Origin of the sequence: Bifidobacterium mizhiense (assembly GCF_020884755.1) — a bacterium.
In the GTDB taxonomy this organism is placed as follows: Bacteria; Actinomycetota; Actinomycetes; order Actinomycetales; family Bifidobacteriaceae; genus Bombiscardovia; species Bombiscardovia mizhiensis.
Genome location: NZ_BPWE01000001.1, coordinates 287,956 through 345,480, shown reverse-complemented (window position 1 = coordinate 345,480; position 57,525 = coordinate 287,956). Strand labels below are relative to the sequence as shown.

At 58.9% G+C, this 57,525-nt stretch carries 52 protein-coding genes and 2 tRNA genes (2 of these 54 cut by a window edge); 22 read left to right on the top strand and 32 right to left on the bottom strand.

Annotated elements, in window-relative coordinates; genetic code table 11:
* The 3 genes in view from LPC22_RS01430 to LPC22_RS01420 are tightly spaced (each overlapping or abutting the next) and all read right to left on the bottom strand, a layout consistent with a single transcriptional unit that may run on beyond the window.
* Window positions 1–81 carry the beginning of a DNA-3-methyladenine glycosylase gene (locus LPC22_RS01430; RefSeq protein WP_229131755.1) on the bottom strand. The gene continues 525 nt to the left of window position 1, outside the view, so 81 of the gene's 606 nt are visible here — the first part of the coding sequence; it begins with the start codon at window positions 79–81; its stop codon lies off the left edge, out of view.
* Window positions 78–464: a ferredoxin gene (fdxA, locus tag LPC22_RS01425; RefSeq protein WP_229131754.1), complete on the bottom strand. Its 387-nt coding sequence runs from the start codon at window positions 462–464 to the stop codon at window positions 78–80. Before fdxA ends, LPC22_RS01430 begins: the two co-directional genes overlap by 4 nt.
* Window positions 461–1,213 (bottom strand): helix-turn-helix transcriptional regulator, encoded by a 753-nt coding sequence (locus LPC22_RS01420; protein WP_229131753.1) that lies wholly within the window; start codon window positions 1,211–1,213, stop codon window positions 461–463. The genes fdxA and LPC22_RS01420 overlap by 4 nt, the downstream gene beginning before the upstream one ends.
* 58 nt (window positions 1,214–1,271) lie before the next feature.
* Between LPC22_RS01420 and LPC22_RS01415 the strand changes: the two genes are divergently transcribed.
* A complete protein-coding gene (locus LPC22_RS01415) occupies window positions 1,272–3,929 on the top strand; it encodes a DUF8744 domain-containing protein (RefSeq protein ID WP_229131752.1) in 2,658 nt (885 codons plus the stop codon).
* Between the two features lie 25 nt (window positions 3,930–3,954).
* Here LPC22_RS01415 and LPC22_RS01410 read toward each other — a convergent pair whose 3' ends face one another.
* Window positions 3,955–4,200 carry a TM2 domain-containing protein gene (locus LPC22_RS01410; RefSeq protein ID WP_229131751.1) on the bottom strand — a complete coding sequence of 82 codons (246 nt, stop codon included), beginning with the start codon at window positions 4,198–4,200 and terminating at the stop codon, window positions 3,955–3,957.
* Between the two features lie 117 nt (window positions 4,201–4,317).
* Window positions 4,318–4,548: a hypothetical protein gene (locus LPC22_RS01405; RefSeq protein WP_229131750.1), complete on the bottom strand. Its 231-nt coding sequence runs from the start codon at window positions 4,546–4,548 to the stop codon at window positions 4,318–4,320.
* Between the two features lie 646 nt (window positions 4,549–5,194).
* On the opposite strand from LPC22_RS01405, the gene LPC22_RS01400 reads away from it, so the two are divergent.
* The gene (locus LPC22_RS01400; protein WP_229131749.1) at window positions 5,195–5,644 is read left to right on the top strand and encodes a hypothetical protein; all 450 of its coding nucleotides are present in this window, start codon (window positions 5,195–5,197) and stop codon (window positions 5,642–5,644) included.
* 252 nt (window positions 5,645–5,896) lie between these two features.
* Here LPC22_RS01400 and LPC22_RS01395 read toward each other — a convergent pair whose 3' ends face one another.
* The 6 genes from LPC22_RS01395 to LPC22_RS01370 all read right to left on the bottom strand — a co-directional run bounded on the left by LPC22_RS01395 (window position 5,897) and on the right by LPC22_RS01370 (window position 10,666).
* Window positions 5,897–6,331 carry a hypothetical protein gene (locus LPC22_RS01395; RefSeq protein ID WP_229131748.1) on the bottom strand — a complete coding sequence of 145 codons (435 nt, stop codon included), beginning with the start codon at window positions 6,329–6,331 and terminating at the stop codon, window positions 5,897–5,899.
* Complete coding sequence (locus LPC22_RS01390; RefSeq protein WP_229131747.1) at window positions 6,328–6,738, bottom strand: hypothetical protein; 411 nt, start codon at window positions 6,736–6,738, stop codon at window positions 6,328–6,330. The genes LPC22_RS01395 and LPC22_RS01390 overlap by 4 nt, the downstream gene beginning before the upstream one ends.
* Before the next feature lie 19 nt (window positions 6,739–6,757).
* The gene (locus tag LPC22_RS01385; protein ID WP_229131746.1) at window positions 6,758–7,276 is read right to left on the bottom strand and encodes a hypothetical protein; all 519 of its coding nucleotides are present in this window, start codon (window positions 7,274–7,276) and stop codon (window positions 6,758–6,760) included.
* 223 nt (window positions 7,277–7,499) lie between these two features.
* Complete coding sequence (locus tag LPC22_RS08370) at window positions 7,500–7,793, bottom strand: tyrosine-type recombinase/integrase (protein ID WP_284143452.1); 294 nt, start codon at window positions 7,791–7,793, stop codon at window positions 7,500–7,502.
* An 859-nt stretch (window positions 7,794–8,652) separates the two neighbouring features.
* A tRNA-Arg gene (locus tag LPC22_RS01375) sits at window positions 8,653–8,726 on the bottom strand.
* 44 nt (window positions 8,727–8,770) lie between these two features.
* On the bottom strand, window positions 8,771–10,666 hold the full coding sequence (locus tag LPC22_RS01370) for a 1-deoxy-D-xylulose-5-phosphate synthase (protein ID WP_229131744.1): 1,896 nt from the start codon (window positions 10,664–10,666) through the stop codon (window positions 8,771–8,773).
* Window positions 10,667–10,845: 179 nt separating this feature from the next.
* Here LPC22_RS01370 and purE point away from each other — a divergent pair, with 179 nt between their 5' ends.
* The 3 genes from purE (at window position 10,846) to LPC22_RS01355 (ending at window position 13,015) form a co-directional block, all read left to right on the top strand.
* Window positions 10,846–11,352: a 5-(carboxyamino)imidazole ribonucleotide mutase gene (gene purE / locus LPC22_RS01365; RefSeq protein WP_024626635.1), complete on the top strand. Its 507-nt coding sequence runs from the start codon at window positions 10,846–10,848 to the stop codon at window positions 11,350–11,352.
* On the top strand, window positions 11,336–12,502 hold the full coding sequence (gene purK, locus LPC22_RS01360; RefSeq protein ID WP_229131743.1) for a 5-(carboxyamino)imidazole ribonucleotide synthase: 1,167 nt from the start codon (window positions 11,336–11,338) through the stop codon (window positions 12,500–12,502). The genes purE and purK overlap by 17 nt, the downstream gene beginning before the upstream one ends.
* Before the next feature lie 69 nt (window positions 12,503–12,571).
* Window positions 12,572–13,015 (top strand): Fur family transcriptional regulator, encoded by a 444-nt coding sequence (locus tag LPC22_RS01355; protein ID WP_229131742.1) that lies wholly within the window; start codon window positions 12,572–12,574, stop codon window positions 13,013–13,015.
* Here LPC22_RS01355 and LPC22_RS01350 read toward each other — a convergent pair.
* Window positions 12,987–15,596, bottom strand: a complete 2,610-nt coding sequence (locus LPC22_RS01350) for a bifunctional lysylphosphatidylglycerol flippase/synthetase MprF (protein ID WP_229131741.1) — start codon at window positions 15,594–15,596, stop codon at window positions 12,987–12,989. The genes LPC22_RS01355 and LPC22_RS01350 overlap by 29 nt on opposite strands.
* 54 nt (window positions 15,597–15,650) lie before the next feature.
* On the bottom strand, window positions 15,651–17,015 hold the full coding sequence (locus LPC22_RS01345; protein ID WP_229131740.1) for an alpha/beta hydrolase: 1,365 nt from the start codon (window positions 17,013–17,015) through the stop codon (window positions 15,651–15,653).
* A 228-nt stretch (window positions 17,016–17,243) separates the two neighbouring features.
* Between LPC22_RS01345 and LPC22_RS01340 the strand changes: the two genes are divergently transcribed.
* Both LPC22_RS01340 and LPC22_RS01335 read left to right on the top strand, forming a co-directional pair.
* A complete protein-coding gene (locus LPC22_RS01340) occupies window positions 17,244–18,164 on the top strand; it encodes a metal ABC transporter solute-binding protein, Zn/Mn family (RefSeq protein WP_229131739.1) in 921 nt (306 codons plus the stop codon).
* Between the two features lie 126 nt (window positions 18,165–18,290).
* Window positions 18,291–20,468 (top strand): LTA synthase family protein, encoded by a 2,178-nt coding sequence (locus LPC22_RS01335; protein ID WP_229131738.1) that lies wholly within the window; start codon window positions 18,291–18,293, stop codon window positions 20,466–20,468.
* On the opposite strand, the gene purD is transcribed toward LPC22_RS01335, so the two are convergent.
* The 6 genes from purD to purT all read right to left on the bottom strand — a co-directional run bounded on the left by purD (window position 20,465) and on the right by purT (window position 30,374).
* Window positions 20,465–21,736 carry a phosphoribosylamine--glycine ligase gene (gene purD, locus LPC22_RS01330; protein WP_229131737.1) on the bottom strand — a complete coding sequence of 424 codons (1,272 nt, stop codon included), beginning with the start codon at window positions 21,734–21,736 and terminating at the stop codon, window positions 20,465–20,467. The two genes, LPC22_RS01335 and purD, sit on opposite strands and share 4 nt — an antisense overlap.
* An 18-nt stretch (window positions 21,737–21,754) precedes the next feature.
* Window positions 21,755–22,804: a phosphoribosylformylglycinamidine cyclo-ligase gene (gene purM, locus LPC22_RS01325; protein ID WP_198189275.1), complete on the bottom strand. Its 1,050-nt coding sequence runs from the start codon at window positions 22,802–22,804 to the stop codon at window positions 21,755–21,757.
* A 38-nt stretch (window positions 22,805–22,842) separates the two neighbouring features.
* Complete coding sequence (gene purF, locus LPC22_RS01320; protein ID WP_229131736.1) at window positions 22,843–24,360, bottom strand: amidophosphoribosyltransferase; 1,518 nt, start codon at window positions 24,358–24,360, stop codon at window positions 22,843–22,845.
* Window positions 24,361–24,377: 17 nt separating this feature from the next.
* Window positions 24,378–28,157: a phosphoribosylformylglycinamidine synthase gene (locus LPC22_RS01315; RefSeq protein WP_229132281.1), complete on the bottom strand. Its 3,780-nt coding sequence runs from the start codon at window positions 28,155–28,157 to the stop codon at window positions 24,378–24,380.
* Window positions 28,158–28,236: 79 nt separating this feature from the next.
* A complete protein-coding gene (purC, locus tag LPC22_RS01310) occupies window positions 28,237–28,989 on the bottom strand; it encodes a phosphoribosylaminoimidazolesuccinocarboxamide synthase (protein WP_144085179.1) in 753 nt (250 codons plus the stop codon).
* Between the two features lie 77 nt (window positions 28,990–29,066).
* The gene (gene purT, locus LPC22_RS01305) at window positions 29,067–30,374 is read right to left on the bottom strand and encodes a formate-dependent phosphoribosylglycinamide formyltransferase (RefSeq protein ID WP_373312851.1); all 1,308 of its coding nucleotides are present in this window, start codon (window positions 30,372–30,374) and stop codon (window positions 29,067–29,069) included.
* Window positions 30,375–30,509: 135 nt separating this feature from the next.
* Here purT and LPC22_RS01300 point away from each other — a divergent pair, with 135 nt between their 5' ends.
* The 5 genes from LPC22_RS01300 to LPC22_RS01280 all read left to right on the top strand — a co-directional run bounded on the left by LPC22_RS01300 (window position 30,510) and on the right by LPC22_RS01280 (window position 35,293).
* The gene (locus tag LPC22_RS01300) at window positions 30,510–31,562 is read left to right on the top strand and encodes a methionine ABC transporter ATP-binding protein (RefSeq protein ID WP_229131734.1); all 1,053 of its coding nucleotides are present in this window, start codon (window positions 30,510–30,512) and stop codon (window positions 31,560–31,562) included.
* On the top strand, window positions 31,559–32,239 hold the full coding sequence (locus LPC22_RS01295) for a methionine ABC transporter permease (RefSeq protein ID WP_045924669.1): 681 nt from the start codon (window positions 31,559–31,561) through the stop codon (window positions 32,237–32,239). Before LPC22_RS01300 ends, LPC22_RS01295 begins: the two co-directional genes overlap by 4 nt.
* A 25-nt stretch (window positions 32,240–32,264) precedes the next feature.
* Entirely contained in the window at window positions 32,265–33,146 is an 882-nt protein-coding gene (locus tag LPC22_RS01290) for a MetQ/NlpA family ABC transporter substrate-binding protein (RefSeq protein ID WP_229131733.1), read from the top strand.
* A gap of 33 nt (window positions 33,147–33,179) precedes the next feature.
* Entirely contained in the window at window positions 33,180–34,043 is an 864-nt protein-coding gene (locus LPC22_RS01285; protein WP_229131732.1) for a MetQ/NlpA family ABC transporter substrate-binding protein, read from the top strand.
* A gap of 77 nt (window positions 34,044–34,120) precedes the next feature.
* A complete protein-coding gene (locus LPC22_RS01280; protein ID WP_229131731.1) occupies window positions 34,121–35,293 on the top strand; it encodes a glycosyltransferase in 1,173 nt (390 codons plus the stop codon).
* Here LPC22_RS01280 and LPC22_RS01275 read toward each other — a convergent pair.
* Entirely contained in the window at window positions 35,290–36,066 is a 777-nt protein-coding gene (locus LPC22_RS01275) for an ABC transporter permease (protein ID WP_229131730.1), read from the bottom strand. The genes LPC22_RS01280 and LPC22_RS01275 overlap by 4 nt on opposite strands.
* Entirely contained in the window at window positions 36,063–36,995 is a 933-nt protein-coding gene (locus LPC22_RS01270; protein WP_229131729.1) for an ABC transporter ATP-binding protein, read from the bottom strand. The genes LPC22_RS01275 and LPC22_RS01270 overlap by 4 nt, the downstream gene beginning before the upstream one ends.
* A gap of 157 nt (window positions 36,996–37,152) precedes the next feature.
* Between LPC22_RS01270 and LPC22_RS01265 the strand changes: the two genes are divergently transcribed.
* Window positions 37,153–37,845, top strand: coding sequence for a response regulator transcription factor (locus LPC22_RS01265; RefSeq protein ID WP_024626615.1), 693 nt, complete (start codon window positions 37,153–37,155; stop codon window positions 37,843–37,845).
* 50 nt (window positions 37,846–37,895) lie between these two features.
* Window positions 37,896–38,801 carry a sensor histidine kinase gene (locus LPC22_RS01260; protein WP_216476347.1) on the top strand — a complete coding sequence of 302 codons (906 nt, stop codon included), beginning with the start codon at window positions 37,896–37,898 and terminating at the stop codon, window positions 38,799–38,801.
* 175 nt (window positions 38,802–38,976) lie between these two features.
* On the opposite strand, the gene LPC22_RS01255 is transcribed toward LPC22_RS01260, so the two are convergent.
* The 11 genes from LPC22_RS01255 to LPC22_RS01210 form a co-directional block, all read right to left on the bottom strand.
* A complete protein-coding gene (locus LPC22_RS01255; RefSeq protein WP_024626613.1) occupies window positions 38,977–40,026 on the bottom strand; it encodes an NAD(P)-dependent alcohol dehydrogenase in 1,050 nt (349 codons plus the stop codon).
* Window positions 40,027–40,271: 245 nt separating this feature from the next.
* Window positions 40,272–41,297 (bottom strand): threonine aldolase family protein, encoded by a 1,026-nt coding sequence (locus LPC22_RS01250; protein ID WP_024626612.1) that lies wholly within the window; start codon window positions 41,295–41,297, stop codon window positions 40,272–40,274.
* Between the two features lie 81 nt (window positions 41,298–41,378).
* Window positions 41,379–42,788, bottom strand: a complete 1,410-nt coding sequence (locus tag LPC22_RS01245; protein ID WP_024626611.1) for an NAD(P)(+) transhydrogenase (Re/Si-specific) subunit beta — start codon at window positions 42,786–42,788, stop codon at window positions 41,379–41,381.
* Window positions 42,785–43,153: an NAD(P) transhydrogenase subunit alpha part 2 gene (locus LPC22_RS01240; protein WP_024626610.1), complete on the bottom strand. Its 369-nt coding sequence runs from the start codon at window positions 43,151–43,153 to the stop codon at window positions 42,785–42,787. The genes LPC22_RS01245 and LPC22_RS01240 overlap by 4 nt, the downstream gene beginning before the upstream one ends.
* Entirely contained in the window at window positions 43,150–44,340 is a 1,191-nt protein-coding gene (locus LPC22_RS01235) for an NAD(P) transhydrogenase subunit alpha (protein WP_024626609.1), read from the bottom strand. The genes LPC22_RS01240 and LPC22_RS01235 overlap by 4 nt, the downstream gene beginning before the upstream one ends.
* Window positions 44,341–44,896: 556 nt before the next feature.
* The gene (locus LPC22_RS01230) at window positions 44,897–45,823 is read right to left on the bottom strand and encodes a hypothetical protein (RefSeq protein WP_155804663.1); all 927 of its coding nucleotides are present in this window, start codon (window positions 45,821–45,823) and stop codon (window positions 44,897–44,899) included.
* An 896-nt stretch (window positions 45,824–46,719) separates the two neighbouring features.
* Complete coding sequence (locus LPC22_RS01225; protein ID WP_155804662.1) at window positions 46,720–47,565, bottom strand: hypothetical protein; 846 nt, start codon at window positions 47,563–47,565, stop codon at window positions 46,720–46,722.
* 431 nt (window positions 47,566–47,996) lie between these two features.
* Window positions 47,997–48,072: transfer RNA gene (locus tag LPC22_RS01220), tRNA-His, on the bottom strand.
* 44 nt (window positions 48,073–48,116) lie between these two features.
* The gene (locus LPC22_RS08435) at window positions 48,117–48,536 is read right to left on the bottom strand and encodes an ASCH domain-containing protein (RefSeq protein ID WP_155804661.1); all 420 of its coding nucleotides are present in this window, start codon (window positions 48,534–48,536) and stop codon (window positions 48,117–48,119) included.
* 104 nt (window positions 48,537–48,640) lie between these two features.
* A complete protein-coding gene (locus LPC22_RS01215) occupies window positions 48,641–49,216 on the bottom strand; it encodes a DNA-deoxyinosine glycosylase (protein ID WP_024626605.1) in 576 nt (191 codons plus the stop codon).
* Window positions 49,213–50,205, bottom strand: coding sequence for a YwiC-like family protein (locus LPC22_RS01210; protein WP_229131728.1), 993 nt, complete (start codon window positions 50,203–50,205; stop codon window positions 49,213–49,215). Before LPC22_RS01210 ends, LPC22_RS01215 begins: the two co-directional genes overlap by 4 nt.
* A gap of 117 nt (window positions 50,206–50,322) precedes the next feature.
* Between LPC22_RS01210 and LPC22_RS01205 the strand changes: the two genes are divergently transcribed.
* From LPC22_RS01205 to carA, 8 genes are all read left to right on the top strand, one after another.
* Window positions 50,323–50,691, top strand: a complete 369-nt coding sequence (locus tag LPC22_RS01205; protein WP_229131727.1) for a DUF488 domain-containing protein — start codon at window positions 50,323–50,325, stop codon at window positions 50,689–50,691.
* Between the two features lie 448 nt (window positions 50,692–51,139).
* Window positions 51,140–51,511: a 30S ribosomal protein S12 gene (gene rpsL / locus LPC22_RS01200; RefSeq protein WP_015022141.1), complete on the top strand. Its 372-nt coding sequence runs from the start codon at window positions 51,140–51,142 to the stop codon at window positions 51,509–51,511.
* A gap of 3 nt (window positions 51,512–51,514) precedes the next feature.
* Complete coding sequence (rpsG, locus tag LPC22_RS01195; protein WP_015022140.1) at window positions 51,515–51,985, top strand: 30S ribosomal protein S7; 471 nt, start codon at window positions 51,515–51,517, stop codon at window positions 51,983–51,985.
* A gap of 26 nt (window positions 51,986–52,011) precedes the next feature.
* Window positions 52,012–54,138: an elongation factor G gene (gene fusA / locus LPC22_RS01190; RefSeq protein ID WP_045924656.1), complete on the top strand. Its 2,127-nt coding sequence runs from the start codon at window positions 52,012–52,014 to the stop codon at window positions 54,136–54,138.
* 195 nt (window positions 54,139–54,333) lie between these two features.
* The gene (tuf, locus tag LPC22_RS01185; RefSeq protein WP_024626601.1) at window positions 54,334–55,533 is read left to right on the top strand and encodes an elongation factor Tu; all 1,200 of its coding nucleotides are present in this window, start codon (window positions 54,334–54,336) and stop codon (window positions 55,531–55,533) included.
* Window positions 55,534–55,769: 236 nt separating this feature from the next.
* The gene (efp, locus tag LPC22_RS01180; protein WP_015022137.1) at window positions 55,770–56,333 is read left to right on the top strand and encodes an elongation factor P; all 564 of its coding nucleotides are present in this window, start codon (window positions 55,770–55,772) and stop codon (window positions 56,331–56,333) included.
* Window positions 56,334–56,355: 22 nt separating this feature from the next.
* A complete protein-coding gene (gene nusB, locus LPC22_RS08430; RefSeq protein ID WP_373312850.1) occupies window positions 56,356–57,060 on the top strand; it encodes a transcription antitermination factor NusB in 705 nt (234 codons plus the stop codon).
* A gap of 196 nt (window positions 57,061–57,256) precedes the next feature.
* Window positions 57,257–57,525 carry the 5' portion of a glutamine-hydrolyzing carbamoyl-phosphate synthase small subunit gene (carA, locus tag LPC22_RS01170; RefSeq protein WP_229131726.1) on the top strand. 961 nt of this gene lie beyond the right edge of the window, so only the first 269 of its 1,230 coding nucleotides appear in the window; its start codon is at window positions 57,257–57,259; its stop codon lies off the right edge, out of view.

The window sequence follows — 57,525 nt, the reverse complement described above, 5'->3', positions numbered from 1 at the left end:
CAGACGGGCTGCCTCCTCCACAGGGCGGTCCAGAAAGTCTGGGAAGACCAGGTAATCGTCCTGGCTTGAACCGGCCTTCATTCCATTTGGTCCTTGCGGACCCAGACCGCGCGCTGGCCGCGCGATTCCGGCTGGATGCAGACGAAATTATCCTGGTGGGGCAGGGCGGCGACCTGTGGATGGTCGTGATCGTAGGGTCCCTGGGCCTGGGCGCCGCCGGCATCACCGACTTGGGCGAAGAAGTCTTCGGAGGCATCCTTGAACCAGGTCCATTCCTCTGGCAGATCCTCTTCATAGAAGATGGCCTCCACCGGGCAGACGGGCTCGCAGGCACCGCAGTCGATGCATTCGTTTGGGTTGATGTATAGGTTCCTGGGGCCCTCGTAGATGCAGTCCACCGGGCATTCGTCCACGCAGGCCTTGTCCTTGACGTCCACGCAGGGCTGGGCAATCACGTAGGTCATTGCTTTACTCTCCTTTTTGATCGACTGTCTGCTTTGGCTACTTTCAGGAAGCATCCTTTTGGCGATGACAGGGGTTTCAACACTACATTGGCTTTTTTGTCCCCGGCCTCCTTATTGCTGCCGTCCGCCAGCCCTTGGATCATTCCTAGATGAATCTTGCAGATAATGGGATGGTTGCTGACGCTTTCCAGAAAGGGGCATGCGGTCAGATACAGACTTGCTGAATCCGGCCGCGCTCTCACCGGTGCAAAACCTAAGGTGGTCAGAGCATCCAGCAGTGTCTGCGTCATGCTCGATGGCACGCTTTTTCCTGCATTGATCTTGTCCTGCCGAGCCAGAGTACGACCCCATGCCTGCCCTGCTTTCAAGGCGGCCTCATTCCTGCTCCTTGTATCGGGACAGGCAGTTTCCAGTGCCAGGCAGAGCGAGGAGATCATATCCTCCCTGGCTCGGTTCATGGACGTGGGGGCGTAGATGACAGCAGGCCTGCCTCGCACGGCTGATTGATTGTCGCTGTCTGTTCTCTGACGGACTACCTCGCCCTGTTCGACCAGACGTTCAAGATGGAAACGAGCAGTCGTCGGATGGATGCCGAAGGCTGCTCCGACCAGCTGTGCGGTTACACCTATACCGGTCTGTTCGGCCGCCGTATGCAGGTAATCCAAGATTGCAGAGCGGATCTGCTCCCCGCGTCTGCGCTTGCGGGAGGTTCGAATCTGTTGCTCATGGGCTTGAATTTCCTGACTCATCGATTAAATTGTATACCTATCAAATCAATTATCAACCCAGGACAAGGCGGACAGACTCATGCAGGATGACCGGAAGATGCGTAAGTCCGGAGGCAGAATGGCCGTGCCCAGGTCCAGGATGGCCCTTCTCATCGGGGCGGGTCTGGCTGCACTGCTTGGTCTTGTAGCGGCGCTGATTCGCGCGGATCTGATTCACCCCTCAGGCAGGGTGCCCCTGGCTGATCTGCACGGCGGGCTCATGGTCTTTGGGTTTTTGGGCGCTGCTATTGGCCTGGAGAGGGCAGTGGCCTACCGCAGCGGCGGATCCAGCAAACCTACGTGGGGATTTCTCGCTCCTGCCTTGGGCTTGCTAGGGTCTCTGCTCTGCTTGCTGTCGCTGATAGTTTTAAGCCGCGTTGCTGCCCCTGCATGGGTCAGGGTAGAGCTTTTCGGCGGCATTCCATGGACTTTGTCCATGTTGGTTCTGACGGCCATGTACTTGGCCATCTGGCGTCGGCAGCCTTCTGCAGAGGTGCTCATACAGGTTCTCGGATCCCTGGTGGGTCTGGTCGGTGCCGCTGGTTGGGTTGCAGGATTGGACGCCTCGGTTTTGGCCCCAACCTGGCTCTTCTTTCTGATTTTGACCATCGTCGGGGAGCGGGTGGAGCTGGCCAGGGCGGTCTTTTCAGATATCCGTCTTGAATCGGGAATTCTTGGTCTGAGCCTCCTGACAGTCCTGATGCTGCCGATCCAAGCCATGGCGCCTACGGTCGGTTATCCGCTTCTGGGGTTGTCGCTGGGTCTGCTCCTCCTGGTCATGGCCAGTCACGACGTGGCCAAGGGGACCTTCCGCCATGGCGGCCTGCCAGGATTCATGGGCACCTGCATGCTGTCGGCCTATGCCTGGGGACTGCTGGCTGCCCTCATCTGGATGGTGGCGCCCCTGGACTCCAGCACCTACTGGGGCGATATGGCACTGCACGCGCTGGCTGTGGGATTCATCATGACCATGGTTATCGCCCATGTCTGCATGATCGTTCCTTCGGTCATTCGCAGGCCTCTACCCTTTCACCCCCTTCTCTGGGGCGTCTGGGGACTTATGCAGATTGGTTTGCTGATCAGGCTCCTTGGGGCCATCCGGCTCTACACGCCCTTGTGGAAGGCGGGAAACCTCCTGAATGTTCTGGGAATTCTCTCCATGATGCTCACCGTGGTGTATCTGGCTGCTCGTGGCAAGCAGGTTCTGGCATCCAAGCGTTACCGTCGGCGTCAGCCCGAGGGCTCGCAAAACGAACGCGCGGGGACCCTGGCATTGAGGACGGACCTGATTGCCACCTCGGCTACTGTGCTGGTCCTGGTGGCTGCCGTGATCGTGATGGCCCTGCGGCCGACGCTGGTTGTTTCGGTCGGGGCAGCGCCCGGTGCCGGGGGCGTTCAGGAGGCATCGTCGAAGGGCGTTCAGTCGACTGGTCACACCAGCAGAGTCTCAATCAGGGTAAAGGGGATGGCTTTTGTGCCGGATGTCATCACCATCAAGGCAGGCGACCGGTTGGTTGTGGATTTTCAAAACACCGGGGATCAGCGGCACGACCTGGTTTTCGCCAACGGCAAGAGCACGGGATCCGTCCCTGTAGGCCAGAGCGTCTCGGTTGACGTGGGGGTCCTCGGGGGCGACACACTGGGTTGGTGCTCGTTGGCAGGGCATCGCCAGATGGGCATGGAGCTCAAGGTCAAAACCAAAGGTGGAATTGTTGCCGAACAAGGTCAGTCCTCCGCTGGGAAGACAGCCCTGGGCCATGTCCCGTCAGCAGCCAAGCTCAAGTCGCAGGCCGAGAAGAGCGACCCTGCCAAGGCGGCTCTTCCGCCTCTGGAGAATCAGGGGAAGGCGGGAACAAGAAAGTACACGTTGGAGGTCAAAGAGCGCAAGGAGCAGGTGGCGGCAGGGCTCGAGCGTACGGTCTGGAGCTTCGATGGCGCGAGCGATCCACGGGATGAGGGATCGCGGCCTCTGGCTCAGGGTCCGGTGCTCAGAGGCCGGGTGGGAGACACCTTTGAAGTCACCATCAGAAACAAGGGAAGCATGAGCCATTCCATCGACTTTCATGCCGGGCCGGCCGTTCCCCAGACCATGATGCGCAACATAGAGCCGGGCAAGGAGCTCTTGTACACCTTCACTGCTGATCGGGCCGGCATTTGGATGTACCACTGCAGCAGCGATCCCATGTCAAACCACATAGCCAATGGCATGTATGGGGCGGTGGTCGTGGATGACGGCACCCTACCGCCAGTGGCTGCGGAGTATGTTCTGGTCCAGTCTGAAATTTATCTGGGATCCAATGGAGGGACTGCCGATCCCGAAAAGGTGGCAGCCATGAGCCCGGACATTATGACCTTCAACGGACGGGCCTTTCAATATGACGCCCACCCGCTCAAGCTGGGGAAGGGGCAAAGGGTCCGCATCTGGGCTCTGGATGCTGGCCCAAATCAGCCGCTGTCCTTCCATATTGTGGGAACCCAGTTCGATACGGTCTGGACTGAGGGCCGCTACCTGATTGGCGGAGGCGCAAGTTCAAATTCCGCCGGTGCTTCATCGGCCGGAGCGCAGGTCCTTCCTCTGCTGCCGGCCCAAGGCGGATTTGTCGAGCTCAAGGTCGATCAGCCGGGCGACTATTCCATAGTCAATCACGTCATGAGCCTGGCCGAAAAAGGCGCGCATGGTATCCTTCGGGTGTCGTGACGTGATTACACGACGTCTGTCGTCTTTAATCCTGCAGCTGGAGTTCCTTGCCGTCCATGTGGTAAGGCGAACCTGGATGTGAGCCAAGAATCTGTGTTCCTTCAACGATGGCCCAGACCGAGGAGATGAGAGGGCCGATGAAGAGCACGAAGATGGTGATCAGCAACTGTGCGACCCCACGCCCGGTCTTGTCTAGATAAAAGTTGTGTATGCCGAAGCCGCCTAGGAAGAAAGACAGAATGGCCGCCGTGACCTTCGACTTGTTCGACATGCCGGGTCCGCTGACATATTGTGTCTGAAGCTGCCAAGGCTCAATTTGGACCGGTCCGCTGGTGCCGCTGGATTGAGGAGTATATGCGGTTTGGCCATATGGATCCTGTGGACCTCACTAGGCGTTTGAAGCCTGCCAGGACTGATCCGCATCAGGGTAGCCATCGGCAGCTGTCGAGGGATTCCCTTGTTGGGAAGCGGACTCGTAGTTGTTGTTGGCAGACTCCTGGCTGTATCCCTTGTGGCCAGAGTCATTATTGTTTTCCTGAGCCGGGTCTTGGTTGTCGCCTGCTTGCTGATCTGTTGGTTGATACCGATCGTTCATGGTTGCCTTTCCTGTGGATGCCATTGTGGGAATGTATCATTATATCTCCGAGAGGGCTTGATTAAGGGGAGGGCCTGGCACTGAAAACCGCTTAGACAAGTCTTAAAAAATTGAGCTAAGGATTATTTAGCCATGGACGTGCTCTCTACGCCGTTGTCGGCGGATTGTTCTGTGGATCTACGGGAAACGGCTGGTCCTAGGGTTGGCTGTTGAAGCAAATAGACGTGAGTTTGTTCTCAACTGGTGGCTTTGATATGTGTCTCGAATAGGATTTGCAAGAGCAGAACGTGCGCTTACAGGCAGCAAAGAGGGTCAGTGAGCAAGATTCTTGTTTATAGGTACGGGCATATTCGAGTTTCTGCTCATGTGCAGATAACCTCCAAGGGAAGCGGCAACAGCGGCGTAGAATATTCCGGGTCTCAATGATCAGCAATCGGTCTTTTTGACATTTTCTTTCATGCTTAGTTGTTTGTACTGCTTTAAAGGGGGGGGGAGATGTGCTGAACGAACAGACAAACACGAGGTCTAGCATAAAGACATGAGTCAGAGCGTATGCCCATATGCCATCATGCTGACCAATTTCGATTCATAGGAACAGCTGAACGATTGGAATCAGGTCAGGCATCAATGCAACAGCAAGCAAAAGTGCGATCAAAAGCGCATCCCGGAGGTGAATTCGGAGTTCTGGTCAGATGGTCCTGACGGCGTGAGCATCTGCGAGAGAACCATTCAGCAGCATCCTGAGTTTCTCGAACGATTTGCAGGCATTTTCAGAACGGCATTCCTCTATAGTCCCCAAGTTCTTGTCGCTGATGCTGAGCTCTTGGATGGTGTCTATTTTCTGGCGTTTGATCCTGATGTCGTTCTTGATCTTCTTGGGCAGAATGGTTATAAAAAGCCTTTCCTCACCGTATCCGGCAGAGAGCCGACCTTGGAGCAATGCTTGCTGCGGTTCACTACGGTGCCGCCTGATAATCAGCATCAACCTTCGTCTGAAGAAAAGACGGTTAACCTGCTGGATATAGGCACGCTGCGTCCGCTTGAATATCAGGTTTTACAGAAAAGACCATCACCTCTGAAGAAAGTCAACGATTTGCTCTACAGGCAAGGGCTGTTTTGAATGAGCATGCAGGCGATCATTGGTCGATAGCAGAAAGAATAGCATACTTGTACGCTGCATACTGCCAGCCAGACCCATCTGAGGGTACCTGCCGCATGTGGACGTGATCGTCACCACGCTCAACACCTTGGGCCTACTGGTCGCCGCCTGCATCGGTGTCAGCTAGTACAAGGCTGCCAGCGGCAAATAATCGCATTAAAACTATGCCCTCGCTTCGGGAGATCGGAGAGAGGGCATAGTTTTGCGTCCACACTATTCTGGGGTACTTGCATTTTCGGGTTTTTTCCGCAAGACCTCGTAGGGCAATTCGTCGCCCACGAAACCTAAATCAATCAGCTGCATCTGGTGCAAAGCACCTAACCTAAGATACGGCCAAACAACAAGCATGACATCTTCTATGTTGGCCGGATTAAACGTATCGTTGAGCACGACTTGATAGACTATCTCAACATTCGCCTCAAGCTTGCCAGCAGTATCTGGGTCTGCCTTTTCGTCTGTATGTATATCGCATTCAAGCGTCACCTTCAGTTCATTGCTGGGTTCATCATCCTTTTTGATAATGCTGTAAGCAATATTCAAGTCATTTCGTATTTGGTTGATGTGGCCATCGACCGGCACCATCAGACTGACTTCACCGATGGCCTTGCGCATATCCATCTCTTTGATTTTTGGCAGAGACAGAGTCATTTGACAACCTCACGCTCTTCTATAGGTATATCTCTTGATTTAGCGCTAGGAGTGATGCCGACTAACCCTGACGCATCAACTGGGACGCTCATTTTGCTGTACATGCTCGAGTTGTCAGGATCAAAATCGGTAACTTTAATATCCACTACGCACATAACTGCCAAAGCGTATTCCTGCAGCTGCGAAACAGTAGGGTCGGAATAATAGTGTTCAAAATCGGCTACTTGCTCTATAGGCTTGTGTAGTATCTCAGCGATGCGATCAAGAGAGCAAAGCTTTTGTCTTTTACGGATCAGAGCCTTTTTCATCTCATAAAAGTGCCTGGCATTAAACTCGGAAATTTTCTGAACGTCCCCATATGCCAGCTTGTCTTCGAGACTGTATTGATCCGCATCTTTGTATTTCATGATCTCCTCCTTTCCTGCGTTAATTCCATTTACAGTATCGGCATCCCTGTTCTGCATGACCCCACCGTAGGCTTCCATAATTATTGAAACGTTGTTGTGCGGTTGCAATCGCGTTATTCTGGTTATTCTTAATCTGGGCGTTCGATAAGCCTTTCGTAGCTTTTTCAGTAAACGAGAGTGCCACAAATTCCGGGATACGATCACCATCTTCAGAATAGTACATGCGGAAGTGGCGATCCCATATCTCCCAGCGTAGCTCCCAAATGTCAGGTTGCGTGGCACAGGGTTTGACCAATGGACCAAAACGGGGGTCTTCCTTTACCAGTGAACCTTTTTTTACATCATCGATAATAAGTTTCACGTTGTTCATTAAGGTGGAGAAATCCGTGAGCCCTAGGCTATAACTCATTGCGTTTAAGTCTTCTTCAACGAAACAAACAGTGTTATTGGGGTTCGCTGTTGTGCACTTATGGAAGTGATATTCATTCGATGACTGCTTGTAGCATAGCGATGACTTTGCTGACCTTTTCTTTGGCATCCCCGCTCCTTGCCTGTAGCGCCCAATCAACACTTCTGACTTTAATGCGTGTGAGTGGGATTGTCGAGATATGATCATTTGGCGGCTCAGCAGTGCAGATTTGAGTTTTGCAACTATGAGTTATCCACATTTAATATTCGATCGTTGGAAGGGCTCTTTTCTCCGGGTACTCTGGCCTTGTTGTGCCCCCCCCCCCCCGATTAATGCAGACGGCCTGACGCATCTATGCGAGATATTGGCTGAGCGTGCTGGTAGCCTTGCCTTGGATGGCGTGGTTGTGCATGTCGTAGTAGTTGAGCGTGGTGTCGTCGACCCATCCTGCTGCGGCGATTATGTCGTGGTCGGGTACGCCGGTCTCCTGTAAGAGGGTGGCAAAGGTGCGGCGCAAGCTGTGCGGGGTGGTGAAGTCCGCACAACATTTTACATCAGAACAAATAGTACCTACGTCGTCTTCTGATGGAGCGCTAACGTGATTTAGTCGATCGCATCTGGTTGTTACGATAATCGATCCAGCCAAACGGCATTCTCATCCTGAATGACCGACTGCCTATCTGATCGGTGGCGGTCTTGCTATCCACTCTGTCCAACATGCAATCGAGAGTTTTGCTGTACGTGCACCTCAACGGGTCATCACTGGTGTAGTCTTTGCTCGTGTTGTTCCCGCCCCTGCTCATCAGAGACTGAAGACCCTTCCAGGCCCTCTCGGGTAAAGGCTGACCATCCTCTTTCCATGCAGAGACCTGATCGTGTGTCAGAGCCAAAGCACTCATCAACCATGCATCAGGGAATAAACATCTGGCTTCTATTTCCATTTGGCCCATATGGACCTCCCTACTTAATCGGACCATGTTTCGGTTCTATTTTTTATTATTGCAGTTTTCATTTTCCGAAATCGTGTTTACACCGGCTACATGCCGGACCCAGAGGAACTACAGAGATGGCGTCAAGTGACGTTTCACCGCCGGATAGCCAACGTCGATTGTCCTATTACCCAAGTCATGTACACTTCAGATGACATCAGTCAGATTCCCAAAACCACCCCGGCTACACACCCGCCTAGGATGATAAGCGGGAGCGGCTGACCATCCTCCTGCACAAGCGGCTCGACCAGGTCATCGGCCAAGAGCAGCAAGCCGGCCTCAGCCGGCAGGACCGCGTGCGCCTTGCCACCATGCACCAGCAGATCAGAACCGGCCTCGCCGCCATCCGGTACGGGGCCACCGAGCGGACCGTCAGGGAGATCAAGCGCAGGTACAGGGTGTCCTGGTGATTTTGCTGATTGTGGCACACAAATGGCACACAAACTGTAAATTGTCTGTGCTCTTGGAGATAAGATAAAACCCCTACTACCTTGTCAGGAGTAGTGGTTTGCCAAGTGACCCCGGAGAGATTCGAACTCTCGACCTACAGATTAGAAGTCAGTTGCTCTATCCAGCTGAGCTACGGGGCCAAACCCTTTCATTGTACCCGCCTGGGTCCACCGGCGGGTCAGATCTATGAAGCCTGGTCGCCAAGGGCATCCGATATGGCTTGCCTCATTGCAGGAACGGTCATGCCATACCTTTCCAGCAGGGTGGCCTGGGGAATCCGGTCATTGAACTCCTTGGCCGCTCCGAAGGCCAGGGTGCGAACCTGGCTCGGTCCGTAGTAGGCTGCCACGGCCTGTCCCCAGCCGCCGTCCAGCTGGCCGTCCTCGATGGTGACCACCAGGGAGTGGGTGCTGGCCAGGTCATCCAAGGTCTGCTCATCCAAACGGTCATAGCGATGAGGATCCACCAGTGTGGGTTTCAGCCCCGTGGACTTCTCCAAAGAATCAGCAAGGTCATGGCCCAGCGGCAGGGCATCGCCGAGAGCCAGCAGGGCTACTGTTCTACCCCCTTGCAGGATGCGATAGCGATCCCAGGGAGCATCGTCCGATCTGCATTCGGCATCGGTCTTCGAGGGATCTGCAGACGCCGCTATCGGCTTGCCTGCGCGTTCAGTCGCCAGCGTGCGCTCGCCGGGTACCCTGATGACCACCGGCTGCCGGGCCGGACCCGTGGCCCAGGCCAGCATGTCCAAAAACTCGGCCCCGCTGGTCGGAGCTAGGCAGGTCAGTCCGGGGATGCCTCGCATCATGACCATGTCGGCTGTGCCGGAATGTGTAGCGTCGGTTTTGGCCACTCCGGTGGAGAAGACCAGCAGGGTCACCGCACTGCCGTTCAAGGCCATCTCCTGCTCGATCTGGTCGTAGGCCCTCTGGAAGAAGGTGGCTGAGGTGGCGACTACAGGCGTGCCTCCGGCCTTGGCGATGCCCGCGGCATAAGCTATCGCATGGGATTCGGCGATGCCCACGTCCCGGTAGTGGTTTCCGGCCCGTTGGCGGAAGTCGGGATCGATGCCATTGGACAGCGGCGTAGCGGGGGAGATGACCGTCAGGCCCGGCTCCTGCGGGAACCTGGCCTCCAGGGCCTGCATGGCCATTCTTCCGTAAGTCTTTCGTGAGTTTGGCAGACGGTCCAGAGAGTCCAAGCCGTCCTGCCAGTGGTTGGCCTCCACTGGACCTTCGGCGGGCAGGTCGGGCAGGGGGGTCATACGGGCTTTTTCGCCAATACCCCCATCCATGGAGGCCGGGCCGATCTGTTCTGGGCTGCCCTGGCCCAGCCCCAGGCCCTTGCGGGTGTGGATGTGAACCACCACCGGATGGTCAGTGTCTTTGACCTGACGGAAGGCCTCGATCAGATCCTCAATTCGGTTGCCCTCCTCCACATAGCGGTAGTCCAGTCCAAGGGCGCAGAAGGGATTGCCCGGGCTGCGTCCCCCACTGGCACGCAGGGCCGCCAGGCTCTTGTAGAGCCCCCCGTGGTTTTCAGCGATGGACATTTCGTTGTCATTGACCACGATGATCAGGTTGCCGCCCTGTTCTGCAGCCCAGTCCAGCCCCTCGAATGCCGGCCCGCTGCTCAGGGAGCCGTCCCCGATGAAGGCGATGATGTTGGCCTTGCCTCCGGTCGCATCCCGCTGGGCAGCCATCCCGCAGGCCAGACCGATGGAGGTGCCGGTGTGCCCCAGCATAAAGTCGTCGTAGGGGCTCTCCTTGGGCGAAGTGAATCCGGAAAGATCCTCCTGGGACTCCGGGTCCGTGTAGGCCCGGCGCCGACCGGTCAGAATCTTGTGGGTGTAGGCCTGATGGGAGACGTCGAAGATCAGGTGGTCATGAGGCATATCGAAGACGTAGTGCAGGGCGATGATGGGCTCGATGGTGGCCAGGTTGGAGCCCAGGTGGCCGCCGTGACGTCGACAGAAGCTGATCAGCAGCTGACGGATCTCGTCGGCCAGTCGATTCAGCTCTTCCAAGGAAAGAACCTTCAGATCCTTTGGGGAGTCGATGCTGTCCAGAAGCTTGCCCATAACCCTCCTGTCTGTTTTCGTAATGCAATCCAATGATTCTAAATCTGAGACAGCGGTTTGGAGCCGCTGAAAGCGCGATGTTCACCAGGCCCGGCCCTTACATCCATAGGACCGTCACGATTGGTCGGCTTCTCCCCGGCCTTGCGTAGTATCGGATGTGCATGAACATTGGAGGGCCGATGGCTGACAATACACATGAAGGGGCACGCGTCGCAGTGATCATGGGGTCATCAAGCGACTGGGAGACGATGAAGGAAGCCTGTCGGATGCTGGACCGGTTCGCTATCGTCTACACCAAGGAGGTCATCTCCGCCCATCGCACACCCGGGCGTATGGCGGAGTTCGCGCATCAGGCCCGGAGCCAGGGCATAGGGGTCATCATCGCCGGGGCCGGAGGAGCAGCCCATCTGCCTGGGATGGTGGCGGCTCAGACTACGCTGCCGGTCATCGGGGTGCCAGTAAAGTCCCATGCACTGAGCGGGGTTGATTCACTCCTGTCCATCGTGCAGATGCCTGCCGGCATTCCTGTGGCGACCACGGCCATAGGCGCATCAGGAGCCACCAATGCCGGTCTGTTGGCGGCTTCGATCCTCTCTATCAATGATCCAAGGCTGGCTCAGGCTCTGGATGACTACCGCGCTGAGCTGGCTCGATCCGTGGAGGCTTCCAATGCCAAGCTTGTCTGAGGAAACCAAGGGAAGAATCGATCACTTGGAGCCGGGATCCGTCATCGGAATCGTGGGCGGCGGCCAGCTGGGACGGATGATGGCTCTGAGTGCCCGTTACCACGGATTCCGCATCGGTGTGCTGGATCCCACGCCCGATGCTCCTGCGGCCCAGGTGGCCGATTTTCAGGAGACGGCCGACTATGGCGACCTCGAGGCCCTCAAGCGACTTGCCGAACGTAGCGATGTACTCACCTACGAATTCGAGAACGTGGATGCCGACGCACTGGATCAGGTGAGGGACCGTGTGGCCATCCCTCAGGGGACCGACCTGCTCAGGGTTACTCAGGACCGCGTTCACGAGAAGACCTTCATCAACCGCCATGGCATCGATACGGCCCCTTGGAGGCAGGTTGACAGCCTTGATCAGCTTGACGCAGCCCTGAAGGAGCTCGGAATGCCCGCTGTGCTCAAGACACGAACCGGCGGCTATGACGGCCATGGTCAGGCGGTCCTGCGCACAAAGGATGATCTGCAGGCCTTGCAGGCGCGGGTGAAGGGTCGGGACTTCCCGCCCTCCGTGCTGGAAGGGTTCGTGGACTTTGCCTTCGAGGCATCCATACTGGTTTCAGGCAACGGGAAGGATTACGTGACCTTCCCCATGGTTCGCAACGAGCACCGTCACAACATCCTCCACATGACTCTGGCACCGGCAAAGGTGGACCCTGGGATGGCCGACCGGGCGCGTGACATGGCCCTGACCCTGGCTGACGGCTTCAAGCTGGCCGGGACCTTGGCCCTTGAGCTCTTTGTCATGCCCGATGGCGGTCTGGTGGTCAACGAGTTGGCCCCGCGCCCCCATAACTCCGGTCATTACACCATCGAGGCCTGCTCCATGGACCAGTTCGATGCCCATGTTCGGGGCATCGCCGGGTGGCCCCTGCCCAATCCTCGCCTGCTCAGCCCGGCAGTCATGGTCAATGTTCTTGGCCAGCATGTGACTCCGGTCAGGAAGCTGCTGGGTGAGCATCCCGAATGGTTCCTGCATGATTACGGCAAGGCCGAAGTGCGCACCGACCGCAAGATGGGGCACCTGACGGTGCTGACCGACGATCCGGAGCAGACAGCCCAGGACCTGGAAGCCACAGGCTGCTGGTCCGACCTGGACTGAACCGAATCCTCACATCCGTCCCGGCAATCCGGATGTAGGCTTGGTGGAGCCCAAGGAGTGTGTCTAATCATGAACGCTGGCTCATCCGTCGGCCGCCAGACGCGGCAGAAGAACGCCATCTGGAGGGTTCTTCAGGCCCAGAACGACTTCGTCTCAGCCAAGGAGCTGCACAGGCTTCTTCAGGATTCAGGCCAACGAATCGGCTTGGCCACGGTCTATCGTCAGCTGGGCTCCCTGCATATGTCCGGCAGCCTGGACTGCATTGAGCATGGAGGCATCCGCCTCTACCGGGTCTGCCTGGCCCAGCGTAGGCACCACCATCATCTGGTCTGTGAACGCTGCGGCAGGACCGTCGAAATCAGCCCGCCCGATGATGGCTGGCTGAAGTCCGTGGCGGCTGAACATGGCTTTACAGTCTCCTCGCACACCTTGGAGGTCTACGGCCTGTGCAGCAGCTGTCGTGATCGATCCGATCAGGCGGATGTCAGTGATCCTCCCGACCCTTGGGCATGATGGTCTTGATGGCTTCCCAGGCCTGCGAAGCCTTAAGATTGGGCAGGTAGGCCTGGACTACAGCCAGTCCGATCTGGGCCAGCTGGGCCGGGTCGGGATAGCAGATATAGACCGGGTGCTCGCTGGGCTGGAACTTCTTCTTGAAGAAGAAGAGCGAGCGGAAGCCATAGGCCGGTTCCATCAGGTCGGCCACCAGATGCAGGGCATGTTGCAGGAAGGCGGTCCGATCTTCGCCCTGACCATCGTCATCGTCTTCGCTGCTGTCCATGCCGGCCAGGGGAGCGGCCGATAGGCTCATGAATTCCGCCGTCCCCTGGTCGCGCAGCCGTTCGGCCATCCGTGCTATCAGGAACTCCATGATCCCGTTGGGACTGTCGGTCCTGTGCCGCATGAAGTCCAGGGTCCATCCAATTACCTGGCCCTGGCGGTAGGTGGGCATCCAGCTGGTCACGGCCAGCACCTTGCCCTGGTCGTCCACGGCGTAGAGGATGGCCATGCGCGGGTCCCTCAGCTCATCCAGGCCGCCCAGGGTGAACTTCATCTCGGGCAGGGCCTTGAGTTCGGCCCACTGTTCGGAGATATCCACGATCTGCGACTGGACATCCCATGAAGCATCGTTGAATGTGGTCAGCACGTCGGTGATCTTGTCGCGCTTGGCCTTGTTGATGGCTGTGCGAATGTCCTGCCACTTCTTGCCCTTGGTCTGCCAAAGGCTGGGGGTGACCACCATCTCCGAGCCGACCGTCAGGGTGGACCAGCCACGGGATGCGAGCAGATCGCGCTGAGGCTTGTGGACGCTGTAGAAGACCGGTGACCAGGAGTGGGCGCTGCAGAAGCGCGTGAATTCGTCCAGGTCGTCAGCATACTCGTCAGTGTCGCCGAATGGGCCAGTGGTGGTCAGGGCGATGCCGTGCAAAAGCCGGTAGGCAATGGCCGACCGGCCGCTGGGCGAGAACCAGTAGCTGTTGCCCTCCCAGGTGGTCATGAAGGACATGCTCTCGCCCCCATACTCGACCAGCCGATCGGCCTCCTGGCGCTCGCTGCCGTTCTGGATGACCGAGCTGCGCATCCAGGAGAGCAGAACCACCAGGACCGCCAGCCAGAAGATCAGCCCCACCCCATGGCTGACGATCATCCCGGTGGGCGTGCGTGGGACCAGGGCTGGGCGGAAGCGCGAGGCCACTCCATTGGGCAGATAGAGTTCGGGCAGCTGGGAGAGCGCTCTGCCGGTGGTGGGCCAGGGGTGGAAGGATCCGGGGCTTGCGGCGGTGAAGGCCAGATAGCCCATGGCTGTGGCCAGGAAGGCCAGGACGATGGCTGCCCAGCCCACCTGCAGGCGCGAGGCCTTGGTCCGTACCAGGAAGATGTGCAGGTTGCGTGCCAGGAACCAGTTGAGAATCAGCGGCGGCAGGGTGATGATCAGCAGGGAGGGCAAGGCGCCGTGGTGAATGACCCGTGGCAGGCCGTCTCCGATGGTCAGGGGGAAGACCAGGAAATAGAGTATGGCCAAGATGATGGTCAGGGTGTTGAGGACCAGACCGGTGACAGCGGCAACCCGGCGGCCATGGTAGATGCCCCAGGCCACCACCAGCAGTACCAGGGTGGGCATGATCAGGGACGAGACGCCGGTGGGTGCTCGGCCGGCGACCAGACCGTACTGGGCGTAGCAGCTGGCCTGGTTGTTCTCGGCCAGGCAGCGGGACAGGGCAGCGCTGCCGCCAGGGTCCGAACCCAGGAACATGCCCAGCGGGGTGAAGAATCCTGCGCGGATCCTGGAGGAGACGGTGACCAGAGGGCCGAGAGCCAGAACCGTGGAAATGGCCCCCAGCAGGTGGCGGGTCTCATAGGAGCCGCTGTGGCCATGCGGATTGGCGTCCTGGACCGGTCCGTGCCAGAGGTGGCCGGTCAAGTGGCCGATCAGCGCTGCAGCCAGGGCGCAATAGTAGCCGGGGTTGCCGGTATACAGCACCATCAATATCAAGGCCGTGTAGCCTATTGTGGCGATCCTGCGTCGCCATAGGAAGTCGCTGAAGGGGATGGAGGCCATCAGGGATCCGACCACCAGGATGATGGGGCTGAGCGTCATGGGCACTCGGATGAACCAGGCCCAATGGTCCTGGAGTGCATTGATCAGGGTGCAGATGATCAGCCCGACAGCCGCGCCGCCTATCGCGCTGATGACTGACGCCAGCACGGTGCGCCTGCGACCCAGTCGGGTCTCGGCGATGCACAGCATGACCAGCACCAGGGCCACATCTATGATCAGTTGCAGGGGGCCAGGGGTGATGACCAAGGATACCAGCAGCCGTGCGAACTGGATCAGAAGCGAGGGGCGGCCCTGGCCGTGGACCGGATGCGGAACCTGGTGAATGATCAGGTCTGACAGCGGCATGCCCAGCCGTGTCCTGCCGGGGATGCGCAGCAGCCAGATCAGCAGCCAGCTGATCAGGTTGAGCAGGACCAGCGCAAGGCTGAAAGCCAGTGCAAGAGCGTGACGTCTGACCCATCTGGTCAGGTCCCGCAGAAGCACGGTCTTGGCCGAAGGCTCCATCAGCCCGGATCCTTTATTTGTTGTCTCCATGATTGCGGCGGCTCTTTCTGCTTATCGGTTTGGACGCTCTGATCTGTCAGCGGTTCAGCCGAGGTGTGTTTCGATAATGTTCGGGAAATCTTCAACTGGTCGGGACATGGGTCCTAGTCCCATGGCTTCGCCCACCCACTCCAGCCCGGGTTTCCAAGCCGTCTTGACTGTATGCCAGTCATGGCCCGATCCCTGGGTGATGACGGCCCGCACCTTCATGCCAGCCTGGTTGGCGGCCTTGGCGATGACCATCATATTGTGCTGGGACTCTTTATCGTTGGACCCGGCTGCGGTGAACAGAAGCTGGCGGGATGGCGCCCGCTCCAGTATGGCCCTGGCCGGAACCTGGGCCAGGAAGCGCTTTCGGTCGCCGCCGAAGTAGTCGCGGATCATCTGTTCCTGCCGACCCTGGGTCGGTTCCAGCTCCCCATCAGCCGGGAGCATGCTTCCATAGACGTCTGGATGCCGTGCCCCAAGCTGGGTGGAGCAGGTCCCGCCTTGGGAGAATCCGCCGATGGCCCATTGCCGGGGCTGGCTGGCGACGGGCAGTTCAGCGCGGATCCAGGCGGGGACGTCACTGCTCAGGTAGGTTTCGGCCTTCCCGTAGACGGGGGAGTCCACGCACAGGCTGTTGTGAGAGGATGCACCGTTCTGGTCGGGGGAGACCACCACTGGTGCCAGGCCGTCGTGCTGGGCGGCGTAGGCATCCATCATGGCCGGAATGGCTCCGGCGGTGAAGAGCCGGTCGGGGCTTCCGGGCTGGCCGGCCAGAAGCACGAACACAGGCAGCGCGGGCGGTTTGTCGCTCAAGGCGGCAGGCGGCAGGTAGATATCAGCTGGCCGTGCTGCGAATCGGGAGCGGCTGTTGGGGATGCGCATGCTGTAGGAGCGGCCGACGCTGGGATGCGAGGGCAGTTCGCCCCGTGAGGCCAAGGATCGCCACTGTGCCACGCTCATGGCCGGTCTGGCTGTCTTATGGTCTTTGTAGTCGGGGTAGAGGGAGACGCTGAACAGGGACCCCAGAGTGGTGAACTCCCCGTAGATGATATCCACTCGAAGCCCGGTGGAAAGCAGGCAGAGCAGGACGGTCAGGGCGGCAAGGACGCGGCGCCAGCCCCGGGCAGTGATCAGGATGCAGACGGCAAACCCCACTGCGAGAAATCCCAAGGCCACGCTGATGATGACCATCCAGCCCAGGGAGACGCCGAAGAGCATGAAGACGTCGGAGACCAGCCAGGTGGCCAACAGCCCTAGGCCTCCTATGCCTAGGGCAATGGCCGCTTGGCGCAGCAGGGTCCGCCAGCGTCCATGCGTCAGTCCGGTCAGCGCCAGCACGATCAGGGCCAGGGCCGTCAGCGAAAATATTGACGCAGGCAGCCACCCCTGGGTCAGATGGACCTTTGCCAGCCATGCACCCATACCATTCCTTCCAACCAAAATACATCCGCAGTTCAGTATAGGGAGTGTCCGGTCGCACGGCTGCCATTTGAACAGCCATTCATTCTCGCATTCTCGCCCAGACCGCCTCTATAGCTTCCGGTCATGGGTTCGTCTATGGTAGATTTATTGATAATCAATCTCAGTAACGGTCGGCGGGCCTGGCGACAGGTCCGTCCAGTGCCGTCGCCAGGAAGGAACCACCCATTCATGCATGCCAGCAGCCCACGCCTCCGCCGGACCCGTACCTTGGTCGCCGCCCTCCTGGCCGGACTGACTCTGCTGACCTGTCTGACAGGTTGCGGCAAGAGCGAATCATCCTCGTCGTCCACAGGATCTGCCCCTCTGCAGGTGGTGGCCAGCATCAACCAATGGCAGTCCCTGGCTGTGGACCTGGGCGGCGACCAGGCCCGGGTGGATACCATTCTGAGCAACACCTCGACTGATGCCCACGACTATGAGCCGACGACGGCGGACATCGCCCGGATCAGTCGTGCAGATCTGGTCATCGTCAACGGGGCCGGCATCGACGACTGGGCTGCCAAGGCCGCGGAAACCGGGCAGGCCAAGCTGGTGGACGTATCCAAGGCATCAGGGCGCAAGACTGGCGACAACCCCCATCTCTGGTTTTCCTCCCAGGGCAGGAGAGCAGCTGCCAAGGCTGTGCATGAGGCCTACAGGCAGTTGCGTCCAGACCGAGCGGCTGGCTTCGACAAGGCCTACCAGGACTGGCAGGGTCGGCAGGCCCGGCTGGACGATCAGATTGCCGATGCGCGCAAGCACACCCAGGGACGGCACTACGCGGCCACGGAATCGGCTGCCTACTACCTTTGCCATGATCTGGGCATGGAGGATCTGACCCCAGAGGGGTACCTGCGGGCGGCCGCCAACGAGAGCGAGCCCTCGCCTGAGGACCTGGTGGCCTTCCGTCATTTGCTGGCATCCGGACGCTTGGACATGCTGGTCCTCAACACCCAAGAAGTCAATCGAACCTCCAAGGAGCTGGCTGCTGAGGCTCGCAAGGCCCATGTGCCGGTGTTCGAGGTCAGCGAGCAGCGCCCCGATAAGTACCGGAACCTGGAGGATTGGATCAGTGCCCTGGTCCAGCAGGTGCCGGGCGCCAAGGCCTGATGAGTCCGCTTGCGCTTGATGTTCGCTAAGGGGTGTTTTCGTGGGGCTTGTCGTCCTTGATGGGAACAATGGCACAGGTATGGGTAAAGGCCCAGTGGGCCCAATCGCCAAAGTCAGGAGTATGCGGTGAAGGATCGTAAGCGTCAGCCCGGCCGGTGGACATCCTGGATGCAGAACATGACCGGACGTCTTCGGGTACGCGGGTGGGTCTACCTGCTCGCCTTCATCCTGATTGACTTCCTGTCGGTGGGCATCCTGCAGTGGGGGGTCTCCCTGAACAGCTCCCGCGTCGAGCTGTCCAACCCGCTGATCGGATTCTGGGGCTTCATCTCGGCCATGTGGACCCAGCGTCGGTTCGTCCTGGTGCTCAACATGCTGGCTGTGGGCCTGGTCTACCTGGCTCTGACCTACCTGACCAATCGCTTCTGGGCGGCATCAGGGCTGATCCTGGCCATCTGCGCGGTCATAGCGGTTATCGAACGCTTCAAGGTGCGTGCACGGTATGAGGCCGTCCTGCCCTCGGACCTGGATTTCCTCCATGCTGATGCGGCCAACCTGGTTTCCTTCCTGCCGGCCCGGTCCCTGATCATGATCGGGCTAGGCGTCGTGGCCCTGATCGTCCTCGGCGTGCTTTGCTGGGTGGTAACGCGGATGGATGCCCGTCGCGGCCGTCCGGTGGCCACTGGCAACAAGCCTTTGGGTGCGGGACTCCGTACAGCAGGTGTTCTTGTTCCGGTGCTGGTGGTGGCGGTGTTCATGTCTACTGTGGGCACCTACGGCAGTCCCGCCTATCGTTTCTCGCAGTTCATGGGCGACAAACCCTCCATGTGGGACTCGGTCTATGACGCCCAGCGCAACGGGGTCTTCGTGTCATTCTCCCGGCAGCTGCGGCCCAAGGTCATGGACCAGCCCGCAGGATACAGCCGCGCCACCATGCAGTCTCTGGCCCATCGCTATCAGCTTTCGGCGGACCGCATCAACCATGACCGTAAGTCCTATATGAATGAGTCGAGCCTGGTCTACATCCTCTCCGAGTCGTTCTCGGATCCCACACGGGTGCCGGGCGTCGCGCTCAACCAGGACCCCATGCCTCATATCAGATCCATCAAGGAGGGCACCACCAGCGGGCTCATGCTCTCCTCCGGCTATGGCGGGGGAACGGCCAATCTGGAGTTCCAGGCCATGACCGGCCTGTCCATGGCCAACTTCGATCCCTCGCTGACCTCCCCCTATCAGCAGGTCATCCCTCACCTGAACTGGATACCCACGGTCAATCAGGCCTGGGGGACGCCATCCAGGTCCCTGGCCTTCCACCCCTACGAGTCCTCCATGTATTCCAGGGCCGAGAACTACAAGAAGTTCGGCTTCTCGCACTTCTATTCGCTGACTGGCCCTGACCAGATAGCCCACCAGGACCGCATCGACCGCAGCCAGTATGTGGGGGATCGCTCCGCTTACGAATCCGCCTTGGAGCAGATGGGCGACGACAGGGGCAACCAGTTCGTCGAGGTCATCACCATGCAGAACCACATGCCCTACAACGACTGGTATGACGGCAACGGCTTCTCGGTCAGTTCATCCGACCCCAGCAGACCCCTGGGCGACGATGAGATGCAGTCAATACGCACCTACGCCAAGGGGGTCAGCCTGAGCGATCAGGCTACTGCCGATTTCCTGAACAGCCTCGATTCCCAGAGCAAGCCGGTCACCGTGGTCTTCTACGGGGATCACCTGCCTGGCATCTATGGCACGGCGAGCTGGGACGAGCGCAACTCTTTGGCCCTGCATCTGACCGATTACTTTATCTGGTCTAACAAAGCTTCGAATGCTTCGGGAACGCAGGTAAGCAACAGTGCCTATTCCTCGCCCAACTTCTTCCAGGCCCAGGCGGCCGAGCACATGGATGCCAAGGTCTCGCCCTTTACGGCCTTCCTGACCGAGCTACACGACAAGATCAGCGCCATCGAGCCTCCGGTGGCCAACCAGATCCAGGACTGGAATAGAATACCGGCAGGGCAGACCAACTATCTGAATGCCCAGGGCCAGCCCATGAATGCCGGAGACTTCGACAAGGCCACTCGACAGCTCCTGAACGACTACAAGCTGATCCAGTACGACATCATGGCCGGCAAGCACTACCTGCAGGGGACTGGCTTCAACACCACGCCTACCCGCCGCTCGGATGCCGCCCGGCAGAAGGCCGAAATGGAGCGTCAGGCCAAGGAAGAGGCCAAGAAACAAGCCCGCCTCGAGGAGAAAACCCAGGATAAGGACAGCGAGAGCACGACCAGCTCGGCTAATTAGGCATCCAGACCGCGGTGGCCGATGTCGTGCCGATAGAAGAGGCCCGGCATCGACAATCCGTCCAGCCGGTCATAGACCCGGTGGGCTGCCTGAGCCAGGTCGTCTCCTTGAGCCACCACCAGTGCGGTCCTTCCCGAGGAGGACGTCAGACCAGTTGAGGCTGAGCCGGACACTCCGGCATAGTAGGCTCTGAGGTTCTGCTCCGGGGCGATCAAGGGCACAGGCACACCGGTCTTGGGATTGCCGGGATAGCCCTGGGCTGCCAGGACCACACCCAGGCGGCTGTGGGATTCGTCCCAGGTGAATTGTGGCTCTCCGCCCTCCATCAGCGCGCGGATGGCTGTGCCCAGGTCGCTGGTCAGGGCGGGCAACACCACCTCGGTCTCCGGGTCACCCAGTCGCGCATTGAATTCGACGACCTGAGGGCCTTTGTCGGTGACCATCAATCCCGTGTATAGGACACCGGTGAAGGGATTGCCTTCCTGGGCCAAGGCCCGGACGGTGGGGGCCACGATGGTGTCCAAGGCCTTTTGGGTCAGTTCTGGACCGAACTGCGGCAGAGGGGAGTAAGCCCCCATGCCGCCGGTGTTGGGACCCCGATCCCCGTCATAGGCTGGTTTGTGGTCTTGTGACAGGGGCATAGGCCAGAACTGCTCGCCCCTGACGAAACACATGAGCGAGCACTCTTGACCCACCAGCTGATCCTCGATGACCACCTGGGCACCTGCCTGCCCGAACTTATGATCGATGAAGATGTCATCCAGGGCCTGTATGGCCTGGTCAAGGTCGGCGGCCACCGTCACACCCTTGCCGGCTGCCAGCCCGTCAGCTTTAATGACGACCGGGGCGCCGTGCGAGTGCACATAGGACTTGGCGCTGTCCAAGTCATGAAAGACCGCATAGTCAGCGGTAGGAATCCCATGCCTGCGCATCAGGTCCTTGGCAAAGCCCTTGGATCCCTCGATGCGGGCCGCTGCCTTGGTAGGTCCAAAGGCTGGAATGCCGGCAGCCTGTAGTTCGTCGACCAATCCAGCCGTCAAAGGAGCCTCGGGTCCAACGAAGACCCAGTCGATTCCAAGCTCGCGTATTGCAGCGATCAGTTTTTCTGGCTGCGAGGAATCCTCTTGCAGCAGGCTGATGCCGTCCGGCTCCATACCCGGGTTGCCCGGGGCGCACCAGACCCGATCCACTCCTGGTCCGGACAGCAGGGTGGTGGCGATAACGTGCTCCCTGGCTCCCGACCCGATGACCAGTACCTTGTCCGCCATGATGGGCTCCTCTCGCTATTACTGACGACCGTTGTCGTTAAGGATGACCTGCTGGCCGTTTTGAGCATCTGTCACCTGTCCGATCAGAGCGTAGGGTTCCTGCTCCTCATCCAGGACTGCACGGGCCTGGTCCAGCTGGTCAGGGGAAACCACCAGAACCATCCCAATGCCCATGTTGAAGATGTTGTACATCTCCAGATGGTCGACCCTGCCCATCTCTTCGATCATGGTGAAGATGGGCGGCACCTTCCAGGCATTCAGGTCAAAGCTGGCGGCCAGTCCCTCGGGCAGGATTCGCGGCACCTTCTCCACGAAGCCGCCGCCGGTGATGTGTGCTGCGCCCCTGAGCAGGCCAGAGGCGAAGAGCGGGCGCAAGGCCTTGACGTAGATACGGGTGGGGGTCAGCAGTTCCTCTCCCAGGGTTCGTCCGTCAAGCTGGTAGGGCCGATCCTCCAGCTTCATGCCCCCCTGGTCCAGCAGGACCTGACGAATCAGGGAGAAGCCGTTGGAGTGGACGCCAGAGGAGGGCAGACCGATCAGCTGGTCGCCTTCCTTGATGGCCGAACCATCCACCAGGGACTCCCGTTCGACCACACCCACGGTGAATCCGGCCAGATCATATTCGTCGGGCTGGTACATGTCGGGCATCTCGGCGGTCTCCCCGCCTACCAGGGCGGCTCCAGCCTGGACACAGCCGTCGGCCACGCCCTTGACCACCTGCTCCAGCAGAGCCGGATCGTTGTGCCCGCAGGCGATGTAGTCCAGAAAGATCAGCGGCTCGGCCCCCTGGGCGATGATGTCATTGACACACATGGCCACGCAGTCCTGACCGATGGTGTCATGACGGCCGGCTTCCCGGGCCACCATCAGCTTGGTGCCCACGCCGTCAGTGCCTGAAACCAGGACTGGGTGGCGGTAATTGAGTGCAGACAGGTCGAAGTCGCCGCCGAAGCCGCCGATATCGCCGGCGCCCGGCCTACGTGTTCTGGCTGTGTGGGAGCGGATCCTGTCGATCAGTTCGTATCCGGCCTCTACCGATACCCCAGCCTGCTCATATGCCTTCGGCATGGCTGCCCCTTTCTATGCCCTGTCTGTTCTGTTCTTCGCTAGTGTTCAATGGATTGGTCGGCTCCCTGCCTCGAGCCTGCAGGCATGTCAAGCCCGTAGGATCCCTTGGAAGCTTCCAGCCGGGCCCGGTCCTCTGGGGTCAGCGAGGCCAGGAAGCCCTGTTCGTAGTCGTCAAGCCGCGTTGGGTAGTCTCCATTGAAGTAGGCCACGCAGAGCCCTTGATAGGGCGCATCACGGCCCAGGCCGATGGATTCCACCAGACCGTCCAGGCTCAGATAGGCCAGGGAATCGGCTCCAATGGCTTCTCTGATCTGCTCCACGGACTTCTTGGCGGCGATCAGCTCGGAGGTTCGTTGGATGTCGATGCCGTAGTAGCAGGGGTAGCGCAGGGGCGGGGAGGCGATGCGCATGTGCACCTCGCTGGCCCCGGCCTCCCGGAGCAGGCGGACGATTCTGCGCGAAGTGGTGCCTCGGACGATGGAATCGTCGATGACCACCACCCGTTTGCCGGCTACAACGCCGCGTACAGCCGCCAGTTTCATCCTGACGCCCTGTTCACGCATGGCCTGGCTGGGCTGGATGAAGGTGCGTGCCACATACTGGTTCTTGATCAGCCCCATCTCGTTGGGCAGCCCGGCCGCCTCGGCATATCCTGAGGCGGCGGACAGGGAGGAGTTGGGCACCCCGATGACCATGTCGGCATCCACCGGGGCCTCGCGGGCCAGTCTGGCCCCCATCCGCTTGCGTGCCGAGTGGACGTTGACCCCATAAATATTGGAGTCGGGCCTGGCGAAGTAGATGAACTCCATGGAGCAGATGGATAGGCAGGTCTGATCGGTATAGCGCTCGATGCTGTAGCCCGAGTCGTCCACCCGGACGATCTCGCCAGGGCCGATGTCCCGCACCAGCGTGGCGCCGACCAGGTCCAGGGCGCAGGTCTCAGAGGCCAGGACATAGGCCCCTCCTGGCAGTTGGCCCAGGGAGAGGGGGCGGAAGCCGTTGGGATCCATGGCGCCGATCATGGCGTCCTCGGTCATTAGCAGGTAGGCGAAGCCGCCATGGACCTGGCGCAGGGCCTGCTTGAGCGCCGCCATGAAGTCCTTTTCAGGGCTGCGCCGGATCAGGTGCATGAGCACCTCGGTGTCGGAGTTGGAATGGAAGATGGCCCCCTGATCCTCCAGCTGTGCCTTGAGGCTGTTGCAGTTGGTCAGATTACCGTTGTGGGCCAGGGCTATGTCCCCGTCATGGAAGCGGAAGACGAAGGGTTGGATGTTCTCGATGGATCCTGAACCGGTCGTGGCGTAGCGGACATGACCAACAGCCCGGTTCCCGGTCAGCGGTGTCAGGCTGGATTCGTCAGGAAAGACCTGAGTCAGCAGACCCAGACCTCGCCGCCCGATCAGGTGCCCTTGGTCGTTGGAAACGATGCCGGCACCCTCCTGGCCGCGGTGCTGCAGGGCGTGCAGGCCGAAGTAGGTCAGCCGGGCGGCGTCGGGGTGGCCCCAGACCCCGAAGATCCCGCATTCCTCGTGGATGCCTTCAAGCTCCAACGACATGGTCTACGTCCTTTCCCCTAGGCGGCAAAGTAGTCCACTCCCGACTGGAAGAGCGGCTGCGTACGTTTTCCGGGCACATTGAGGTACAGGTCGGGGCCGCTGCGCTCCGTGTGGCCCATCTTGCCCAGCACCCGGCCGTCCGGGCTGGTGATGGCCTCGACGGCCATCTCGGATCCATTAGGGTTGACCAACGGATCCATGGAGGGACGGCCCTGCTCATCTACATACTGGGCGGCCACCTGTCCTCGGTCGATCAGGGTGCGCAGGAGGCCGGGCTCGGCCACGAACCGCCCTTCGCCATGGCTAATGGGCATGGTGTGGATATCGCCCACCCGGCAGGCGCTCAGCCAGGGAGAGCGTGTGGAGCTGATCCGGGTGTGGACCAGACGGCTCTGATGGCGGCCGATGGCGTTGACGGCCAGGGTGGGATCCTCGGGCGAGCCGGTGACGATTTTGCCATAGGGAACCAGGCCCAGTTTGATCAGCGCCTGGAAGCCGTTGCAGACGCCCAAAACCAGCCCGTCCCGGTCCTGCAAAAGCTCCTGGAGGGCATCGGCAACCTGGTTCGAACGCAGGAAGGATGCCACCAGTTTGGCCGAACCGTCGGGCTCATCGCCGCCGGAGAAGCCTCCGGGCAGCATGAGTATCTGGCTGCTGTGGATGGCCTGGGCCAGGCGGCGTGAGCTCTCGGTCACATCCTCGGCATTTAAGTTGCGGATGACCACGGTATCCACCTGGGCTCCAGCGTACTGGAAGGCCCGTGCGGAGTCGAACTCGCAGTTGGTGCCGGGGAAGACGGGCATGACCACCCTGGGATGTGTGGTCTTGGCAGTCCCCCTGGTTCTGCGCGCTGCAGGCCTGCCGGGTTCACGGTCGGTGCGTCCAATGGCCGGCACCGGGTCGCCTTGGCCTCGGTATGGGAAGACGGATTCCAGACCTTTGGCGCGGATCTCCTCGAGCTCGGCCAGATCCAGGTCCTCGCTGCCGCAGCGCAGGCGGTAATCCTCCCGGGTGTGCCCCAGGAGGCGCAGATGCAGGCCGGAATCCTGAATGAACAGGGGCTCCGGACCTGAGGCCTCCAGGATGAAGCTTCCATAAGCGGGGCGGAAAAGCGCCGATATGGCAGTGTCTGATGTCAGATCGAGTCCGATCCTGTTGCCCAGGCACATTTCCATCAGGGCTTGGGCGACGCATCCGTAGCCCGGAGTGGCTGCAGCATCCAACAGGCCCTGGCTGATCAGCGTCTCCACCTGATCCATGACGGTCCGCAGGCTCTCCGGATCGGGCAGCAATCCGTCCTCCTGGTAATCGGGCGCCAAGAGATAGACCTGGCGGTCCGCTGCCTTGAATTCGGGGGAGATAGCATCCTTGGCCTGTCCCAAGGCCACGGCGAAGCTGATCAGGGTGGGCGGCACATCCAGGTCCTCGAAGCTGCCGGACATGGAGTCCTTGCCACCTATGGCACCCACGGAAAGATCCAGCTGGGCCTGGAGGGCTCCCAGGACGCCGGCCACCGGCAGGCCCCAGCGCCAGGGGTCGTCGCCGGGCTTGGGATAGTACTCCTGCAGGCTCAGGTGGGCCCGGGAACGGCTGAAGCCAGAGGCGACCAGCTTGGCTAGGCTCTCAACCACGGCCAGGTAAGCGCCGGTGTAAGGGTCCTGGCTGCTGATCCAGGGGTTGAATCCCCAGGCCATGGCCGAGGCGGTGGTGGTGTGCCCGTCCACGGGCAGCTTGGCCACCATGGCCTGGGCCGGTGTCAGCTGTCGGGCTCCGCCGAAGGGCATGAGGACGGTGCCTGCACCGATGGTGGAGTCAAACTGCTCAGCCAGACCCTGCTGGGAGCAAACATTGATGTCCGCAAGCAGGGCCCTCATGCGTGCATCCAGGCTGCCTTGGACCTCGAAGGGGGCATGGTAGGGAGCAGGAACCGTCACCTGGGCATCGGCCTTGTGAGGGGCGCCGTTGGAGGACAGGAAGGATCGGGGGATATCCACGATGGTCTCTGATCGCCAGGTCATCAGCAGCCGGGGTTCTTCGGTGACCTCGGCGATGACGGTGGCCTCAAGGTCCTCTTGCCGGGCGTAGTCGATGAAGGCGGGCGCATCTTCGGCAGCCAGGGCCACGGCCATGCGCTCCTGGCTCTCGGAAATGGCGATTTCAGTCCCGTCCAGCCCTTGGTACTTGAGCGGCACCCGATCCAGGTTCACGTCCAGTCCGTCCGCCAGCTCGCCTACGGCCACAGCAACGCCGCCGGCTCCGAAGTCGTTGCAACGCTCAATCAGCCTGGCTGCCTCCGGGCGACGGAAGAGGCGCTGGAGCTTGCGCTCCTCAGGGGCATCGCCCTTCTGCACCTCGGCTCCGCAGCGTTCCAGACTTTCTTCGTTCTGGGACTTGGAGGCTCCGGTCGCGCCGCCGATTCCATCGCGGCCGGTCCTTCCGCCCACCAGGATGATCAGATCGCCGGGTGCGGGCTGGCGGCGGATCACATGGTCGGCTGGGGTGGCGGCCACTACAGCGCCCACCTCCATCCGCTTGGCCGCATAGCCGGGGTGGTAGATTTCCCGAACCTGCCCGGTGGCCAGCCCGATCTGGTTGCCATAGGAGGAGTAGCCATCGGCTGCCTGACGGACGATCCGGCTCTGGGGCAGCTTGCCGGGCAGGGTCTGATCCAGCGGTTGACGGGGATCTGCTGCCCCGCTGACCCTCATGGCCTGGTAGACGTAGCCCCTTCCGGACAGGGGATCACGGATGGCTCCGCCGATGCAGGTGGCTGCACCACCGAAGGGCTCGATTTCGGTGGGATGGTTGTGTGTTTCGTTTTTGAAGAGGAAGAGCCAGTCTTCATCCTGGCCGTCCACGTCGACCTTGGTCCGGATAGTGCAGGCGTTGACCTCCTCGGACTGGTCCACGTCGTTCAGGATGCCGCGCTTCTGCAGGTACTTGGCTCCGATGGTGGCCATGTCCATCAGGCATTCAGGTCGGTCCTGACGGCCCAGCTCTGCGCGAATGGCCCGGTAATGCTCCAGCGTGGCCCGGACTCGAGGGTTGTCTGCATCGATCCGCTCCAGCCTGGTATTGAAGGTGGTGTGCCGACAGTGGTCGGACCAGTAGGTGTCGATCACCTTGAGCTCGGTCAGGGTAGGATCCCGCTTTTCCTGGCGGTAGTGGTCCTGGCAGAAGCGGACATCCGGCAGATCCATGGCCAGGTCCAGCTTGTCAATCAGCGCTTCGAGTTCAGGATCCTCCAGATCGCGGAACCCGTCCAATACCGGCACTGGATCCGGATTGTCATCAGGCATGGCCAGGGTCTTGGGCTGCTCCAGCCCTACCACCCGTGAGTCCACCGGGTTGACCAGGTAATTGCGGATGGCTTCAATCTGCTCGGCATTCAGGTCGCCCTGGAGCAGATAGACAGTGGCCGTGGCCACCAGGGGGCGGGCGCCCTGGCCGATCAGCTGGATACACTGGGCCGCGGAGTCGGCTCGCTGATCGAACTGACCGGGCAAGGGGGCCACGGCGAAGAGCATGGGGGAGTCCAGTGGCGGCAGGTCCCCGTCGCCCTTCATGCGTAGGGCCTGCTCCAGTCGGGTGGCCACCAGGTCGGTCTGGGGCTGGGCGAAGACCGTGGGCAGGCAGCGTTTGAAGAGGTCTTCGTCGATGCCTTCCAGATCGTAGCGGTTGAGCATGCGCAGGCCGGTCAGCCCATGCACACCCGGCAGGGTACGCAGCTGTTGGGCAAGCCTGTCGGCGGCCTGGTCGAAGCCCCGCTTTTTCTCGGTATAGACACGGAAGAGCACAATGGATCCTTTCGCGATGGACTGGTTGGGGACCAATGAAAAACCCGGAGGCGATATGCTCGCTTCCGGGTCCACCGATTCAGCTGTTCGATTGGCTTTCGCGCTCCTCCAATTCGGTCAGCCCATCCAGAATGGTTTGATAAGCCGGAATGATGCTGCCCAGGTCCCTGCGGAAGATGTCCTTGTCCAGGTGGGTGACCTGGCCGTCATGATTGTTGCCGATGGCCCAGAGCCGGCAGGTGTCGGGGGTGATCTCGTCGCCGAGAAGGATGATGCCCGATCCGGTCTTGCCCATTTCGATCTTGAAATCCACCAGCTCCACGTTGATGGCGCGGAAGATGCTGGTCAGGGCCCCGTTGATCTCCCGGGTCTTTGCTGCGATGATGTCCAGATCCTGCTCGGTGGCCAGTCCCAGGGCCAGAATGTCGTCCCGGTTGATAAACGGATCATCCAGAGGATCGGACTTGTAGAAGAATTCCAGCACCGGCTGCTTCAAGGCCGTACCTTCCGCAACTCCGTACCGCTGGGCGAAGGAGCCTGCGGCCCGGTTGCGCATGACGATCTCCAGCGGGAACATGTCCAGCCGGCGGTTGAGCTGTTCGGTATCCGAGATGCTGCGTACGAAGTGGCTGGGGATACCCCGGCGGGCCAGCAGGGAGAATATCACCGTGGTGATCCTGTTGTTCAGTCTGGCCTTGCCTTCGATATTGGCCTTCTTGGCCCCGTTCCCCGCGGTGGCCTGGTCAGTGTACTCAACCCAGAGTATGTCCGGGTCATCCGTCTCGTACAGTTTCTTGGCCTTGCCTTGATAGCGCATTCCCAACTTTTCCACTGTTCGCCTTCCTCGAGTTTGTTGCGAATTGGAAACTTCTGCACTGCTTGGGACACGACCACCATAGCAAGCCCGGGTTACATCCCCGCGCCCACCCGCGGTTTCAGATCGCTGGCCACGGCTTCAGCGCGTTCGGTGGCGGTCTGCAGATCCGGCCCCAAGGCCAGGGCCACGCCCATGCGGCGCAGGCCATGCACTTCGGGCTTGGAGAAGATGCGCAGGTCGGTGCCAGGGTGGTCCAGGGCCTGCGGCAGGCCTTGGAAGCTGACCGGTCCCTGGCCTCTGGCCAGGATGGGTCGGCTGACCGCGCAGGTGCCCTCCGGCAGATTCAGGGCCAGATCCTCCTGGTGGACGGGAATGCCCAGGATGGCCCGGGCGTGAAGGTCGAACTCGCTCAGCCGTTGGGAGATCATGGTCACCATGCCGGTGTCATGGGGGCGCGGCGCCACCTCGTTGAAGAGCAGGGAGCCGTCGCGCAGGACGAAGATCTCCACACCGTAGATCCCCCAACCGGTCTCGCCGCTCTGGCGGGCCAGGGAGGTCATGGCCTCAACCAACCGGGTGGCCATGCTCCGGGCCTGCTGCAGGATGTCAGGATTCAGATCCGCCGGTTGCCAGGAGAGGCGGTAGTCCCCGTCCTCCTGACGCTGGCCGATGGGCGTGCAGGTGGCCACGCCGGCGCAGGAGGCCACGGTCAGAACCGTCAGCTCATGGGCCAGGGGGGCCAGGGCTTCCACGATGACCTCGGCCTTGCCCTGGTGCCTGGTGGCTGCCCGGCCTTGGGTCAGTGCCGAATTCCAGGCTTGAGACAAACCCTCCCTGCTTCGCACCAGAGTCTGTCCGTGGCCGGAGGAGCTCATCAGGGGTTTGACCATGCAGGGGTAGCCCACCTGGTCCGCCGCGCTGGCCAGCTCTTCGGGGGAGTCGGCGAATCGGTAGGGGGTAGTGGGCAGGCCTGCCTGTTCGTGGGCGAAGACGCGCAGGGCCCTGCGATCCATGCACATGGCCGCCAGGGGGGCGGCAGGCACTACCTGGATGCCCCGGGCCGCGGCACCGACCAGGCGGTCTGTGGCGATGGCCTCCACTTCAGGCACGATCAAATCGGGGTGGACCTTGTCGATCAGGTCCTCCAAAGCCTGGGGATCGCTCATTTTCACCTGGTAGCCCGCATGGGCCACCTGGGTGGCCGGTGCGCCAGGGTAGGAGTCCGCCGCGCCAACCCAGGCACCCAGCCGCATCAGACTGATGGCTATCTCGCGGCCGAGTTCGCCGGCTCCTAGGAGAAGGACTCGTGTAGGTCTTGGCCCCAGAGGAGAGCCGAACGGCCGCTCCCCGGGATTGATGGTGTTGATAATCCGCTGCTGACCGGATGCGCTCATACCCATATTCTGCCACCGACCCATCGACCAAGCAGGCGGGTTATCGATACATGCCTATAAATGACATCTATAGAGGCCTTCTTGTCCACTGGCCGCCGGGACGATTACCATGTCAGGCAGTCGACCAGGGAAGGCGGGAACGTGAGCGAGCGGACACCGGCGGTGCGGATGGAGCACCTGACCAAGACCTATCACAGCGACGACGACGAAGACAAGACGGCACTGGCCGACATTGATCTGACCGTCGAGACTGGGGATATTTTTGGCATCATTGGTCTGAGCGGGGCGGGCAAGTCCACGCTGGTCCGCTGCATCAACGGGCTGGAGGATTACGACTCGGGCAGCGTCAAGGTCCGCGGCCGCGAGGTCAAGGATCTGGCTCCGGCCGAGCTGAGGGACCTGAGGCGTCGCACCGGCATGATCTTCCAGCATTTCAACCTGATGCCCTCCAGAACGGTGGCCGACAATGTGGGCCTGCCTCTGCGGGGGAGCGGCCGCGACCGTGCATCTCGACGGGCCCGGGTGTCCGAGCTTCTGGAACTGGTAGGGCTGACCGAGCTGGCCGACCACTATCCCGCCGAGCTCTCCGGCGGCCAGCAGCAGCGGGTGGCCATCGCCCGAGCCCTGGCCAACGAACCGGATATCCTGCTCAGCGACGAGGCCACCAGCGCACTGGATCCGACCACCACGCGCTCCATTCTTCAGCTGCTCCGCGACCTGCACGACCAGCTGGGCATCACCGTGGTCATGATCACCCATGAAATGTCGGTCATCCGGCAGATCTGCAACCGGGTGGCGGTCATCGACCAGGGCGTCATCGTGGAGCAGGGCAGGGTCTTCGATGTTTTTGCAGATCCCAAGGCCCAGCTGACCAAATCCTTCGTGGCCACCACCTCCAACCTGGACAAGGTCAAGGATCTGATGGCTGCCGATTCGCCCCTGGTGGCCCTGGAGCCGGGGCAGATCCTCATGCGCATGTCCTATGTCTCCAAGGAGGTCTCCGAAGCCCTGGTCTCCACCATCAGCCGTCGCTACAACCTGGACGTCAACATCATCTTCGGCGATATCGATGTGGTGGAGGGTGCGCCCCTGGGCGGTCTGGTGGTCACAGTGGGCGGCGACGCTGAAAACATCCGCCAGGCCATGGAATACCTGCGCTCGCGCAACATCGGAATCGAGGTTCTCAAGTCATGACGTCCCTGCTTACCGCCTGGTTCCCCAACGTCATGAGCCGGCTGCCGGAGTTCTTCAGCAGCATGGTTCAGACCCTGGTCATGGTCGGCGTCTCCGGGGTGATCTCCTTCCTGCTGGCCCTGGTCATCGGGGTGGGGCTGATCATCAGCCGACGTGACGGCATCCGCCACAACGGCCTGGTCTTCACTATCCTGGACAAGCTGATCGACCTTTTCCGCTCCATCCCCTTCATCATTCTGGCGGCGGCCCTGGTGCCGGTGACCAGGATGCTCATGGGCACGGCCATCGGGCCCAAGGGGGCGATCTTCCCCCTGGTCGTGGGCATCACGCCTTTCTTCTCCCGACAGATCGAGTCGGCCCTTGCCGGTCTGGATCCTGGGTATGTCGAGGCGGCGGAGTCCATGGGCATGACCACCTGGCAGATCATCTGGCACGTCTACCTGCGTGAGGGCATCCCCTCCATCATCCGGGTGACCACCATCACCATCGTCAGCCTGGTGGGCGAGACCGCCACCGTGGGCATCGTGGGCGGCGGAGGTCTGGGCGACTTCGCCATCCGTCTGGGCTACCAGCGGTCCATGAATGACGTGACCATCGCCACCATCATCGTGCTGGTCATCTTCATCGCCCTGATCGAACTGTTCGGCCGGCTTCTGGCCGAGGTCGTCGAACACTGAGCAACCCGGGAAAGGTCAGATTATCGTGGTCGGTCGTAGTCGCGTCGGCAAAAAGAACAAAGCCAAGATCCAGCTGGCGGCGCTCAGCCTGGTCATCGTCCTCCTGCTGGCGTTGGTGGTCGGTACCGATGTCCGTCTGAACCAGGTGGGTGCCGATGTCAAGGTCGTCAAGGTCGGCGTCATCGGCAGCTCGGACGATCAGATCTGGAAGGCCGTCCAGGCAGAGCTGGATCGGCGGGGTGAGCACATCAGGATCGAGCTCAAGCCCTTCCAGGATGCCATCTACGTCAACCAGGCCACGTCCAACCGCGAGGTGGATTTCAACGCAGCCCAGCACTATGCCTACCTGGAGGACGATGTAAAGACCAACCATTACCAGCTGGCCGTGCTTGGCAATACCTACATCTCGCCCATGAACCTCTACTCGCAGCGCTATGCCAAGCCCTCGCAGTTCCAGGACGGCGACCGGGTGGCCATCCCCAACAACGCCACCAACATGGGCCGGGCCTTGAAGGTCCTGGCCGATGCCAAGCTGATCGGGCTGCGCGACCCCAAGGCCACCAACCCGCTGCCTGAGGATGTGGTGGACAATCCCAAGCATCTGAGTATCGAGCAGGTGGATCCGGCCGGCATCCTCAACTTGCTGCCCGACTATGCGGGCGGGGTCACCAATGCCAACTTCGTGGTCGATGCAGGGCGCAGCGTGCATGATGCCATCCACGAGGTTCCTTACGACCTGCAGAACCCGGCCAACAAGCCATACATCAACATCATCGTCACCACCAAGGATCAGCGTGACAACCCCACCTACGCCGCAGTGGTGCGCGCCTATCATTCCAAGCCCGTAGCCGACACCATCGTCCGTGTCTACAAGGGCGCCTGCCTGCCGGCATTCAAGGTTTCCTGATGCGATAGGTTCCAGCAATGAAGGAGGACGGATATGAGCACCAGAAGAACCAGGGCCAAGCGAGAGCTGGCGGCTGTCTCGGTCGTCATCCTGGTGGTCGCCGTCCTGATGGGCGTGGCCTATGTCAAGGTCAACCAGCCCGAGCGCGGCCAGCGGGAGATCAGCATCGGCCTGGTGGGCGATGCTGATGAGGAGATCTGGAAGGCTGTTCAGCACGAGTTGGACCAGCGCCGGGCCGGCATAACAATCAAGCTTCGCTCCTTCCAATACGGGCGTTACGCCAATCAGGCGCTTGCCAACGGGGAGATCGACTTGAACGCCTTCCAGCATTATGCCTTTCTGGAGCAGGAGACCAAGCAGCACGGATACCGGTTCGCCGCCATCGGCGACACCTACATTTCACCCCTCAACCTGTACTCCAAGAAGTACCGGAGCGTCGACCAGATAGGGCGAGGCGAGCGGCTGGCCATTCCCAGTGATCCCATCGACCTGGGCCGGTCCCTGAAGGTGCTTGCCAGCGCCGGGCTGATCGGTCTGCGAGACCCCAAGGCCACCACGCCGGTTCCTGAAGACATCGTCGACAACCCGCGCGGGCTGGTCCTGGACCAGGTCGATCCGCCGGGAATCGTCAAGGTCCTGCCCGACTATGCGGCCGGCATTACCAACACCAATTTCATCCTGGATGCCGGCATGAAGATCCAGGATGCCATCTACCAGGTGCCCGGCGATCTCAAATCGCCAGCCAATCACCCCTATGTCAACATCATCGTGGCCAGGCAGGTCGACAAGAACGACCCCGCCTACAAGTCCCTGGTTTCCGCCTACCACAGTCGATATGTGGCTGATGCCATCAACCGCTACTACCGTGGGGCGGCCGTCCCGGCCTTCTCCTACTAATAGTGGGTGCAATCGGGTCGTCGCCCTTTTTTGGTCCGACCCAAAGCTGCTAATGATGAACAGCAGGGGGAAGGCTGATGAGGGATCCTAAGCGCCTGACGCTGGCCCTGGTTCTGGACTCCTTTGGCAACAGGGGCAACGGGACTTCCAACTCCGCCATCCAATACGCCCAGGGTCTGGAAGCGCTGGGGCATAGGGTCCGCTTGGTGGGGGTTGGATCGACCGAGTATCCGGCGCGAGTGCATCGAATTCCTCTGGTCTCCCGTGTGGCGGCCAGGCAGCAGATGAGCTTCGCTCGTGCTGATCCGGAACTTTTCCGAAGGGCCTTTACCGGTGTTGACCTGGTCCATATTTATGAGCCCTTCGCCTTCGGCCGGGCCGCCCTGGCACAGGCCAGGTCCATGGGCATACCGGTGACCGCAGGGTTTCACATTCAGCCTGAGAACATCACTTATTCCGCAGGCCCATTGCGCTGGCTGCCCGGGGTAGATGCGGCCATCTACCGGCTCTTTCGGTTCTGGCTCTACGACCATGTCGGGCACATCCACGTTCCTACCCAGTTGACGGCCGACCTGCTGCGCTCGCATGGGTACAAGGCCCGTCTGCACGTCATATCCAACGGGTACCAGCCCAGGTTCAACCCTGGTGACCGATACGAGAGGCAGCGATCCGGTCGGTTGATCCAGGTCGTGGCCTCCGGCAGGCTGGCTCGGGAAAAGGATCATCTGACCCTGATCCGTGCCCTGGCCTTGTGCCGGAACAAATACAGGATCAGCTTGACCATAGCAGGTACAGGTCCCATGGAGCGGTGCCTGAGAACGGAAGCCGCCCGGCAGCTGGCCGGCATGAAGGTTTCGATTGGATTCCATCAGAACTCGACCATGCCCGATCTGCTCAGGCAGGCCGACCTGCTGGTCCACCCGTCCATCGCGGATCTGGAATCCGTCAGCGTCCTGGAGGGGATGGCCTGCGGCGCAGTCCCGATCATCGCCCAGTCTGATCTGAGTGCCGCAGGACACTTCGCCCTGACGCAGCACTCGCTCTTCCCGGTCGGCAGGGCCCGGTCCCTGGCTGAGCAAATCGACTGGTGGATAGACCATCCTGATGCCCTTGCAGTCTGGTCCGGACGCTACGCCGAACATGCCAAGGAACATTATTCTCTGGATACCTCCGTCAGGGCCTTTGCCCATATGGCTGTGCAGGCCGTCAGCGATCAAGAGCCGGAACAGGTGCAGTCTAACCTGGCTTAGATTTCCTGCTTGGATATGATCAGAGCCGACCCGAAGATAGCCACCAGGACCACGCCCACGGATACTCCGGCATAGATCCAGACCTGATCGGCCGTCAGAGTGTTCAAGACAATCTGTTCGCCGAACCCGACGAAGTCGAAGTATTTCAGCCATTTCCATTTCGCAGTGAACTCCACGATGCCGATCAGAATGGGCCATATCACAATCACCACCGCTGGAATGACCAGGGATTTGGTAATGATCAACAGGACGATGCCCAGGCTGATGATGACGGAAATGCAGAAGCTGACTGATAGGGTCATGACAGCGACATCCTTGCACAAAATGCCCCAGCCGGCCCCAGTCTTCCTTCCCAGGGCTAGTCCGGTCAGCAGAATAGTGATGAAGTAGCACAGGGTCAGAAGGATGATGTCAGTCAGGATGGTCACGTACTTGCCCAGGATGAACTGTATCCGCGAGATTCCCGATGTCAGCGTGTTCTTCAAGGTGTGCTGGCTGTATTCCGCACCAATGACGATAACAAAGACCGCGATGTAAAAGTAAATTAGAGACGAGGCGGAGGCGACACCCACTTGCAGGCCAGTCCTGATGGTCCAGCTTTGGCCTTCGATTTCCACCAGTTTATGATCGTATTCTTCGCCCCCAGTGCTAATTCCTATGGTCGTCTTGCACCATGTGGCCACTATGCCGAGGGCCACAGTGGCAATCAGCAGAATCAACATGCCGATGGAGCGTCGCTGCCTGTAAAAGTCGGCCCTGATCTGGTTAATCATTGTTGTCTCCTCGACTCTTGAGAGTCCTTGTTCAGCAGATCTGCGAAATATTCCTCCAGCGATCCCTTCTGCTGGTTGATTTGATTGACCAGGATGCCTTCCTGAACCAGAAGTCTGTTGATGGGGCCCGGTTCCAGATTCCCCTGCTTGATCAGAATCTGATGGTCGTCAAGGACTTGGAAGGGGCCGATTCCCTCGCGATCCAGGATCATGGCGGCCTTGGAACTCTGGTCCACGTCGATCAACAGTCCATTCTGATTGATCCGATCCAGTTCATCCTTGTCTACCTCCTTGATCAGGCGGCCGTGGCTGATGAATCCGAACCGGGAGGAGACCAGGTAAAGTTCGCTCAGAATGTGACTGGAGATGAGAATGGTCGTCTGGCGCTCCTTGTTGAGCTTGTCCAGGAGTGTTCTGAATTCCATGATTCCTGCCGGGTCCAGGCCGTTGATGGGCTCGTCCAGAATCAGGAAATCGGGTCGGGTGAGGATGGCCATGGCCAGACCCAAGCGTTGACGCTGGCCCAGAGAGAGGTGACCGGCCCGAGTCTTGGCCTTTTCGCTCAGGCCGACGAAGTCGATGGTCTGATCGATGGCCTTGCCGTCGGCCAGCCCGTGCTGGATGGCTGTCAGTTTCATGTTCTGGCTGACGGTGAGTTTTTTGAAGGCAGCCGGGGCCTCAATGATTGAGCCTATCCTGCTTAGTATCCGGCTGTTCTTGCCAATCGTGTGCCCCATCAGCCTTATGCTCCCCTTTTGTATGGGGGACAGTCCGGTGATCAGACGCATCAGGGTGGTTTTGCCAGCGCCGTTCTCGCCGATCAGCCCGTAGATCTCGCCCTTGTTTATGGAGAGGCTGAGATCGTCCAGTGCCTGGAAGCGGCCGAACCGTTTGCTGACATGGCTGATATCCAGAATGGCATCGTCCATGGAGTTCCTTTCTTTGTGTCGCTATCAGAGAATCTAAAATGCCTTTCTTAAGTGCTTGGCCAAGAAATCATTAAGAATTTCATAAATCCGATTGGGCGAGATCGGCATCGTTAGGCGGCTTCAGTAACATGAGAGTGACCTGCGAAAGGAAGAAAGTATGCCGACGATTCTGGTCGTGGAGGATCAGGAGGACATCCAGTCCCTGCTCAAGGATGTGTTGGGAGGGACCTACCGAATCATCCAGGCGACGACGGGTGCCCAGGCCTTGGCTCGCTTCCAGCAGGAGGAACCCGACCTGATTCTTCTGGATCTGATGCTCCCCGTAGTCACCGGGGACAGCGTACTCAAGGCCATTCGGCGTATGTCATCGGTGCCGGTCATCATCCTCACGGCCATCCAGGACAAGACCAGGACCGTCAGCCTCCTGGAGCAGGGCGCCAATGATTATGTGACCAAGCCATTTGACATTGACGAGCTCCGCGCTCGCGTCCAAGTTCAGCTGCGCCAATCCGGAGCGCTGAAAGCGGGCGCGGATGCAGCAGGTAAATCCGATGCCAAGATTTGTTTCCAGGGGATCGAGCTGGACCGGATGGAGCACACGGTCAGCGTTGATGGGCACCGGGTCGATCTGGCCCGCAAGGAATTCGCCATTCTTGAGCTTCTGATGGACCATCCGCATCGGGTCTTCGAGAAGGAGGACCTCTATAGGCAGGTTTGGAACCAGCCATACATCAATGCTGAGAATACTCTCAATGTGCATCTGAGCACCTTGCGGACCAGTTTGAACAGGTATGCCGGCAGTCAGCGCTACATCGTGTCGGTCTGGGGCATCGGCGTTCGCTTGGTTTGAATTCGGATGGAAGGAAGAACGATGAATAAGGGGTCGTCGGAGGTGAATCCGTGAAGGTGGTTGCACTTGTTCTGGGTCTTGTCGCCCTCGCCTTGGCGATTGGCCTGATAATGCTGACTGCCGACCTCAAGCGGATCAGTGATGATCTGGATTTCATCAACCATGCCGACACCAATGCCTTGGTAACCACAGGGTCCAATATCGGGCTCATCCGCACTCTGGCAGATAGGATCAACGCCGTTCTGAACAAGACCAGACGACTGCAGATCACCCAGGCTGAGCAGAACAAGCAAGTCCGGCAGATGCTGACCAACCTAACCCATGACATCAAGACCCCTTTGACCGTGGCCAGGGGATACGCCCAGCTGCTCAAGGAGGGATCGGCTGATCAGAAGCAATTGGGCAAGATCCTCAACAACCTGCAGTCGGTGGATCATTATCTTCATTACCTGATGGATTTCAATCTGATACAGGAGAAGAGCGTGAGCCTGGATCTGACCAGGGTGAACCTATCGGAACTGGTTCAACAGGAGCTCTTCAACGCTTTCGATTCTTTGACTGCGCGGTCAGTCACGGTGGAGCCCAGAATCCAAACTGGTGTGGAAATTACGACGGACCAGACCATGATGAGTCGAATAATTCAGAACCTGATCGGCAACTGGCTCAAGTATGCGGAGGAATCAGCCTGGGTGGACCTGCACAAGGGTGAAGACGGGCGGATTCATCTGGACTTCGGCAACAAAACCAAGGGCGGAGCCGTCGATGTGGACAGGCTCATGGAACGGTTCCAGACCGATGATCAATCACGGACCAAGATCAGAAGCACAGGTCTGGGTCTCAGTATTGTCGACTCCCTGGTGGATTCGCTGGGCGGTTCCATGAGCTTGGAATCCAGCAGGGGTATTTTCTTGGCCCACTTGCTAATGAGCGATGCTCCGCAATCGAACGCACTGTAAATAACGCAGGCTTGGGGGAACTCGGTGAGATGCTGTGGCCGGTCACGGTCTTCATGACGAGACCATGACCGGCCATCAGCGCGTGTAGGCGAAGAACGGTGTCAGTACATGAATCTGATTGTGCTTAAATCCGGTCAACGGATAAGCCGCTTCTCCGTCTACATTCGAGGGAAAATCAAGCCTTGGTGTGGGGAACTACAACAGCCCTGGCCGAGAGCTTGTTGTCGACCAGCTTGTGGTAGGCGTCCAGAGCGTTGTCCAGCGAATAGGTTTCGATCTCGGTCTCGATCTGGCCGTTGCGATACATGTTGGCCACATCGTAGAGCTCAGGGATGGAGCCCCAGTAAACGCCAAGCAGCTCCTGCTCCCAGGGCTTGGAGTACCAGTCGTATTCCGCCTTGCCGCCGGCGATGCCGACCACGGTCACCCGGGATCCCGGGCCGCCTGAAGCCTGTGCGGCAGCAATGGTCGGGGCTACACCCACGAAATCGAAGGCAGCATCCACGCCCTCGCCATGGGTGATCTTCCTGATGTTCTCCACCTGGTGCTCGTCGCTCATAACGGGAATGGCACCCTTGGCCTCAGCCTTGGCCAGAGCCTCCGGCTTGGTATCGGTGGCAATCACGGTAGCGCCGGTCAGAGCGTGCAGAATCTGAATGGCGATCTGGCCCAGTCCGCCCAGGCCAATGACCAGAGCGTACTTTCCGCCGCCGTTCAGGTGGGGCATGGCAGCCCGGATGGCGTGGTAGGGAGTCAGGGCAGCGTCAGCCAGGGGTGCTGCACCGATTGGATCCGCATCGCCCAGGGGTACCAGGTTGCGGGCAGGGACAGTCATGTATTCGGCCATGCCGCCGTCGCGACCCAAACCCAGGGCCAGTGACTTATTGGTCGCGGCGCTGGAGCAGTAGTTCTCCTGGCCGGCCACGCAGTGAGGGCAGTGACCGCATCCGGTGGGCCCATAGACGATGTAGGCATCACCCTTCTTGAAGCCTGTGACATCGGGTCCTACCTCTTCGACCCAACCAGTGGTCTCGTGCCCCAGAATGAATGGAGGCTTGGTGTGGCTCCCGGTTTCTGGGGTGTAGTCCTGGAAGACGGAGACGTCGGAATGGCAGCAACCTGCCCCAGCCACCTTGAGCAGAACTTCGCCGCTTCCAGGGGTCGGCTCCGGCACTTCCTTGAGAGTGGGGAAGGTGTTGAATTGTTCGAAAACAACGGCTTTCATAAGCTTCCTTTCATCGTTGAAGCATTTCCGCCCCCTATCCTTAGGGCGGGGATGTGTGCATCAGCATCGTTGCAATAAAAATCTTACTGAACGACAGCTTTGCACTCACCTCGGAAGTGTGTGATATGTCCAACAGTGTGGGATGAAAGCCATATGTATACAAATGCCCCTCCCTCAAAGCTGACTGGCAGAGGGAGGGGTACACACAGGATGCGGGTCTTGCCTTGGATCGGTGTGAGCGGCTTTTACAGCAAATTGATCAGAGCCTGGGTGTCCTCGACTGTCGTCGCCCAGGACGTGGCCAGTCGGATCACGGTGTGGGTGGCATCGCTGCGTTCCCAGAAGTCGAAGGCGACCTGCTTGGAAAGCTCCTCCATGCGCTCATTGTCCAGGCGGACGAAGGTCTGATTGGTGGGGGAGTCCATGACAATCTGATACCCCTTCTCTCGCAGGGCCTTCTTGACCGTCGTTGCTGTCTGGATGGCGTTGCGGCTGATGCGCAGGTAGAGGTCATCGGTAAAGAGGACATCGAACTGTACCCCTAGGAGCCTTCCCTTGGCCAGAAGGGCTCCCCTTCTTTTGATCATGGTGCTGAAATGCTCGGGAGCATTACCCTTGGGGAAGACTACCGCCTCGCCGCAGAGTGCGCCCACCTTGGTTCCGCCGATGTAGAAGACATCGCAGAGACGGGCTATGTCCGTCAGATCAACGTCGGTTCCGGGGGCCACCAGTCCGTACCCCAGCCTGGCTCCGTCCAGGTAGAGCGGAATCTTGTGTTCCTGACAGATCTGCGAGAGGTCTTCCAGCTCCTGACGGGTGTAGAGGGTTCCATACTCGGTGGGATGGGAGATGTAGACCATGCCGGGGAAGACCATCTGCTCATGGTTTTCGTCGGCGTAGAAGCCTTCCAGGAAAGCCTTAAGGTCCTCGGCGCGAATCTTGCCCTGTTCGCCGGGAATGGTCAGGACCTTATGGCCTACGGCTTCAATGGCGCCGGCCTCATGGACGTTGACATGGCCGGTATCTGCGGCGACTACTCCCTGGTAGGACTTCAGCAGGCAGGAGGTGACGACCTGGTTGGTCTGGGTCCCGCCGGCCAGGAAATAGACCTGGGCTTTGGGGCAGTCGCAGGCCTGGGCGATCTTCTGAGCGGCGGAGAGGCAGTACCGATCCTTGCCGTAACCGGGAAGGTGCTCCATGTTGGTATCGATCAGCCGCTGCAAGACTGCGGGGTGGGCTCCCTCGGAATAGTCGTTGACGAATGACAGCATGTGGGTCCTTCCGGTTCGATGATAATTGGCTCCGGACCAGCCAAGCCGATCCGGAGCCATGGTTCTGACTACAGCATATGCTCAGGCTATGAGCTCCTTGACGGAGGCAATGATTGCCTGGAGGCTGACCTTGGCGTCGTTGAAGAGCATCTGTGTGTTCGGGTTGAAGTAGAGCTCATTTTCGATGCCGGCGTACCCCTTGCCTCTGCCTCTCTTGAGGACGACAACGTGCTGGGCCTTGTCGACGTCCAGGATGGGCATGCCGGAGACTGCGGTCCCTGGTCGGCGTGCGGCCGGGTTGGTCACGTCATTGGCGCCCACTACCAAGGCGACGTTGGCTGAGGGGAACTGGGGGTTGATGTCATCAAGGTCGATCAATTCCTCATAGGGGACGTTGGCCTCGGCCAAGAGGACGTTCATGTGTCCAGGCATACGGCCGGCCACAGGATGGATGGCATAGGAGACCTCCACGCCTCGGCCCTTGAGCAGCTCGCCCAGATCGGCCAGTTCACGTTGTGCCTGGGCCTGTGCTAGACCGAAGCCGGGAACGAAGATGACCTTGTCGGCATAGACCAGCTGGACTGCCACATCGTCGGGTGTGGTCTCCTTCATGGTCCCTTGGGCACCTTGATCCTGGCTGGCGCTGACAGAGGAACCGCCGAACCCTCCGGCTAGGACGCTCAGGAGCGGCCTGTTCATGGCCTGGGCCATCAGGACGGACAGAGTGGCACCTGCTGCACCAACCAAAGCGCCTGCCACGATCAGAGCCACGTTGTCGATGGCTAGGCCGTTCATGGCCACAGCTGTGCCGGTGCAGGCGTTCAAGACGGAGATGACCACGGGCATGTCGGCGCCGCCAATGGGGATGACGAAGACCAGTCCATAGCCCAGGGCGAAGATGGCTGTGAGGATGGCCCACAGGGTCCGATTGACAGGATTCAGGCAGAGCATGACTAGGCAGAGGACCGTCAACAGGGCGAAAAGCACATTCCAGACAGCCTTTGCTGGCAGCTTCAGGTTTTTGATCAGGCTGATGCCCTGGAGCTTGCCGGCAGCTATCAGGGAGCCGGTGAAGGTGATGGAACCGATGACCACGCCCAGGCCGGCGGTGATCAGCACCACCAGAGTCGGTGTGCCCTCTGAAGTCAATATGTCGTTTAGGGCGACCAGGGCTGCAGCGCCGCCGCCGACCGTGTTGAAGACGGAAACCAGCTGAGGCATGTCCGTCATTTTGACCTTCTTGGCCGAGTAGACCCCTGCTGCGGATCCGATCAGGATGCCAAGCACGAGCAGAACGATGGCCAGGGATGAGGTGAAACCGGTGGCGACCAGGTGGATGAAGGCCATGGCCACGGCGATGACCATGCCTGCTGCCGAAATTCGATTGCCTGTACGGGCCGTCTTGGGGGAATTCATGTAGTGCAGGCCCATGACGAACATGACTGAGGAAAGGAGGTAGACGAACCAGGTGATGATGTCGAGGGTGTTCACTTGTCGACTCCCTCGTTCTTAGTGCTCTCGGTCGTGGCGGACGAAGCCTGTTCGTCCTGGCCGGCTTTATCCTTTCCCTTGTCGGGTTTGGAGGACTTGAACATCTCCAGCATCCTATCGGTCACCACGTAGCCGCCCACCACATTCATGGCGCCAAGGACGGCAGCCAGGAAAATAAGTATGTAGGAGAGCGGGGAGTGAGCCTCTGCCGCGATGATGACTACTCCGACGATCACAATGCCATGAATGGAGTTGGCGCCCGACATGAGCGGCGTGTGAAGCGTGGCCGGAACCTTGCCAATCACCTCCACGCCGATCAGCAGCGCCAGAATGAAGAGCGTAATTGCTATGACCACAGAATTCATTGCTCTTGACCTTTCTCTTCGGTCTCTTCGGCATCTGGGGCATCAGTGCTTCCATGTGTGCCGGATTCGGTTGCATTAAATACAACCAGTGCTTGATCGATCTCGTCGTCTGCTTTGATGCTGAGCGCGCCATCACGAAGGAAGTGCATCAATACGTCCGCTACGTTTCTGGACAGGAGGTTGGAGGCCGTCGTGGCTACACCGCTGGCCAGGTATGGTGCCCCGATCATGATGACTCCCTTGTCGGTGGTCCTGGTTCCCACCTGTGATCCCTCGACATTGCCACCCAGGTCGCTGGCGGCGCAATCCACGATCACAGCTCCCGGATGCAGGTTGGCCACACCCTTGGCGCTCAGGAGGCGAGGAGGCTTTCCACCAGGAACCTTGGCCGTGGTGATGACCACATCGAAGCCTGCCGCTTTGGCATCCACCGCGGCCTGCTGCTGGGCCTGCTCCTGATCGGTCAGTTGCCGCGCGTAGCCGCCCTGGCCCTGTCCCTTGGAGAAGTCCAATCCCAGGTCGAGAAACTTGGCTCCTAGGGATTCCACCTCCTGCCTGGAAGCGGGTCTGACATCATAGGCGGTGACTACGGCTCCCAGACGTTTTGCGGTCCCGATGGCCTGCAAGCCTGCAATCCCCGCGCCCAGGACCAGAACCTTGGCTGGTCGGATGGTTCCTGCTGCAGTGGTCATCATAGGGAAGAAGGATCCATAGGCATCGGCAGCCACCAGGGCCGCCTTGTATCCCATGACCGAGTTTTGTGAGGTCATCTCATCCATGGACTGGGCCGAGCTGAGCTGTCGGGGGAGGCGCTCCATAGCGATTCCGGTAAGCCCGGCGGCCTCCAAGGATGTGATGTAGTCAGTGTCGCTCAAAGACCCCAGCATGCCGATGATCCATGTTCCGGCCGGAATCTGCTTCAGCAATGAGCTATCCGGTCTGTTGACAAAACCCAGGACTCCTGATTTGGATAGGACGCTATCCCTGTCGGTGACTGTGGCCCCCTTCTGTTGGTAGTCCTCATCACGGAAGCCGGCTCGAGCTCCTGCTCCGGACTCCAATAGACAGGTAACGCCTTGCCTGGTCAGCCGGGTCACGATGTCAGGGGTTAGGGCCACACGGGACTCATGATCGTCAGCTTCTTTGAGGACCCCGAAGGTTATGTGGGATTGTTCTGGTCCACTCATGTCTTTCCTTTTTCAAGCACAACTGTGTGTGAGCAATTTCACCATTGATTCTAGTTGCTGCACCTTGCTGTTGGGAGGTTAATGCAGCCTGTATGTGCTTGCGCTTTATAAGTATCTGTCGAGAAGGGACCAAGCTCAAGGTATTTTCCGAATGTGGACGAAAAATAGAAGGAGTATGAAGCTGTGCCCGCATAGCTGCACCCGCGCGACCTATGCAACGTCTGAAGAGTTGTAACGTCCGAGGAATGGACTCACGGTTTGTTACCGAATTTTTGGGGAGCCGGTCGGCATAGCGCATGGCATCGCAGCCCTGTCCATTCGACAGTTTCCAGCTATGACCAGCTACTGTATGTGGGTTGATCATGCTAGGGTGCCGCGCGTCTTCAAGAATGATACGCGGCACCCTGAGACGCAAAACCTCAGTGAGCACGAGACCTTGGCGAACAGAACAACTAGGCTGCCTGATTTGTTCGTCTGCTGTGGCGGTCTCACATTGACGGTCAGTCCGCCTTTCTGGACTTGTGCGTCGCTTCTGATTTATGTGCGCTGTGGTGCCTTATTCCTTTCCCTCGTGCTTGTCGTTTGCCACGGAATCCTTGGGCTTGGACTGCAGGGGATTGTGATGGCAGATGAGGGCGAAGGCAGCCAGGGTCTCGATCATGCTGGCGATGATCCAGGTGATCACGATGGCGTTCTGGTGTTTGCCGACTGTTCCCATTCGGGTGAAGATGAAGACATCCATGATGAAGGTCTGCAGCACCAGAAGGACCGTCGCCACGACTACCGTCCTGGTATGCCTGTCCGTCTCCGTTCCCTCTCCCTCCGGCTTGCCGGGAGACTTGAAGCTGGCATAGGAGAGGAGCCAAATGCCGATTCCGAATAAGACTGCGGCGAGAGGCAGGGAGAAGAAGATCGGCATGGTGCTCAGGCTGAGCCCCAAAGCTGCGACTAGGACTGCTGAGGCCAGGCCTAGATAGAAGGATTCATGGTTCTTTGCCTTGGGTGGTTTGGCAGGTTGGCTTTCTTTAGTTGGCTGAGATGGCTTCTCGGCAGATACAGGCGCATCCTTTGCGGCAGTCTTATTGGGTTGGCTCGGCTTGTCGTCATGAGAGGGACCATCATGCTCTCTGTCTGCGTGACCGGCCTGTTCCTGCTTATTTTGTGCTTCAGGTCTGCCATGACCAGCGTCCTTGCTGGATGAGTCCCTGCCTTCCTTCTCGCCTGTTTGCTCTGCTGCAGGCTTTGGCTTGGGTGCATTTGCTGCTAATTCCGATACATGGTTTATGTTTCTCGCTGCTGACTGATCAGAACTTTTCTGACTGTTGTTGTTTGAAGAGGAAGTACTTTTCGGCACTTCAATATTCTTTTTCTCTTGCAGCTGTTCATGTTTGTCTCCGCCCCAGTTCCGTTGGCTGTTGCGTATCTGAGAATCACCATGACTAACTCTTTTTCTGTTCGCATGTTCATTTTGATTGCTTCTCAACTAACCCTCCAAGGTTTGACTTTCTTTTTTCTTTTCACGCTGTAGGTCTTCTGGCAGCCTGATGAAAAAAAGATCACTGTTGCATAGTTTATGTGTCTTTTCTCTGTAGAAGTGGCATTGATTGGCACAAGACAGGCATCATCGTGGTGCAGGGACTTTCGCGGCCGAATCACTTACGAGTATTTACGGTTCGTCGAAGAACAATCAACAATCATTGTGAGCTGAGAGGTAGGGAGGTGATTGCATGGAGTTAGTTTTATTATGTCCAGTACTAGAGGGGCTCGTGAGTCGTCGATTCATCAAGTTTATTTTTTTTTTCGATCATTCCTGTCGGCTACAAGTTTGTGGCCTCATCATTTTTTCTGTGAGATTAAGTTGGAAGGATTGTAGTTTTGTTCGTTGACAGTATTGGGGAAATGATGTACTGCGTTACGTACAATAATTCTTCTGGAAGTTTTATAACCATGCTTGTGGTGATATCAGGAATGGCGTGAAATTCGCTAGAATCAGTAAGGCTAGGACAGCTCTTTTGCTTTGATGGAGCAACGAGGATTCAATGCTGTCAGCAATCGAGGCGATAGATGCCATTATTGATATTATTGCAAAAAGTTGAGAATACAGATATTACGAATCTAATGCCTATTGTTGTGTTTCGCGATATAACAGGCGCATTAAATACTAGAAAATTCTCTATGTCAGTTAATAGCCTACACCCATTATATAAGGTTAGGCTAGAACCGAGGTAGCCATAAATCTGTAGAAAGCAAGGTACGTTTTGTACATGTTGAATGTGGAAGCTTTGCCTTTATATGATCTATTTAGTCCACAATTTACGGTTACTTAATATGAAATTCATAAGGACAACAAAATCCAAGACTTTGCTTTATGCACTGGGATCACTCATTGTCAGTTCCATCTGCCATAGACGGGTCAGTCCTGTCATCATCGGCTGGGTCACTACTATTTGTTACGTCCTCGCTTTGATCTCCTGAAGCAAGGACAGTTTTTTCGTCTTTGGACTTTGCGTCCTGTTCTTTGCAGAATCTTTCGTTGAATACTTGGACGAAGTAAGTAATAGTAATGAAGGACAGAACTGCAGTGGTGAGTGGATCATCTTTAAAAAAAGTGCCTTCATGATGATTTATTACTGCTAACCAATAGCACATGATATAAGCCAAGCCAGTTATGCAGTATGGTGCAGTTCTCAAATACCAACGTAAATTATTGCTGTGAACCATATCAAATCCCGCATAAAGGACAACTGTTACTTCAATTAGTGTCATCGCTGTGAAAACAACGGTGTGTGAAAAATCTAAATGATGAGTAAACAATAGAAGTGGGTAAAGGCAGTACAGCAATGATATTAAAGTAATTACAATATTCTTCGAAAGTTTTATGCCGTATGATTGTTCATATTTTTCTTTATTTTCTTTTTTTATCTTTTTTTGTTCTTCTCGTATCTTTTTTTGCTGGTCTCGGCTGCTTCCTTTTGATGAACGTGCGACAGTAACAATTAAAGGGATTGGAAGGGAGAGGTAAGCCCATAAAACTATTACATACAAGCACCATATGAAGACTTTCCAGGAGTTACTAGTCAACGTACTATAACCCCGAGGCCGGAAGTGATCCAGCGGTTTCAAAATGCATGTAACAATGATTGCCAATATTAAAGATATAGCATATGCTATTATTGTTTTTATCTTTTTGTTGCTTGGCTTTAGTGTCATATCGTCTCCATTCATTGATTTCCTTTATACCGAGTGTATTGCCTATTTGCGTTTCGAAGCTGTCATGAAATTCCTCCTCTTAATTAGGACGGGAGGTGTGCCTAACTGTCAGATAAAGACGGTTGAAAAACTATCATATTGGTATATATAATGTCCGATAGTATCTTTCAATTACTCGGTAACTGCTCCTCTTTATCCTTTCGTACAAATACTTTGGCCAGGAAAAGAAGATCTAAGGCTTAAGCCTGCAAGGGAGTGAGCGGCTCACTTCAATCCGGTATGAAGCAGCCGAGAGGGCTATGCGTGAGATAGAGCCCAGGTACAGGGCGAGTCGCTAGCTTTTTGCTCACTTAGGCATACAAACGGCACACAAAATCGACTATGGATGTAGTTTGGTCACATGTTATAAAACCATTGTTTCCCATTCGGGAGTAGGGATTTAAAGGTGGGGTGGCTAACGCGGCTCGAACGCGCGACCTCCTGAACCACAATCAGGTGCTCTACCAACTGAGCTATAGCCACCATGGTGAATCGACCCGCATGGCGGATCAATGCAACAGATGAAACTATACACGATGGCATGACATGGCACGCCGGTGAAGCGTGACCCATATTGCAAAGGTTGTGCTCTGTCTTTGGGCTTTCAGTTCATGACCATCGCTTCTACATAAAACTCTCCAGCACAACCGAGGTTCGGTTATCGACTTGAAATCCGGACCATTCAGCACTTGTAGTACGCTCTTTGACGTCCAGAAGGACTTATGAGCCTCGTGCCAATTCATCCGCCTTTTATGGCCCTCTCCTTCATTCAGGGGATGCTGGCACGTGACCAAACCTGGTTGGGTCACCTCCACTGAGGCATATCTAAGGACGGCAACTGGCTGGTCATCTGAGTTTGCCAGAAGTGTTAGCCGATCGGAGCTGGGGAGTGGCTCATGATCGTGGATGAACTTTGCCGCAGCCAGGCCGTAGCATTTTTTGTCCATCTAGAATTGCGGTTACCAGCCTATCGCGTTCTGTGCCAGGGAAGGCGAATTCTTTCTTGGGAAGGTTCTTAACATCTTGGGCTTTGACTGCTGGTATTTGTCTATTAGCCACATTCGATGTGAGTGTCTTGTATATGATGCTCTTCTTCGTCGAGTGCTTTTCTTATGGGCTGGTAGGCCTTGATTAGATCGGTCAGGCTCTGAGCGGCATTGGCGGGGCTGGTGGATGGCAGATTGATCATCGTTGGTCGATACCCCTTCTCCTGCAGGCTTGGCAGGCAGTACCGACGGTAAAGCTGGCCTGCCTTGCGTCCTGTAGTGAATATGGTGTCGATAGGCGCACGGTCCAGCAAACCGGTGATGTCGGTTGGCACGACATTGATGATTGAAGCATCGGAGGCACCGTGGATGTCGCATTCTTGGATGACATCCCAGAGGGCGATGCGGTGTTTGAGCGCGAACTCGGTGCGGACAGCTGGATCAGGCTCTGGAACACACTGGTCGAAGAGTGCGGCCAGCACAGGCCAGAAGCGGTTGCGCGGAAACATGTAGTAGAAGCCAGCCTCGCGCGAACTCGGGCTGGGTATGGATCCAAGGATCAGTACACGGGACTGTTCATCCCAAACAGGCCCGAACCCATGGGTGACGTGGGTGACAGGTGTGGCCAAACCTGCAGTCATGCGCCGAGCAGGCCAGTCAGAGCCGTAGTCATCACGCCAGCTTGGGCGATCACCAGAATGAAGACCAGCAGGCTGGTTGCGCATTCGACCAGGCCCACATACAGAATGGGAATGCGGCGCCGACGGGCGATTGCAGGCAACAAGGCCGCACGCACCAGCAGAACCACGGCGGACAACAAAGGCCACCATCCTGCTGTGCGTACCATGGCGACCCCAATCAGGCAGAGGGCCAGGTTCCAAGCCAGCGAAAGCAGGTAGCACCAGGTCTTGCCGCGCTCGCGAATCATGGTCTTGACGAAGATGACCGAACCGAACTGGGTCACTGCGAAGACAACTGCACTGACCACTCCAATCGATGGCAGGGCGGCGCTTGGCAGGAATCCATTGGCGAAGCAGTCCACAGCAGGGTTCGGTTGGCATCCGAAGTAGCCAGAATTGGCACCATCCAGTCCTGATCCAGGCTTTTGGAATTGTGACCCTAGGGAGACGGCGATCAGGCAAAGCGTGCAGGCCGCAATCACGGCCACCGTATCGTTCCACCATGAGCGTTCCGTGCGCATCCAGGCGGCGGCAAAGTTCAGCACGCCCAGCACCAAGTAGAGCGGTGCCCATCGCAGGAGCCCAGGGGTGCCGACCAATAGAATCAGTCCGGTCACGGCCGTGAGCAGGGCGTATCCCAAAGCTGGTGGCGCGAATCTGGCAGCTCGGTGTGAAACCATCCACCGCGAGCCAGTGAACTCAAAGCAGTAGCAGAAAGCCCAGGCGACCATGAGCAGCAGGCTCCTCCAGGTCGGGCCTCCAATCAGCAGACCGGCCAGTCCCGGCATCAAGGCCATGGCCCAGCCGCCTATCTGGTCGGGTATCCATAGCCGCCGCCACTGACGCCCCTTGGATCCTGCTCCGGTCGATTTTGCTGATTTGCGGGCTTGAGGGCTTGGTCTGCTGCCCTTTGACCCGGCGGCCTTGCCCTTGTCTGCGTCTGTAAGCATACTCACAGCCTACGCCCCGGTGCGGCTGTCACGGCCTCTTCCGTAACGCCGATTCGGTCAATATCATGGTTGAAGGAGCCATGAATCATACAGGTTCCTGGTTTCAGGAGGCAGATGATGGGTCAGGTGGATATCAAGCGCGTATACGAGCAGGCCGCTGACGAGGACGGGGTCCGCATCCTGGTCGACAGGCTTTGGCCGCGCGGTGTCAGCAAGGAGCGGGCAACCCTGTCCGGCTGGCTCAAGGAAGTCGCACCCAGTCCGGACCTGCGGCGCTGGTGGCACCATGATCCTGAACGCTTTGAGGACTTTGCGCGCCGCTACCGCACTGAGTTGGACGACAATCCCGCCTTGGAGGATCTGCTGAGCATCGTGCGCGAACACGATCGGACGACACTGGTCTATGCAGCCAAGGATCCCGCCGTCAACCATGCCCTAATTCTGCGCGACTACATTCGCCAGGCTCTTGAAAAGGAAGGTAAGTAGACGCTGGCATTGATGTTTCCGGCATCTCTATTTACTGATCCAAATACGTACTTTTGATACCTATCTGTATATCTATGTATGTAGGACTGCGTTATAGGTATCTGTAAATATAAGGTCTGTTGCAGGGGGCTTCTTATAAACGGTTCCGGTACGTCATCACAGTGAGCAAAGCCCAGAGCATACTTCCAAGTCCCAGGCATTGTCATGTCTGTCCCGGTGATATACTTTTCATCGTGTGTGCCGACAGCACGCCTTATGTCACAGGTGAGCTTGTCGGGATATCCCCGAATCCGAAGAGTGCAGGCAGCAATGCCCGGCAGGAGGATCAGGGGCCATCGGGCCGGTGGACAGTGGCTGATCTCTCCTCCTAGGAGCGACTGCGGCTGCGGTGCGGCGGTCTCGCAGTGCAAACGAAGACAAGTTCATCGAAGGAATCGGAGAGAGTCAGTTGCCAACAATTGAACAGCTCGTCCGCAAAGGGCGCAAGGCCAAGCCTCGCAAGTCGAAGACTTTGGCACTCAAGGGCAGCCCGTTGCGTCGCGGCGTGTGCACCCGTGTCTACACCACCACCCCCAAGAAGCCGAATTCGGCTCTGCGGAAGGTTGCCCGTGTCCGTCTGAGCTCCGGCATCGAGGTTTCCGCCTACATCCCCGGCGAGGGCCACAACCTGCAGGAGCACTCCATCGTGCTGGTGCGCGGCGGTCGTGTCAAGGATCTGCCCGGCGTGCGCTACCACATCGTGCGCGGTGCACTGGATACCCAGGGAGTCAAGGATCGCAAGCAGGGCCGTTCCCTGTACGGAGCAAAGAAGGCCAAGTAACACATGTCACGCAAAGGACCAGCTAAAAAGCACCAGCTCCTGCCCGATCCCATCTACGGTTCCACCGTGGTGGCCCAGCTGATCAACAAGATCCTGCTGGACGGCAAGAAGTCCATCGCTGAGAACATCGTCTACACCGCTCTGGAGCAGGTCAAGGAAAAGACCGACCAGGAGCCTGTGGCCGTGCTCAAGCGCGCCCTGGACAACATTCGTCCCAGCCTGGAGGTCCGCAGCCGTCGTGTCGGCGGCGCTACCTACCAGGTCCCCGTCGAGGTCAAGCCGAACCGCGCCAATACGCTCTCGTTGCGGTGGCTGACCGATTACAGCCGCGCCCGTCGTGAGAAGACCATGTCGGAGCGGCTGGCCAACGAGATCCTTGATGCCTCCAACGGCCTGGGTGCCGCGGTCAAGCGCCGTGAGGACACCCACAAGATGGCCGAGGCCAACAAGGCGTTCGCCCACTATCGCTGGTAATCCCAAGAGAGCGAGAACAAGGAATTATGGCACAAGACGTGCTCACGGACCTGACCAAGGTCCGCAACATCGGCATCATGGCCCACATCGATGCCGGCAAGACAACGACGACCGAGCGTATCCTCTACTACACCGGCGTCAACTACAAGATCGGTGAGACCCACGATGGCGCCTCCACCATGGACTGGATGGACCAGGAGAAGGAACGTGGCATCACGATTACCTCCGCCGCCATCACGGCTTTCTGGAACCGCCAGTCCCACGATCCTGAGGATCGCTACCAGATCAACATCATCGACACCCCCGGCCACGTGGACTTCACCGCCGAGGTGGAGCGCTCCCTGCGTGTGCTCGATGGCGCTGTAGCAGTGTTCGACGGCAAGGAGGGCGTGGAGCCCCAGTCCGAGACCGTCTGGCGTCAGGCCGACAAGTATGGCGTGCCCCGTATCTGCTTCATCAACAAGATGGACAAGCTGGGCGCCGACTTCTACTACTCGGTGGACACCATCAAGGACAAGCTGGGCGTCAAGCCGCTGGTCATGCAGCTGCCCATAGGCGCTGAGAGCGACTTCCACGGCGTGGTCGACCTGGTTCGCATGGTCGCCTACTACTGGAAGGACGAGGCCGACCTGGGCGCCAAGTACGAGACCATCGACATCCCCGATGATCTCAAGGACAAGGCCGAGCAGTACCACACCGAACTGCTTGAGGCTGTTGCCGAGTCTGACGAGGACCTGCTCGAGAAGTACCTGGGCGGCGAGGAGATCTCCCAGCAGGAGATCCGCACCGCTGTGCGCAAGATGACCATCGAGCAGTCGGCCTTCCCGGTCTTCTGCGGATCCGCCTTCAAGGACAAGGGCGTGCAGCCCATGCTGGATGCGGTCGTGGATTACCTGCCCAGCCCCGAGGATGTGCCGGCAATCAAGGGCTACAAGATCGGCGACGAGTCTGTCGAGATCGACCGCAAGCCCACCGTGGACGAGCCCTTCTCGGCCCTGGCCTTCAAGGTGGCCACCCACCCCTTCTACGGCAAGCTGATCTACGTGCGTGTCTACTCCGGTAAGGTGGCCCAGGGCGAAACTGTTCTGGACTCCACCAAGGACAAGAAGGAGCGCGTCGGCAAGCTCTTCCAGATGCACTCCAACAAGGAGAATCCGGTCGACGAGGCCATCGCCGGCAATATCTACGCCTTCGTCGGGCTCAAGAACGTCACCACTGGTGACACCCTCTGCGACGAGAAGGCGCCGCTGGTGCTGGAATCCATGACCTTCCCCGATCCTGTGATCGAGGTGGCCGTGGAGCCCAAGACCAAAGCCGACCAGGAGAAGATGGGCATCGCCCTGCAGAAGCTCTCCGAGGAGGACCCCACCTTCCAGGTTAAGACGGACGAGGAGTCCGGTCAGACCCTGATCTCCGGCATGGGCGAGCTCCAGCTGGACATCCTGGTGGATCGCATGCGCCGCGAGTTCCATGTGGAGTGCAACGTGGGCAAGCCCCAGGTGGCTTACCGCGAGACCATCCGCAAGCCCGTCATGAACCAGGAATACACCCACAAGAAGCAGACCGGCGGTTCCGGCCAGTTCGCCAAGGTGCTCATGAACTTCGAGCCCCTGGACACTTCCGAGGGCGAGTCCTACATCTTCGAGAACAAGGTCACCGGCGGCCACATCACCAAGGAGTTCATCCCCTCGGTCGATGCGGGTGTGCAGGAGGCCATGGAGTCCGGCGTGCTGGCAGGCTTCCCGGTCGTGGGCGTCAAGGCGACCCTGACCGATGGTCAGATCCACGAGGTCGACTCCTCGGAGATGGCCTTCAAGATCGCTGGCTCCATGTGCTTCAAGGAGGCTGCTCCCAAGGCCAAGCCCGTCATCCTCGAGCCCATCATGGCTGTCGAGGTTCGTACTCCCGAGGAGTACATGGGCGACGTCATGGGTGACATCAACTCCCGTCGTGGCTCCATCCAGTCCATGACCGACGCCACCGGTGTCAAGGTCATCGACGCCAAGGTGCCCCTGTCGGAGATGTTCGGTTACATCGGTGACCTCAGGTCCAAGACCCAGGGGCGCGCCATGTTCACCATGCAGATGGACTCCTACGCTGAGGTCCCCAAGGCCGTCAGCGACGAGATCATCAAGGCCCAGCGGGGCGAGTAATGCCGGTCCGGTCCGCCGCCACGGCGGGCCGCCGCAACAAGGCTCTTCTGTCACAAGTCGGCGTTACACTCTTGTAGCGCTGACTGGGCGGAGGGCAAAAGTGGCAAAGAACCCGATAACCCAGTAATATGTAGCGAGTGCTCTGTGCGTGGTTCGTGCAGGCAACCTACGAGACGTCCAGGAGGACAAAACACAATGGCAAAGGAAAAGTACGAGCGGAACAAGCCGCACGTTAACATTGGCACCATCGGCCACGTCGATCACGGCAAGACCACCCTGACCGCGGCCATCTCCAAGGTGCTGCATGAGGAGTACCCGGACGTCAACCCCGAGTACGATTTCGCTCAGATCGACGCTGCTCCTGAGGAGAAGGAGCGCGGAATCACCATCAACATCGCGCACATCGAGTACCAGACCGCCAAGCGCCATTACGCCCACGTGGACTGCCCCGGACACGCCGACTTCGTCAAGAACATGATTACCGGCGCTGCCCAGATGGATGGCGCCATCCTGGTGGTCGCCGCCACTGACGGCCCCATGGCCCAGACTCGCGAGCACGTGCTGCTGGCCCGCCAGGTCGGCGTGCCGAAGATCCTGGTCGCCCTGAACAAGTGCGACATGGTTGACGACGAAGAGCTGATCGAGCTGGTCGAGGAGGAAGTCCGCGATCTGCTGGACGAGAATGGCTTCGACCGCGACTGCCCCGTCATCCGCACCTCCGCCTACGGCGCCCTGCATGACGATGCACCTGACCACGACAAGTGGGTCCAGACCATCAAGGACCTCATGGATGCCGTCGACGACTACATCCCCACTCCTGTCCACGACCTGGACAAGCCCTTCCTGATGCCCATCGAGGATGTCTTCACCATCTCCGGCCGTGGCACCGTGGTGACCGGCCGTGTCGAGCGCGGCAAGCTGCCCGTGAACACCAACGTGGAGATCGTCGGCCTGCGCGACACCCAGTCCACCACCGTCACCTCCATCGAGACCTTCCACAAGCAGATGGACGAGGCCGAGGCTGGCGACAACACCGGTCTGCTGCTGCGCGGCATTGGCCGTGAGGACGTCGAGCGCGGCCAGGTTGTGGCTGCTCCCGGCACCGTGACTCCTCACCACAAGTTCGAGGGCGAGGTCTACGTGCTGACCAAGGACGAGGGTGGACGCCACTCGCCGTTCTTCTCCAACTACCGTCCGCAGTTCTACTTCCGGACCACCGACGTCACCGGTGTCATCACCCTGCCCGAGGGCGTGGAGATGGTTCAGCCCGGCGATCACGCCACCTTCTCCGTCGAGCTGATTCAGCCCGTCGCCATGGAGGAAGGTCTGACCTTCGCTGTTCGTGAAGGCGGCCACACGGTCGGCTCAGGTCGAGTCACCAAGATCATCGAGTAGGATTGCCTGTCGCTTGTCGACGCGATCCAATGACGGGGCCCGGAATCCTTTCTGTGATTCCGGGCCCCGCCCATATCCGGCAGGCTTTGTCGCCGGACCAGCCGCGGTGTTCATGCGCCGTGGCATAATAGGCGAGGATTTATCGCGAGCGGGCCGGATCCTGTGTGGCCCGGTGCTTTCGGCAGATGGCCAGGAGCCCTCCGAAGGAACGTTCATCAGAATGAGGTGGTATCAAGGTGGCACAGACTTCCAACGACATCAAGAACGGATCGGTCATCAACCTTGACGGCAAGCTTTGGACCGTCATCAAGTTCCAGCACGTCAAGCCGGGCAAGGGGCCGGCCTTCGTGCGCACGACCATCAAGGACGTCCTCTCGGGCAAGATCGTGGATCGCACTTTCAATGCGGGCATGAAGATGGACTTCGAGACCGTCGACAACAGAACCATGCAGTACTCCTACCGGGACGGCGACTCCTTCGTCTTCATGGATATGAACACGTACGAGCAGGTCAACATCCCCGAGGCCCTGGTCGGCGATCAGGAGCGCTTCCTGCTTGAGGGCACCGACTGCATCATCAGCTTCCATGACGGCAACCCCCTGTCCGTGGAGCTGCCCGCATCCGTGGTGCTGACCGTGACTGCAACCGAGCCCGGCGTCCAAGGCAACCGCTCCAACGCAGGCACCAAACCCGCCACTGTGGAGACCGGGGCTGAGATCCAGGTGCCCCTCTTCGTGGGCGAGGGCGAGAAGGTCAAGGTGGATACTCGCGACGGGTCCTACCTGGGCCGCGAGAACTGAGCAAGGCGGAAACCACACATCCATGGCACGTTCCACAGCCCGTAAGCGGGCCTTGAACACCCTGTATGAGGCCGATGAAAAGAGCCAGGATTTCCTCTCCCTGCTGGAGGAGCGCAAGGCTCGGCCGGGGGCGCAGACACCTCTGCCTGCCTATGCCGTGACCATCGTTGAGGGTGTGGCAGAACATCGTCGAAATATCGATGAGACCCTGCAGACCCATTCCACCCGGTGGCCGCTGAGCCGCATGCATGCCATCGACCGCAACATTCTGCGTATCGCCGCCTGGGAGATGCTCTACAACCCTGACGTTCCTGACAAGGTGGCCATCGATGAGGCCTTGTCCTTAGCCAAGACCCTCTCTGATGCTGATGCCCCCTCCTTCATTCACGGCGTTCTCAGCGCCCTGGAGCAGGAGAAGGATGAGCATCAGGCTCGTCGTGAGCAAGCCGATCGGATCGCTGCCCTGGCTGATGCCGAGGCCGATGCAGATGTTTCAGATGATGAATCCGATAAGGCAAAAGCGGCGGTCGCGGCCTCCGAGCCCGTTTCCTCTGAGGATGCCCATGCTGACAGCGATTCGGAACCAGCAGCGAGTGGATCTGAAAGAGGTGACTCCGATCAGGTTCCTGACCATACTGTCGATCAGTCGGCCCCCAGCTTGGACCAGCTAAAACTGACCCTGCCGGAGGAACTGACCCCCGATGCGGATCGTCCTTTGGACAACTGAGCAATGATTCGGATAAAGGCCGACCGATGCCCGCTAACTATCAGGGCATCAGGGCGGCCTTTTGCCATGTTCAGACAGGTTGGCCAGCAGTCTATTTTGCAAGATTTGACCAACCATTTTTTGGCTGGTTCGGCCGAAATAATCCATGGGGGTCATTAATATGGGTGCGAATATCCGCGGTAATCAAGGGGGTTCGGTGAACCTGAAAGACACCAACACCATCACCTCCGATAGCCGTTTCTCCAATCGTGCCTTGCTCATCCTTGAGGATGGGGAAGTGTATGAGGGGAGAGCCTTCGGAGCGGTGGGCACTACCATAGGTGAAATTGTTTTCTCGACCGGAATGACTGGGTATCAAGAAACCCTGACGGATCCTAGCTATGCTCGGCAGATCGTTGTGCAGACCTTCCCCCACATCGGTAATACCGGCGTCAATGACCAGGACGGGGAGTCAGACAGGATCTG

Bases quoted from the DNA above. Each gene is read 5' to 3' on its own strand.
- fdxA (WP_229131754.1), bottom strand. From the start codon at position 464: ATGACCTACGTGATTGCCCAGCCCTGCGTGGACGTCAAGGACAAGGCC.
- LPC22_RS01420 (WP_229131753.1), bottom strand. From the start codon at position 1,213: ATGAGTCAGGAAATTCAAGCCCATGAGCAACAGATTCGAACCTCCCGC.
- LPC22_RS01415 (WP_229131752.1), top strand. From the start codon at position 1,272: ATGCAGGATGACCGGAAGATGCGTAAGTCCGGAGGCAGAATGGCCGTG.
- LPC22_RS01410 (WP_229131751.1), bottom strand. From the start codon at position 4,200: ATGTCGAACAAGTCGAAGGTCACGGCGGCCATTCTGTCTTTCTTCCTA.
- LPC22_RS01405 (WP_229131750.1), bottom strand. From the start codon at position 4,548: ATGGCATCCACAGGAAAGGCAACCATGAACGATCGGTATCAACCAACA.
- LPC22_RS01395 (WP_229131748.1), bottom strand. From the start codon at position 6,331: ATGACTCTGTCTCTGCCAAAAATCAAAGAGATGGATATGCGCAAGGCC.
- LPC22_RS01390 (WP_229131747.1), bottom strand. From the start codon at position 6,738: ATGAAATACAAAGATGCGGATCAATACAGTCTCGAAGACAAGCTGGCA.
- LPC22_RS01385 (WP_229131746.1), bottom strand. From the start codon at position 7,276: ATGCCAAAGAAAAGGTCAGCAAAGTCATCGCTATGCTACAAGCAGTCA.
- LPC22_RS01370 (WP_229131744.1), bottom strand. From the start codon at position 10,666: ATGGGCAAGCTTCTGGACAGCATCGACTCCCCAAAGGATCTGAAGGTT.
- purE (WP_024626635.1), top strand. From the start codon at position 10,846: ATGGCTGACAATACACATGAAGGGGCACGCGTCGCAGTGATCATGGGG.
- purK (WP_229131743.1), top strand. From the start codon at position 11,336: ATGCCAAGCTTGTCTGAGGAAACCAAGGGAAGAATCGATCACTTGGAG.
- LPC22_RS01355 (WP_229131742.1), top strand. From the start codon at position 12,572: ATGAACGCTGGCTCATCCGTCGGCCGCCAGACGCGGCAGAAGAACGCC.
- LPC22_RS01350 (WP_229131741.1), bottom strand. From the start codon at position 15,596: ATGGAGACAACAAATAAAGGATCCGGGCTGATGGAGCCTTCGGCCAAG.
- LPC22_RS01345 (WP_229131740.1), bottom strand. From the start codon at position 17,015: ATGGGTGCATGGCTGGCAAAGGTCCATCTGACCCAGGGGTGGCTGCCT.
- LPC22_RS01340 (WP_229131739.1), top strand. From the start codon at position 17,244: ATGCATGCCAGCAGCCCACGCCTCCGCCGGACCCGTACCTTGGTCGCC.
- purD (WP_229131737.1), bottom strand. From the start codon at position 21,736: ATGGCGGACAAGGTACTGGTCATCGGGTCGGGAGCCAGGGAGCACGTT.
- purM (WP_198189275.1), bottom strand. From the start codon at position 22,804: ATGCCGAAGGCATATGAGCAGGCTGGGGTATCGGTAGAGGCCGGATAC.
- purF (WP_229131736.1), bottom strand. From the start codon at position 24,360: ATGTCGTTGGAGCTTGAAGGCATCCACGAGGAATGCGGGATCTTCGGG.
- purT (WP_373312851.1), bottom strand. From the start codon at position 30,374: ATGGGTATGAGCGCATCCGGTCAGCAGCGGATTATCAACACCATCAAT.
- LPC22_RS01295 (WP_045924669.1), top strand. From the start codon at position 31,559: ATGACGTCCCTGCTTACCGCCTGGTTCCCCAACGTCATGAGCCGGCTG.
- LPC22_RS01285 (WP_229131732.1), top strand. From the start codon at position 33,180: ATGAGCACCAGAAGAACCAGGGCCAAGCGAGAGCTGGCGGCTGTCTCG.
- LPC22_RS01280 (WP_229131731.1), top strand. From the start codon at position 34,121: ATGAGGGATCCTAAGCGCCTGACGCTGGCCCTGGTTCTGGACTCCTTT.
- LPC22_RS01275 (WP_229131730.1), bottom strand. From the start codon at position 36,066: ATGATTAACCAGATCAGGGCCGACTTTTACAGGCAGCGACGCTCCATC.
- LPC22_RS01270 (WP_229131729.1), bottom strand. From the start codon at position 36,995: ATGGACGATGCCATTCTGGATATCAGCCATGTCAGCAAACGGTTCGGC.
- LPC22_RS01265 (WP_024626615.1), top strand. From the start codon at position 37,153: ATGCCGACGATTCTGGTCGTGGAGGATCAGGAGGACATCCAGTCCCTG.
- LPC22_RS01255 (WP_024626613.1), bottom strand. From the start codon at position 40,026: ATGAAAGCCGTTGTTTTCGAACAATTCAACACCTTCCCCACTCTCAAG.
- LPC22_RS01250 (WP_024626612.1), bottom strand. From the start codon at position 41,297: ATGCTGTCATTCGTCAACGACTATTCCGAGGGAGCCCACCCCGCAGTC.
- LPC22_RS01240 (WP_024626610.1), bottom strand. From the start codon at position 43,153: ATGAATTCTGTGGTCATAGCAATTACGCTCTTCATTCTGGCGCTGCTG.
- LPC22_RS01235 (WP_024626609.1), bottom strand. From the start codon at position 44,340: ATGAGTGGACCAGAACAATCCCACATAACCTTCGGGGTCCTCAAAGAA.
- LPC22_RS01225 (WP_155804662.1), bottom strand. From the start codon at position 47,565: ATGAATGGAGACGATATGACACTAAAGCCAAGCAACAAAAAGATAAAA.
- LPC22_RS08435 (WP_155804661.1), bottom strand. From the start codon at position 48,536: ATGGACAAAAAATGCTACGGCCTGGCTGCGGCAAAGTTCATCCACGAT.
- LPC22_RS01215 (WP_024626605.1), bottom strand. From the start codon at position 49,216: ATGACTGCAGGTTTGGCCACACCTGTCACCCACGTCACCCATGGGTTC.
- LPC22_RS01210 (WP_229131728.1), bottom strand. From the start codon at position 50,205: ATGCTTACAGACGCAGACAAGGGCAAGGCCGCCGGGTCAAAGGGCAGC.
- LPC22_RS01205 (WP_229131727.1), top strand. From the start codon at position 50,323: ATGGGTCAGGTGGATATCAAGCGCGTATACGAGCAGGCCGCTGACGAG.
- rpsG (WP_015022140.1), top strand. From the start codon at position 51,515: ATGTCACGCAAAGGACCAGCTAAAAAGCACCAGCTCCTGCCCGATCCC.
- fusA (WP_045924656.1), top strand. From the start codon at position 52,012: ATGGCACAAGACGTGCTCACGGACCTGACCAAGGTCCGCAACATCGGC.
- tuf (WP_024626601.1), top strand. From the start codon at position 54,334: ATGGCAAAGGAAAAGTACGAGCGGAACAAGCCGCACGTTAACATTGGC.
- nusB (WP_373312850.1), top strand. From the start codon at position 56,356: ATGGCACGTTCCACAGCCCGTAAGCGGGCCTTGAACACCCTGTATGAG.